Annotated in this window: 35 protein-coding genes, 1 tRNA gene, 1 pseudogene and 2 riboswitches (1 of these 39 running past the window's edge); of the genes and pseudogenes, 11 read left to right on the plus strand and 26 right to left on the minus strand. The window is 43.7% G+C overall.

Going from position 1 to position 57,671, the window contains the following annotated elements; translation table 11 throughout:
* Positions 1-1,027 precede the first annotated feature (1,027 nt).
* Entirely contained in the window at positions 1,028-4,963 is a 3,936-nt protein-coding gene (locus FN961_RS08275) for a rhombosortase-dependent M36 family metallopeptidase (RefSeq protein WP_143564086.1), read from the plus strand.
* A gap of 99 nt (positions 4,964-5,062) precedes the next feature.
* Here FN961_RS08275 and FN961_RS08280 read toward each other — a convergent pair whose 3' ends face one another.
* The 4 genes from FN961_RS08280 to FN961_RS08295 all read right to left on the minus strand — a co-directional run bounded on the left by FN961_RS08280 (position 5,063) and on the right by FN961_RS08295 (position 9,015).
* Positions 5,063-5,572 (minus strand): hypothetical protein, encoded by a 510-nt coding sequence (locus FN961_RS08280; RefSeq protein ID WP_143564087.1) that lies wholly within the window; start codon positions 5,570-5,572, stop codon positions 5,063-5,065.
* Positions 5,573-5,667: 95 nt separating this feature from the next.
* Positions 5,668-6,774 (minus strand): succinylglutamate desuccinylase/aspartoacylase family protein, encoded by a 1,107-nt coding sequence (locus FN961_RS08285; RefSeq protein ID WP_143564088.1) that lies wholly within the window; start codon positions 6,772-6,774, stop codon positions 5,668-5,670.
* 36 nt (positions 6,775-6,810) lie between these two features.
* Entirely contained in the window at positions 6,811-8,163 is a 1,353-nt protein-coding gene (gene lysC / locus FN961_RS08290) for a lysine-sensitive aspartokinase 3 (protein WP_143564089.1), read from the minus strand.
* A gap of 135 nt (positions 8,164-8,298) precedes the next feature.
* Positions 8,299-8,474: riboswitch (Lysine riboswitch) on the minus strand.
* Between the two features lie 103 nt (positions 8,475-8,577).
* Positions 8,578-9,015 (minus strand): DUF3293 domain-containing protein, encoded by a 438-nt coding sequence (locus FN961_RS08295; RefSeq protein WP_143564090.1) that lies wholly within the window; start codon positions 9,013-9,015, stop codon positions 8,578-8,580.
* A 569-nt stretch (positions 9,016-9,584) separates the two neighbouring features.
* On the opposite strand from FN961_RS08295, the gene arcA reads away from it, so the two are divergent.
* Entirely contained in the window at positions 9,585-10,304 is a 720-nt protein-coding gene (arcA, locus tag FN961_RS08300; RefSeq protein WP_143564091.1) for a two-component system response regulator ArcA, read from the plus strand.
* Positions 10,305-10,659: 355 nt separating this feature from the next.
* Here the strand turns inward: arcA and FN961_RS08305 are convergent, their stop codons facing one another.
* Entirely contained in the window at positions 10,660-12,966 is a 2,307-nt protein-coding gene (locus tag FN961_RS08305; protein ID WP_143564092.1) for a S9 family peptidase, read from the minus strand.
* Positions 12,967-13,226: 260 nt separating this feature from the next.
* On the opposite strand from FN961_RS08305, the gene FN961_RS08310 reads away from it, so the two are divergent.
* The gene (locus FN961_RS08310; RefSeq protein WP_143564093.1) at positions 13,227-14,216 is read left to right on the plus strand and encodes a class 1 fructose-bisphosphatase; all 990 of its coding nucleotides are present in this window, start codon (positions 13,227-13,229) and stop codon (positions 14,214-14,216) included.
* A 500-nt stretch (positions 14,217-14,716) separates the two neighbouring features.
* Here FN961_RS08310 and FN961_RS08315 read toward each other — a convergent pair whose 3' ends face one another.
* Positions 14,717-15,289 carry a hypothetical protein gene (locus FN961_RS08315; protein WP_143564094.1) on the minus strand — a complete coding sequence of 191 codons (573 nt, stop codon included), beginning with the start codon at positions 15,287-15,289 and terminating at the stop codon, positions 14,717-14,719.
* 539 nt (positions 15,290-15,828) lie between these two features.
* The gene (locus FN961_RS08320) at positions 15,829-17,619 is read right to left on the minus strand and encodes a flavocytochrome c (RefSeq protein WP_143564095.1); all 1,791 of its coding nucleotides are present in this window, start codon (positions 17,617-17,619) and stop codon (positions 15,829-15,831) included.
* Positions 17,620-18,006: 387 nt separating this feature from the next.
* On the opposite strand from FN961_RS08320, the gene FN961_RS08325 reads away from it, so the two are divergent.
* Positions 18,007-20,049: an ATP-binding protein gene (locus tag FN961_RS08325; RefSeq protein WP_143564096.1), complete on the plus strand. Its 2,043-nt coding sequence runs from the start codon at positions 18,007-18,009 to the stop codon at positions 20,047-20,049.
* Positions 20,050-21,429, plus strand: a complete 1,380-nt coding sequence (locus FN961_RS08330) for a sigma-54-dependent transcriptional regulator (RefSeq protein WP_143564097.1) — start codon at positions 20,050-20,052, stop codon at positions 21,427-21,429.
* Between the two features lie 45 nt (positions 21,430-21,474).
* Here FN961_RS08330 and fdhD read toward each other — a convergent pair whose 3' ends face one another.
* Positions 21,475-22,338, minus strand: a complete 864-nt coding sequence (gene fdhD / locus FN961_RS08335) for a formate dehydrogenase accessory sulfurtransferase FdhD (RefSeq protein WP_143564098.1) — start codon at positions 22,336-22,338, stop codon at positions 21,475-21,477.
* 149 nt (positions 22,339-22,487) lie between these two features.
* Between fdhD and FN961_RS25780 the strand changes: the two genes are divergently transcribed.
* A tRNA-Sec gene (locus tag FN961_RS25780) sits at positions 22,488-22,582 on the plus strand.
* On the opposite strand, the gene selB is transcribed toward FN961_RS25780, so the two are convergent.
* The 18 genes and pseudogenes from selB to FN961_RS08425 form a co-directional block, all read right to left on the minus strand.
* Positions 22,560-24,467 carry a selenocysteine-specific translation elongation factor gene (gene selB / locus FN961_RS08340; RefSeq protein WP_143564099.1) on the minus strand — a complete coding sequence of 636 codons (1,908 nt, stop codon included), beginning with the start codon at positions 24,465-24,467 and terminating at the stop codon, positions 22,560-22,562. The two genes, FN961_RS25780 and selB, sit on opposite strands and share 23 nt — an antisense overlap.
* Complete coding sequence (selA, locus tag FN961_RS08345; protein WP_143564100.1) at positions 24,464-25,921, minus strand: L-seryl-tRNA(Sec) selenium transferase; 1,458 nt, start codon at positions 25,919-25,921, stop codon at positions 24,464-24,466. The genes selB and selA overlap by 4 nt, the downstream gene beginning before the upstream one ends.
* A gap of 97 nt (positions 25,922-26,018) precedes the next feature.
* Positions 26,019-26,990 (minus strand): formate dehydrogenase accessory protein FdhE, encoded by a 972-nt coding sequence (fdhE, locus tag FN961_RS08350; protein ID WP_143564101.1) that lies wholly within the window; start codon positions 26,988-26,990, stop codon positions 26,019-26,021.
* Positions 26,991-26,992: 2 nt separating this feature from the next.
* Positions 26,993-27,637 (minus strand): formate dehydrogenase subunit gamma, encoded by a 645-nt coding sequence (locus tag FN961_RS08355; protein ID WP_143564102.1) that lies wholly within the window; start codon positions 27,635-27,637, stop codon positions 26,993-26,995.
* 5 nt (positions 27,638-27,642) lie between these two features.
* Complete coding sequence (gene fdxH, locus FN961_RS08360) at positions 27,643-28,545, minus strand: formate dehydrogenase subunit beta (protein ID WP_143564103.1); 903 nt, start codon at positions 28,543-28,545, stop codon at positions 27,643-27,645.
* 2 nt (positions 28,546-28,547) lie between these two features.
* Positions 28,548-31,565: a formate dehydrogenase-N subunit alpha gene (gene fdnG, locus FN961_RS08365; protein ID WP_143564104.1), complete on the minus strand. Its 3,018-nt coding sequence runs from the start codon at positions 31,563-31,565 to the stop codon at positions 28,548-28,550.
* Between the two features lie 722 nt (positions 31,566-32,287).
* Positions 32,288-34,336 (minus strand): sensor histidine kinase, encoded by a 2,049-nt coding sequence (locus FN961_RS08370; protein WP_143564105.1) that lies wholly within the window; start codon positions 34,334-34,336, stop codon positions 32,288-32,290.
* Positions 34,333-35,547 (minus strand): annotated as a pseudogene (locus FN961_RS08375) (urea ABC transporter substrate-binding protein). The gene FN961_RS08370 and the pseudogene FN961_RS08375 overlap by 4 nt, the downstream one beginning before the upstream one ends.
* 183 nt (positions 35,548-35,730) lie before the next feature.
* Positions 35,731-36,996 (minus strand): dicarboxylate/amino acid:cation symporter, encoded by a 1,266-nt coding sequence (locus FN961_RS08380; protein ID WP_143564106.1) that lies wholly within the window; start codon positions 36,994-36,996, stop codon positions 35,731-35,733.
* A 488-nt stretch (positions 36,997-37,484) separates the two neighbouring features.
* Positions 37,485-38,705 (minus strand): phosphoenolpyruvate carboxylase, encoded by a 1,221-nt coding sequence (locus FN961_RS08385; RefSeq protein ID WP_143564107.1) that lies wholly within the window; start codon positions 38,703-38,705, stop codon positions 37,485-37,487.
* A 1-nt stretch (position 38,706) separates the two neighbouring features.
* Positions 38,707-39,360 carry a hypothetical protein gene (locus FN961_RS08390; RefSeq protein ID WP_143564108.1) on the minus strand — a complete coding sequence of 218 codons (654 nt, stop codon included), beginning with the start codon at positions 39,358-39,360 and terminating at the stop codon, positions 38,707-38,709.
* On the minus strand, positions 39,360-43,034 hold the full coding sequence (locus FN961_RS08395) for an ATP-binding protein (RefSeq protein WP_143564109.1): 3,675 nt from the start codon (positions 43,032-43,034) through the stop codon (positions 39,360-39,362). Before FN961_RS08395 ends, FN961_RS08390 begins: the two co-directional genes overlap by 1 nt.
* A gap of 432 nt (positions 43,035-43,466) precedes the next feature.
* Positions 43,467-44,282, minus strand: a complete 816-nt coding sequence (locus FN961_RS08400) for a DUF4198 domain-containing protein (RefSeq protein WP_143564110.1) — start codon at positions 44,280-44,282, stop codon at positions 43,467-43,469.
* Complete coding sequence (locus FN961_RS08405) at positions 44,279-44,776, minus strand: DUF2271 domain-containing protein (protein WP_143564111.1); 498 nt, start codon at positions 44,774-44,776, stop codon at positions 44,279-44,281. Before FN961_RS08405 ends, FN961_RS08400 begins: the two co-directional genes overlap by 4 nt.
* 13 nt (positions 44,777-44,789) lie before the next feature.
* Positions 44,790-45,365, minus strand: coding sequence for a PepSY-associated TM helix domain-containing protein (locus tag FN961_RS08410; RefSeq protein WP_143564112.1), 576 nt, complete (start codon positions 45,363-45,365; stop codon positions 44,790-44,792).
* A 168-nt stretch (positions 45,366-45,533) separates the two neighbouring features.
* Entirely contained in the window at positions 45,534-47,576 is a 2,043-nt protein-coding gene (locus FN961_RS08415; RefSeq protein WP_143564113.1) for a TonB-dependent receptor domain-containing protein, read from the minus strand.
* 414 nt (positions 47,577-47,990) lie between these two features.
* Positions 47,991-49,388 (minus strand): alanine/glycine:cation symporter family protein, encoded by a 1,398-nt coding sequence (locus FN961_RS08420; RefSeq protein WP_143564114.1) that lies wholly within the window; start codon positions 49,386-49,388, stop codon positions 47,991-47,993.
* 161 nt (positions 49,389-49,549) lie between these two features.
* A riboswitch (glycine riboswitch) is annotated at positions 49,550-49,687 on the minus strand.
* A gap of 369 nt (positions 49,688-50,056) precedes the next feature.
* Positions 50,057-50,758 carry a DUF3581 domain-containing protein gene (locus FN961_RS08425; RefSeq protein WP_143564115.1) on the minus strand — a complete coding sequence of 234 codons (702 nt, stop codon included), beginning with the start codon at positions 50,756-50,758 and terminating at the stop codon, positions 50,057-50,059.
* A gap of 296 nt (positions 50,759-51,054) precedes the next feature.
* Between FN961_RS08425 and FN961_RS08430 the strand changes: the two genes are divergently transcribed.
* The 5 genes from FN961_RS08430 to FN961_RS08450 all read left to right on the plus strand — a co-directional run.
* Positions 51,055-53,244: a TonB-dependent receptor family protein gene (locus tag FN961_RS08430; RefSeq protein WP_143564116.1), complete on the plus strand. Its 2,190-nt coding sequence runs from the start codon at positions 51,055-51,057 to the stop codon at positions 53,242-53,244.
* Between the two features lie 289 nt (positions 53,245-53,533).
* Entirely contained in the window at positions 53,534-54,715 is a 1,182-nt protein-coding gene (locus FN961_RS08435) for a porin (protein ID WP_143564206.1), read from the plus strand.
* A gap of 126 nt (positions 54,716-54,841) precedes the next feature.
* Positions 54,842-55,360 (plus strand): FMN-binding protein, encoded by a 519-nt coding sequence (locus tag FN961_RS08440; protein WP_143564207.1) that lies wholly within the window; start codon positions 54,842-54,844, stop codon positions 55,358-55,360.
* A gap of 121 nt (positions 55,361-55,481) precedes the next feature.
* Positions 55,482-56,279 carry a PepSY-associated TM helix domain-containing protein gene (locus tag FN961_RS08445; RefSeq protein WP_143564117.1) on the plus strand — a complete coding sequence of 266 codons (798 nt, stop codon included), beginning with the start codon at positions 55,482-55,484 and terminating at the stop codon, positions 56,277-56,279.
* Positions 56,280-56,540: 261 nt separating this feature from the next.
* Positions 56,541-57,671 carry the 5' portion of a sugar transporter gene (locus FN961_RS08450; RefSeq protein ID WP_143564118.1) on the plus strand. Its footprint extends 39 nt past the window's final position, so the window shows 1,131 of its 1,170 coding nt (coding positions 1-1,131); its start codon is at positions 56,541-56,543; its stop codon lies off the right edge, out of view.

A 57,671-nucleotide genomic window follows, 5' to 3' on the forward strand; every position in this document is an offset into this window, starting at 1 on the left:
GGCAGAAAGCCTAATTTTAGAGCCTCGACGAACGAGGTCATTTCCTAGGACGGTTAAACGAAGACCTCAGAGATACGCCAGGAATAAAAAATGCCAGTAAGCTTAACTTACCGGCATTAGAGCCTAACGGCTCTCTTCTTTTTACCTATATTTTCCTCAACCTAAAATTTTACAAGTTTTAAACTGAAAAATTAAGATGTACTGTCGAATTATTCACATAAAAGCAGCTCTCTTATATCTTTAAACGAAATATTTTCCAATAGGTGAAGTCTGAAAAAATAAGAAAACCGCTGCTCTACACCACCAACTTAGACTGAAGTCTATCTAGGTAAATCTGTATCTAAATGGTAAAAGAAAATCAGTATTACTATCAATGAAAGCCCCACTGCTCACACATCCTGAGATATACTTAACATCGATAAGAAATTGAAACTCCGTAACGACGGAAAAAACACACACGTGAAAAAATAATCTAACTCTAAGAAGCTGGCTCCAAATTAATTAAAAGGAGAAGTGGAGATTTTCTTTTCTCTCTTACAAATAGTTAAAATAAATAGCCAATTCAAAAAAATGTCCCTTTTCCCTAATTAAAGCTTTAATCAAGATCATTAATGCATATTTCTTTATTTTATATAATCTATAGGCTGCATGCTCTTTTCCAGCTGCGGGCCCAAGATCCAATGCTTCAGAGGAACATTGTCACAAGCTTACTGTACAAAAGATAATAACATATCTTTGTAAAGGTTATGTGCCAACTCATAGATTGATGGCTAGATATACCGAACAACCATTTTCAACCTCTGGATAAAAAAGCCAAAGAATTTAATAATAATTATTAGAAAGTTAAAGGATTGCATTAAAAACCTTATAATTAAACATGCCTAAACCTTCTTCCATCAAAACACCACCCTAGCGTTAACATTTACAAGCCAACCATTAACACGGGCATTGCTTTGTGGTACAAACTATTAACACCCAGTAATTAAATAAGGGTGATGATGATAAATTAAAGGATTAAGGACTAAACATGAACTTCCATAAAACAGTAATTTCTTCAGTTGTTGGCGCAGCTCTAGCCAGTGCTGCACCAAGTGTATTTAGTAATGATTTAAATGGAGCCCAGACTTATAAATCATTTGATGATGCTCAAGTTACTCATCAACAGAAAAAAATAACTGATGCTCCAACATTAAGTGGCATGAGTAATCAGTATGATGCGCAATTAGGTAAAACAACTTTTCAATGGGCGGGTAAGAATCAGTCCAGCCCTAGCTTAGGTGCTATCTCTTTAGAAAATAAAGTTTCGTATGCCGCTGATTTTTACTTGGGGCAATTAACAGGAGTGTCATCTTCTAAGAAGGGTATTGCTCAACCCGTTTTAGTCAATACTCATGATTTAGGTCGTGGTCCAATTATAGCTAAATATAAGCAAGAAATTTCAGGTGTTGAAGTGTTCAATCGTGAGTTTAATATCATGATGGATCGCAACTTTAACCTTGTTGCATCGTCAGGTTATTTAGCTTCTCAAAGAACAGCAAAATCAGTATCTTCAGCAATAAAAAATCTTGAAAGTGCATTTGGCGATGCCTCAGAATCGATAAATACTGCATTTAGTGCAATGGGGGGAGATAAGAGCTCAGTTAAGTTGAGCATTAAACCTTCAAACGGAAAATATGAAAAGTTTGCAGTCACTAATACCGCTACAAGTAAAATGTTGGTTGGTGAACCTAGAGCTAAGAAAGTTTTTTTCGAACATAAGAATAAACTAGTTGCGGCTCATTATGTTGAGATTGAAACTGGTGCAGTAGACAGTCTTGAATCGGAATATTTTAGTTATGTGATTTCGGCTAAAACTGGTGAGATACTTTTTAAGAAAGATTTGACTAGCCATGCTGCTGATTTTAATTACCGTATCTATGCTGATGCAGATGGAAAGCCTTGGGATAGTCCTCATGGCAATGTTATGCCAGCTCCAGCAGGAAGTGATGTAGACGCATACTTAACTGCTCCCTACTTAGATGCTGAAATGGTCACTTTAAGTCATGGTCCGATAAGTACAATGGATCCTTGGTTGGCTGACGATGCAACTTCAACCAAAGGCAATAACGTAACTGCCTATGTTGATGCAATTGCACCACAAGGATTAACTAATGGTGATTATCTTGCTGAAACAACAAGCAGTAATACATTCGATTACCAATATGACGATAGTGAAGCAGAGTATTCAATAAACAATCGTAAAGCAGCAATTGTTAACCTTTTCCTAATGAATAACTATTTACATGATGATTATTATGATCATGGTTTCGATGAGTCATCTGGTAATGCGCAAGCATTGAACTTTGATCGTGGTGGCGAAGAAGGTGATGCGCTTAATGTAGAAGTTCAAGATAACTCAGGCTTTAACAATGCCAATATGAGTACACCTGCAGATGGTGGCTCACCACGTATGCAGATGTATTTATGGGAAACAACTCAAGCTGTAAATGGTGTTGATTTCGGTGTAACGGCGACATCTCATACCTCTATCGGCATGCTGGCAGACCTAGGCTTTGCAGGTTTTGGTCCAGATGTATTCGAAATATCTGGAGATTTAGTTCGTTTTGTTGATGCTACAGCTCCAATTAACGATGGCTGTGAAGCAGCTACAAATGCTGCTTCCTTAGCAGGAAAAATAGCTGTTATTGACCGTGGGGCCTGCGCCTTTACTCAAAAAGTTAAGAATGCTCAAGATGCAGGAGCTATAGCTGTTATTGTTGCGAATAATAGAGATGGTGATGCAACGATTACTATGGGAGGAGATGATGAAACTATCACTATCCCAAGTATGATGATTTCTCAAAATGAAGGTACTGCAATTTATGCGCTATTAGATGCTGCTGAAACAGTTACCGTTAATATGTTCAAAAATGATCTATCAAGAGTATTTAAAGATAGTTCTTGGGATAACGCTATTGTTGCTCATGAGTGGGGACACTATATCAGTAACCGGTTAGTAGGTAATGGCTCAGGACTTAGCAGTAATCAAGCCCGTTCTATGGGTGAAGGTTTTGGTGATTTCCATGCTCTATTATTTGGCTCCGATTCAACAGACAATTTAGTGACTGGTAACGAAAATTACGCTGGTGGCTATGGAGATACAACTTACGTACGTAGTTTTGTAAATGGGATTCGTCAATTTCCATATTCAACTAACATGGATATTAACCCGTCTACATTTGCTTATGTTGAAAGCAATCCACAAGTACATGGCTCAGGTTCGGTCTACGCAGTTATGTTATGGGATGCATTTGTCGGCTTAGTTAATGATGAACGACATACATTCGATGAAGCTAAAGAACTGATGAAAGGTTATTTAGTTGCTGGTTATAAGATGATGCCTATGGCACCAACTTTCACTGAGGGTCGAGATGCGTTACTAGCGGCAGCCTATGCAAATGATGAAGCTGATTATAAAGTAATTCTAGGTGCATTTGCTCGTCGTGGTATGGGTCTCGGCGCTAAATCACCAAGTCGTTTCTCAACAAATCATGCGGGAGTTGTTGAGTCATACAAAACTGACCTATCAACCTATACAGTAGCTGACCATGAGTTAAACACTAACTATGAAGGAACTACCGTTGGTTATTGTTCTAACGATAATATCCTAGATAAAGGTGAAACTGGAGCGGTTAGTTTTACCATTCAAAATGGCGGTAATCAGGCATTAACAGGCCTCACAGGAACAATCGTTGCAGAGAGAGGACACGATGTAACATTTGCTAATGATGGTAAAGTCACATTTGAGGATATTGCGCTATTTGGTTCAGCAACAAGCTCTCCTGTTGAGTTTACACTCAATGATGCGGGTACTGGCGATGAGCTAAAGCTTAAGTTTGTACCTGAGCTAGCTGAAGGTATGGAAGCCGATGAGTATATGTTGTCTACAACGGTTAACGTGGACTTTAAAACACGTGAATTAGTTGGAACAACTCAGTATGAAGATTTAAATACACTTTCTAGATTGAATGATTTTACTGAAAACGTTCTCGCTGGTGGTGATATGGCCAAAGGTACCTTTGGCTTAGATCAATGGGATGCTGCGGATGGCCTGATCTCTGCGACGGGCAATAGCTTTACATCTGATGTTGCCTATGAAACACGTCCTACCTCAGTTGGCTTTGATGGTGATTTTACAATCAGCTTCTGGCATCTTTACAACCTAGAGACAGGCTATGACGGTGCAGTTGTTGAAGTCAGCGTCAATAACGGTGACTGGGTTGATGTTACCGCTATGGGAGCAACGTTTACTGGTGACGGATATACAGATACAGGGCTTGATGATACTGAAGCTGCTATCTCTGGTCGTGCAACATTCTCAGGATTCAAGCACGGTGCAGAAACAATTAGCTTTGGCGAGACTTTAAATGGTAACCAAGTCCAGTTCCGTTTCCGAGTTGCTACTGACTCTGCAGTGGTACCTGATCCAGTATCCGGTTTCCCTTCTGGTTGGTATATTGATGACATTACGTTCACAAATACGCAAACAAGTCTTTTCTCAGATGTTGTCGCAGGTGATACATATGCATGTGATAACCGTTTACCAAGTGTAACAACTGTCGCAAGTGCTGAGAGTGTTAAAGAAGGTGAAGCAGTAACGTTAACTGCTACCGCTGTCGATGCAAACGAAGCTGACACATTAACTTATATGTGGAAGCAAACTTCAGGAACTGAAGCAACTTTAACTGGCGCTGATACAGCAACTGCCAGTTTTTCAGCTCCTTTAGTTTCAGCTGATGAAACACTTGAATTTACCGTAACGGTAAACGATGGAACTGCTGATGTCGTATCTAGTGTGAGTGTTACTGTAACCGATATACCTGCAGTCGTTACTCCGCCAGCACCGGATAGATCATCTGGTGGTTCTACAGGCTTATTAACTTTATTACTGCTTCCGCTAGCGCTTCTTCGCCGTCGTAAGTAGTCGCTTAAACGTTAAACAAAAAAGAGTCATAACCGCAAGGTTATGACTCTTTTTATTATCCGTTTTTTCTCTTTTTATTTTATAAAATCAATTTAATACTTAATACTCTAACGCACCTGAAGGCCCACTAAAGTCTATCTCGATTTCAACTCGTGTAAAATTAGCATTTTTGAGTAAATCGGAATAAAGAGCATATAAACCATCTTGAGTGTCTAGCGGTGTTAATCGATAGGTCTCTTTAGCAATTTTATCGACTTGATATCCTAAAGGTAATTGAGCTATTTTCTTTGTGATAATGACAAAACTCCCTTTTAAAACACCAACTTCTGACATTGCAGGGCTAGAAACAGGGCTACCTTTAACTAATAAATCAGTATTAGATGTAAATTTCTGACCATTTAATTTATAGCTGTGAGTTTTATTAAGACTAGGACTATCTTTGACCACTACAAGATCCTTGCTCTTGCTTATGCTCTTAGGCTCTTGAACAACACTCATAGAAGTGCTGGTTTCGACAGGCATAGCATTTGGATTTTGAATGTCGTCAACTTTATCGCTTGAGCAGGCTGTCGTTAATAATAGTAAGCTAGTTAATATCGTTTTATTCATAAAAAAACCTATGTTCTGTCGATACAATCAACGTAAAAATGAACATAATCGTAACATTTATACGATGTTAATGTCTTCTCGTTAAGCTACCTCAATCAAATCTCGAACACATTCGTCATCACCTTATAAAGCTCTGTTCCTTGATAAACCGATGCTGAAGCAAAGTGCAGTATGGGAACACAGTCTTGTTGTAGCTTTAGCGATGTTAAGGCCTTTTCACTGCCATAAAGATCCAGTCGCAGGATATTCACCAAAGGTTTTCCTGCTGGTAATGGTTCGCCGACTTCTGCCAAATACTCCACCATACCACCAAGGGGAGAATGGTATTTCTTATAATCTTTAAGATAACAAGCATAACGTGGCATCTTTTCGGGTTTAACCTTCTCCGCGATAACCCCTCTTTCACTCAGATAAGCCAAAATGCCCTTTGCATCAACTTCGGCGTCTTCAAGGTGTATATTTTCTTGCGAACCCAACTCAAGCGTAAACGCCGAAACAGGAATAGGCATATCGCGGCCTTTGGACTTTATATACTCACTGAGTTGCCACCAGGGATAGAAAACCGATTCATCCATTGCTCCACCAAAATCATTGGGGATCAACAAGGTATAAGGAATAGAAAAGTAACTTGCTGCATTGGCATCATACTCAGGACAGTAAAGGTGTTTACAAGACTTAGGTCCAGTATGCAGATCTATCACAATATCGGCCCGATGCGCCATTGACTGCAGAATAACCGCTTGTTGGTGACCTGTTGTTATCCCCCACTCGCTGTTTAGACGTTGCTGACAAAATTCAAGTAAACTTGATCTAAAAGCAGCGATAAGCTCCCCATCTGATAGTGCCAAATGTTCCTGATACCAAGCTGCTATATCAATGTTATGATCCAGATATTCGCGATTCCAGTTAACGCCAGTAATGGGATCAAATCGGCCCAGCGTAAATTCACCGCTTTTTTGATTTATCCCCAGTGGATTGGCCAAAGGTACTAAGGTTATGTCGCCACATAAAGTATAGCCCTCAAGCAGCTGCATAAGCTGATAGATAACGGCGTTTCCCTGAACTTCAGCGCCATGAACATTTGCCTGAATATACACACTAGGCGCGCTGACATTCTCAGCCTTAATACTGAAAATAGGCAAAGTGAGGTCTTGGCCGGTAGCCAGTTCACCAATTTTCAATGACGCTTGGGAAACACGCATTATCTATCCTTAATTTTTCACTGATGTAGTGAGTTCTTATGCTTCAAACAGGTTTTTATGGAGCGCTTTCACCACTTGAGCCGCTTCCGACTCAGCAACCAGTACACACAAGTTATGCGGACTGGCCCCTTGGCATATCATTCTGACATTATGGGGTTCGAGCACTTCAAACACACGGCGACAAACACCAGGCGTAGTGGCAATTCTATTGCCTATGATGGCGACCAAAGCCAAATCATCCTCGACTCTCACTCTGCAATGCTGAGACAACTCTTGCAGTAGCGGCTCGCTCAATAAACCATTGCCCGCCGAATCAGAACCGGTTTTATCCAAGGTCAGTGAGACGTTAACCTCTGAGGTAGTGATCAAATCAACACTGATCTTATGCCGTGCAAGTGTGGCAAATGTCTCGGCAAGGAAACCTTGTGCATGCAACATCTGCAAACTGTGGAGGTTGAGCAAGGTCTGATCTCGACGCACTGCAACCGCTCTGTAAACGGGCACATCTTCAACTTGATGACGTATCCAAGTGCCACCACGATCAGGCTCCCAACTGGACCCCACAAACACCTGAATTTTTTGTCTTACCGCAGGCAAAATAGTTGCTGGGTGCAACACTTTAGCGCCAAAAGTGGCCATTTCAGCCGCTTCATTAAAACTGATCTCAGGAATAGGAGACGCCTTCGGGGCCAGACGAGGATCCGTGGTGTAGATACCAGCCACGTCAGTCCAAATCTCAACCGACGTTGCTTTTAAGGCTTCAGCTAATAGTGCTGCAGAATAATCACTCCCGCCTCGACCTAATGTAGTCGTAGCACCAAGTTCATCAGCCCCAATGAAACCTTGAGTGACGATTCGTTGTGAAATCAACAATGGAGCTAAATGCTCAGCGGTAAGCGCTGCAACAGTTTCAATTTGTGGCTCAGCACGTCCAAAATGACTATCTGTGCGCATCACTTGCCTTACATCAAATGCACTCGCCGCTTCACCTTTTTCCCTAAGCACTGCGGCAAAAAGCGCTGATGAACATTGCTCGCCTTGGGCCAACAAGTCATCCATTGTTGCTTTAGTTCTATTACCGCTTAAGGATTCACTTAAAGTTGAAATACGGCTTAACACCGCATCCAGACGAGCAGCAACCTCTTGGGGATTACCAAGTTCATCTAAAATCAGGTATTGAATATGTGCAATGTCTTTAATGAGCTGGCTTCTACGCTCATTGGTTGTTTGCTCTTGAGTCAATTCAACTAATAGGTTTGTCACGCCACTAGATGCACTGACCACCACAACTCGGGTATTAGGATTATTGATAATAATGTCGGCACAGCGGCTCATCGCTGAGTAATCAGCAACCGAGGTACCACCAAATTTAGCCACATTTAAAGACATGATGTGCCTCCACGACAAAGCAGACACTGAGAAGAAAAACAAGTTTGAACAATTAACATGATCACGCTCCGAACTAACTACGTTCGAAGAGCCTGGTGCAAAGATTACGCATCCTATAGAAGGGAAACAGACATCACCACCAGAAGCTCTCCACCAATAAAAGGTGACAATCTATGGGATTCAGCCCATTCGACCAATATTGAGTCATTCCAAAAAACTGCAATATCTCGGCGTTAACCTCCCTCATAAGCCATCATCAAAGTTTGGACTTTTCAGACTTACTACCTAGTTAACGCTCCTCTTCTGTACCTCACCTCTACCTATTATTTAAACAGTAGAAATAAGGAAATAGAAAATATCAAATTTAACGTCAATATGCCAACGATTAAAAAATATATAGTAGATGACTAATCGTCAGACAAAATCTGGAAGCTCGCTGACTTGTTTTACTCTTGTGGAAAAGTGACCAATATTTTGTGCTAAATATTGCGAGGTGGAAAGAAGACAAGGGATCAATTGTAAGGTGTCATCTTCAATAAAATAGATAGCATTTTGCTCGAACGTGTATCCCAAACACACAGCAGAATCTTTGTCGATAGACACCGCCCAGCTCTTTTCCATGTGACTATAATCCAATGATGTTGCCATCATGGCACGGTAGGGTTGCCTTAATCGTTCAATCTCATGTTGCAGCTTTCTATCAAGTAGGCGATTTTGGCAAGTTGTCAGTATCTCTCCTTTTGGATTATGTGCAGTAATAATTGCGAAGGAAAGATCAGAAGATAGGGGTTGAGTAAATAGAAATTGCACGTCTTGATAACACTGCCAAAGAAGATTATTAGACTGGTTCATATGCATCATATCCACCGATTAGATTCGAAATATTATAGCAAACTAAATTAATCTTCCTAGAGGCGTGATACACATCACATAAGTGTTTTTTACCACTAACAATAAAATCAATACGTTAGATAAAGTTATGTGACCGAGATCATATCCGTAAGTAAATTTGTTAACATTTCATTTGTTAACAAATGCCTAAAACGAGTACAATAGCTTCACTTGGTTCTTTGAACAAAGTTAAAAAACGGACACTTTTTTGTTAGATTGCTATCTAACACCGACCAAAAAGTTAGCCAATTTTTTGTACAAAATGTGAGCTAGACTGCATTTCACATTTTTACTTCATTTTGTTTAATATTTTGGGGAACTAAATTCCTCTCTTGTTAATCGAAGTGAAGACAGTTCGCGTTTCTATTAAATGAGATACGCATACTTTACCATCATGGAAGTGTGTTGCTGTTTCAGTCCAGATTTAAAAGCACTTACTCGATCGGTAAAATCAAGATGACGAATCTGAGCGTTACGTATTCTGTGCGTTCATGATTAGAACTGAATTGAACAAACTTAGGTAAATTAATATGCAAAATCCGCACATTCTGATCGTAGAAGATGAAGCCGTTACCCGAAACACGCTAAGAAGTATTTTCGAGGCCGAAGGATATGTGGTAACTGAAGCCAATGATGGCGCAGAAATGCATAAAGCCATGCAGGAAAATAAGATTAACCTAGTTGTTATGGATATTAATCTTCCTGGTAAAAACGGTCTTTTGTTAGCACGTGAGCTTCGTGAAATAAACAATATCGGTCTAATCTTCCTAACGGGCCGAGATAACGAAGTTGACAAAATTTTGGGTCTTGAAATCGGCGCTGATGATTATATCACTAAGCCATTCAACCCACGTGAACTAACCATTCGTGCTCGTAACTTATTAACTCGCGTTAATAGCACTGGTAATGAATCTGAAGAGAAAAGTGCTGTTGAGTACTATCGCTTCAATGGTTGGAGCCTAGAGATCAACAGTCGTTCTTTGGTTAGCCCACAAGGTGAATCATACAAGCTGCCACGTAGTGAATTCCGCGCTATGCTGCACTTTGTTGAGAACCCAGGTAAGATTTTAAGCCGTGCTGATCTTCTTATGAAGATGACTGGCCGTGAACTTAAGCCACATGACCGTACAGTAGACGTAACAATTCGTCGTATCCGTAAGCACTTCGAAAGCTTGCCTGATACGCCTGAAATTATCGCAACTATTCACGGTGAAGGTTACCGTTTCTGCGGTAATTTAGAAGAAGCATAATAAGATAAAGCTAGCGCTTATATCTTTGCTTTAAAAAGCCAGTCTAATGACTGGCTTTTTTATGTCTGACCATAAATGTTCCTGACATTTATTGGCATTTCCTCCATCCCTGGAGGTCAGAACACTTATGTAAATTTACCATGGATGGATATAAATTTACTTTGTGTCTGACCATAAATGTTCCTGACATTTATTGGCATTTCCTCCACAGACCCATAGGGATATGGGAAATGTCTTTAAAGCGTATGGAACGCTTAAGACCCTGGAGGTCAGAACACTTATGTAAATTTACCATGGATGGATATATATTTACTTTGCGTCTAAAATCCGTTGGTAAACGTAAACTGTAAACCGATCACTTCAACTCTCTGTTGAGGAAATCAGCCAACGAACGGTATAGGTGAGTTCTTACTTTTTCACCGCGCATCGAATGCTTAGACCCCGGATAATCTATCATCTGGAACAACTTGCCTTCATCTTGAAGTGCTTTGTAGACCTTAGTGCTGTTCTCAAATAGTACGTTATCGTCCGCCATCCCATGATACATCAACAAACCCGACTGATAGTTCTTCACATAGGGAAACACACTGCTGGCTTCATAACCTTTGGCATTCTTTTCAGGATGATTCAAATAACGCTCGGTATAGTGAGTGTCATATAACGCCCAATCAGTCACTGGTGCCCCAGAAATGGCAGCCTTAAAATAATCAGGTGCTTTAAAGAGTCCCATTAGCGCCATGTATCCGCCATAACTGTGACCATAGAGCGCAATATTATCACCGTCCACATAAGGTAACGTTCTCAAGTGATCAACACCGGCTTTTTGATCGTTAACTTCGGCTTCACCAAGATGCTGATAGATCACATGTTCAAACTGAGTGCCTCGATGAGCCGAACCACGGTTATCCAGCTGGAACACCATAAAGCCCTGCTGTAGCAAGTATTGGGTAAAGTAATCACTCTCACTCCAACTGTTCACTACTAGTTGAGCATGGGGGCCACCGTATACCCGAACTACAACCGGATACTTGTTCTCTTCATTGAAATTGGTTGGTTTAAACAGGCGATATTGTAATGCTTGTCCATCCTCAGCTTTAATCTGGCCAAACTCAGGAACCTGCCACAGACCCAGGTACGCATTTAGAGGGTGACTATTGTCGACTTCATTCTGTTCAACCCAAGCTAAATGTTGCCCTTTGTCTCCATGAAGACTCACTTGTGGTGGCTGAACTAAACTACTGAAATAATCCAGATACACCGCCTGATTATCGGCAAAGACAACTGAGTGCATACCACGGCGCTGACTCACTGTTTGCACTTCGCCGCCCGCCAATGGCACTCGGTAAAGGTGTTGCTCTACGACGGTATCCTTACGGCCCGTAAAATAGATCCACCCAGCCTTCTCATCGACAAATTCAACCCCATCAACCACCCAGCTTCCCGATGTGAGTTGGCTTGATGTTTTACCGTCTAAGCCCATTAAATACAGGTGATTAAAGCCATCACGCTCAGACGCCCAAATGAAACTATCTTGTTGCTTTAAAAAGTGCAGATCGTCATTAAGGTTAATCCAAGCTTCACTTCGCTCTTCAACTAGGTTTTTAGCACTGTCTGTTTTATCAATATCGACCATTCTCAGGTCGAGAGTCTGTTGGTCGCGGCTCTGCCATTGGTAAGATAACCGCTTACTGTCTGGCAACCACTGCACACGAGGAAGATAGATATCTTGCTCTTTACCCAGATCAACCCAAGCCACCTTACTGTCGCTAAGTGTCACGATACCCAAAGCGACCTTGACGTTATTTTTGCCTGCGTAAGGATAACGCTGCTCGGTCAGCTTAATGCCATCGGCGTAGATCTCATTACGCGTCACCAGCTCAACACCTGACTCATCAATACGGGTATAAGCGATAGCGGTTTCATCCGGAGACCACCAATAGCCAGTCATGCGGCCCATCTCTTCTTGAGCGACAAACTCGGCCATGGCATTTTTAATCGCCCCGCCGCCATCTGTGGTCATAGCCGTTAGCTTCATGCCATCCAAGCTCAGCACAAACAGGTTTTGATCGCGTACAAAAGAGACATACTTACCTTTAGGTGAAAGGCGCGCATCGGTAGCAAACCCCTCTCCAGTAGGCAGCAATGTCACCTTGTTATCGCTTAGCGAATAGTAATACAGCACGCCAGATGCTGGAATTAACAGTGCTTGGCTATCGTCAGACCAGAAATACTCCATGATCCCTTCACCAAATATACGCTGGCGCTCACGTCTCGCTTTCTCTTCATCAGAAAGCTCACCTATAGTCAGCTTATCTGCATCAAGCAAGATTGCTTGCTTACCCGATGCCACATCCATCTGCCACAGATCATAAAAATGTTGATTGTCTTTACGTCCCGCTAAATAGGTGACACGTTTGCCGTCTGGAGAGAGTTTCAATCCACGCGGGCTAGTCCCTGCCAGAGCGGGTGAGGCGTACATGCGTTCAATCGACAGCGGCGTCTTACCCGCAGCCGATAATACGGCCTGTGTATTGCTATCCACAATGCCTTGATTCACTTGGGCTTGGCTTAGTTGTGTATTCACTGATTGAGATGCTGATGCGGGGGGTGTAAGTAACATAGGTACCGCCATTAGGGCTGAAGTGATCCATCTTGTTGTCATTATAACTTCCTAACGCTTATTGTTTTTATTCTGTAATCCACTTTGCTGCCATCGACAACCTACTGAAAAGGTGTGACAACGGGGATACACTGCGAACATCATTGTGCCTAAAGTTGGATAAAATAGAAACTATCAATTATTCAATAAAATTCAGCACTAAGAGGCTTAACAACGCTGAAAAAAGGTTCAATTTCAGGTATCATGCGCACAATAAAAAGACCTGCCCTCAAGCAATAATTGAAACTGTCATAGGAAATAACATGCAAACCTTGGCTCAAAATCTGACTTCGCAAGGGGTAAACGCCTCTCTGACTCAGCTTATTCATACGTTAGCGAACACCTCAAAAGAGATTAGCCACGCCGTACGCCATGGCGCACTAGCTGGAGTACTCGGTGCAACTGAGCAGGAAAACGTTCAAGGCGAGACCCAAAAGAAGCTCGACGTTATCACCAACGACATGCTCAAAGATGCCCTAAAATCTGACAATACTGTTCGCGGTTTAGCATCAGAAGAGGAAGATTATATTGTTGAAGCTGGTGAAAAAGGTGACTATTTAGTTTGCTTCGATCCACTGGACGGTTCATCAAATATTGATATCAACTCATTAGTCGGCACGATATTCTCAATACTGCCAGCCCCAAGCGGTGAGCTATCAGAAAAGAGTTTCTTGCAAGCGGGCCGCAAACAGGTTGCTGCTGGTTACGTATTATATGGTCCTTCAACCATGTTGGCCTTAACCACAGGTAAAGGTGTTCAGCTATTCACCCTTAATCCTGAAACCAATGAATTCTTACTGACGACCGAAGCGATGAGCATCACTAAAGACACCGGTGAATTTGCAATCAACATGTCTAACCAGCGTTTCTGGGAAGCACCAATGCAAACTTACATCAGTGATCTGCTCCTTGGCACTATTGGCCCGCGTGAAAAAGCCTTTAACATGCGTTGGATTGCCGCCATGGTCGGCGATGTTCACCGTGTATTATCTCGTGGCGGTATCTTCACTTACCCTACTGATAATAAGAATCCACAGAAGCCATACAAGCTAAGACTCATGTATGAAGCTAACCCAATGTCATTCCTCGTTGAACAAGCTGGCGGTAAAGCATCGACAGGCTATGAGAACATCATGGATATCGAGCCAAGCGAGATCCATCAGCGTGTAGCTGTGATCTTAGGGTCGGCAAACGAAGTCGATGCGTGTCTTGAGTATCACGGTTTAGATTACAGCGAAGAACCAAATATTTAAGCTTCAATCGCTAAGCTGACGATCTCTTCTTTATAAGAAAGCGCAATCCGATGTCATTAGGGTTGCGCTTTTTTTATTACTTTTTCGCAGTTATTGCTGACTTGCCTGATAGCAAGTTTCAAGTCTCTTTTTAAGATGGGTTCATTGGGCGGAATTGGTATTTGATGGTTGATTGTCAACCATAGCCACAATTTCAATCTATTGCTTGCAGCATGCCTTATGTGCAGATACTCCTGTGAGACGACGCAAGTACAATCCCTGTAGTCTCTACGATGACATCCATGTCATCGAAGCTCACAGGCGCATCTACACCTGAGTGTTAACCTCTTCGATTTTAAATTTACTTGTCACGCTGTTTTGAGCATAACTGAGTTAGGGCATTAGCTATATATTTAGAACACTATCTAACACAGTTTTTAAAGAGACTTATCAGAGATTAGGTGCCGTAGGGAAATCTAATAAAGTGGCCCATCTTGATAACGAGATTGCCACATTCATTATTATTTACAAGGCTCAGTTGTAAGTTTATAGTTTTGATTTTCTTTTTTGATAAAATTACCGTTTTCACTCACAATATCAAAGAGTTTTATTGTGCATTGCTCTTTCCCATCGATGTTATCTACAAAGTATTCAGCCTCATAATTGGCACCACTTATAGGCGTAAAATCAACTTCTTTAACACAGTATGTATAGCCATCGATTCGCGTGTTTGTGCCATCGACCCAGACACCAGCAAAGTAAAATGAAATAGGTACACCTGCTTCTACTTCTAATTCAGTTTGTTGTTTTTCATGAACATCAGAACGATATAGTGGCATTCCTATTCTTCGACCGGCTTGGCGATCAGCCATCAAGTTAGCTTTAGCTCCTAATACTGCTATCTCACCACCAGGAAGAAAATCATGATTGATACAACCCTCTGTTTTATCAATCCATACTGGTGTGTTCCCACTTTCTGTTGATATAATTCTTAGCGAAGCTGTCTCTTTATCTGGCGCAACAACGTAACCTGTTGTTGAACATGCTGTAAGTACAAAAAGCATTGATAAAGTTGATATTATTTTAAGTTTCATTATTTTCCTATTATATTGAAATAGACAAGCTATAAAGACATCCATTATTATTTCTACCAAATAGCATCTCATTTCAGATGATTAATTGATGATTAGTAGCATTGATAAATCGAGCCAGTCATTGTTAATCAATAACATAACGACTCGACTGTAGATTATCAATACTCTACTCACCGCTAAATTTCATTTAGACTTCTGAGATGGACTATGAAGTCTATATAAGGCTGAGAATGGTTATTGTAGTGGTGAAACCATGAAATTTTGGCGTGGAGATTCAAACCATACTTTTTATCATAAATGATGTCGATGATAAGGTTATTTGGACAGATTAATCAGCTTGAAAGTGTTAACAACTTTTTGAGAAATACCGTCGTCGTTTTTCTAAATGCTCACAATAACGTGTTAGCTCCCCGCCTCCCCTGTTCAAAGCTCGGCTGTGACTTAGGCCACTCATAGCCTAAGTCACACAAACAAAAAAGCCTTCATCGGAAAATGAAGGCTTTCAATTTAAAGATTAACTCTTAGATTAATTCTTCTTACTAATTCTTTTTAGAGTATGTCGCTGCTTCTTCACCGGCCACTCTACCGAAAGTGATGATGTCAGAGATAGCATTACCACCTAGGCGGTTAGCCCCGTGTACGCCACCGGTTACTTCACCAGCACCGTAAAGGCCTGGGATAACTTGCTGCTTGGCATTCATTATCTCAGCTTTAGAGTCGATTTTAACGCCGCCCATGGTGTGGTGTACGCCAGGTGTCACTTCAATGGCGTAGTAGTTACCTTCATTAAGTGCACGAGGCAAGTTAGGACGTTCAAAGTCTGCGTCTTTACCACTGGTCACGAAGGTGTTGTAACGTGCGACAGTTTCAGTCAGCGCCTTGCCGTCGATATTCTCAAGCTTACCTAGGTTAACCAGCGTATCGGCAGTTGGAGCAACCCCAAGACCAATATACTTATCGATCTTCTTCAGTGACTTGCGAACAGAATCATCGAAAATCAAATAAGCTGACTGACCTGTTTGGTTCAAAATAGCTTCAGAAGCTTTATCACGTGTCGTGATTTCGTTGACGAAGCGCTTACCTTCACGGTTAACCAAGATAGCACCGTTACCACGAACCGCTTCAGTGACCATCACACCACCTTTAACAGATAGCGTTGGGTGAGCTTGGATGTACTGTAGATCTGTCATCGCTGCACCAGCATTTGCTGCTACGTCGATACCGTCACCGGTTGCGCCTGGTTGGTTCGTTGAGATAAAGCCTTTTAGCTTAGGATCTAGCTTAGCGACACGTTCGTTGTTCTTCGCAAAACCACCGGTTGCCAGAATAACTGCATCAGCTTTAATCCAGTAATAGCCTTTGTACATGCCTTTAACCAGTACGCCTTCAACCTTACCGGAGTCATCTTTGATGATCTCAATACCACGGGTATTCATGCGCATGTCGATATCGCGTTTAACCGCGTTATCATAAAGCACTTGAATCACATGAGCACCAACACCTGCACCGCCTGTTGGGCGATGTGAACGGTTAGCCGATGCGCCCCCCATACGACCAACATCATTGAGGTCTGCGCCCATAGCTGTCATCCAATCAACAGAGCCTTTTGAGTGAGTCACTAACACATCAACCAAAGCAGGGTCGTTAAGATCGCGTCCACCTTTCATGGTGTCTTTTCTCATGGATTCAACGCTGTCTTCAATGCCTTTGGCTTTCTGTTGATCTGTCCAAGCAGCGTTCATGCCGCCAGCAGCTAGCTTTGCATTGCCACCAATAACTGGCTCTTTCTCAATCAGAATAACAGAAGCACCTTTATCGTGCGCCGCAACGGCAGCAGAGAATCCAGCGCCGCCAGAACCGACCACAACAACATCGACAGTATCAAGTGGTGCAGCAGCTAAAGCCGCTTCACGCTCAGATTTATCTTTGGCAAGCTCAGCAATGCTAGGCTCGTGACGCTCCCATTTACCCGCATAAGGCATATCAAAATCGAAGCTATGGCAAGAATCACAATAGACCATGGACTGTTCGTGAGCACTGTGACAAGAGGTACAGGCGATTTCACCAGGGAAGTGAGAGTCATGGGCATTGTAGTGCTCATGCTTCGTCTCTTCCGCCACTTCATCCATAGAGCCGTGACATGAAACGCATTGAGCATTTTCATAGCTAAGGTTATCGTTAGATAACTCACCGTCAGGGGTATGACAAGAATCACACTCTTGGTTTTCAGAATGGAAATCGGCAAGGTTCTCTGCCGCAGTGGCGTTAGCCGCTAAACCAACAGTTCCCAGTAGTGTTGCCAAGTAGATGGCACTTTTAAGCTTTTTCATCACGTCTCCTAGTGCTCTCTCAAAGCAAGCTTGTTGCTTTAATCGAACCTTCATCTCTATTATTTTCAGCTAGAGTTTCGCAATATCACTGATATCGTCAGCCCTCTATTTCACATAGATTTTCCGCTATCCCTCAGCCTCTCTCAAGTTGAAGCGACAAACATGACAGTAAAATCAAGCTAACTTCACAGCTCAATTTTACTGTCATGCAAAAGTGCATTGATAAATTGGCCATTATGCAATTGTGCATACCCCCTAAAGAGGTAGATCACAAAATATCTGACGAAGCAGAAAAAGGAGGAGTTCTAGTGGTTAAACATAGGGAAAATATCTGAATTCGCGTTAGATGCCACATTTCCCTTTATAGGGTATTGATAAAATAAGCCCATGAAACTTATATTATTACTGCTGTTGTTCGCTTGTACGATTCAAGCAGGCCACGCACAAGCTAGCTTAGCAAATAGCATCACTTTCGGTGTTCACTCCAAAACTGCCCCTCTTGAATGGCGCAGTAACGGGGTCGATCAAGGTTTTAATATTGAACTGATGAACCGTATCGGCCAGCTTTCTGGAGCGAGAATTCTGATTAGGCGCAAAACGTTTCAGCAGCTACTGACAGATGTCCATTCACCTGAAAGTGATATTGATGTGGTCGCCATTGTCAGCCCTGTCAGCATCGACAGGCAACTCAGCCAATCCGATCCCATCTATGCCACCCACGCAAAAGCCTACACCTTACAAGGTAAGGCGTTTATTAATAGCTGGCACGATCTAGCAGGCAAACGTGTCGCCATTAAAAAAGGTGCTTTTGTTGACGTCTACCTGTCAGACCAAGAACAGAAATTTGAGCGGGTGGATGTCGACTTATATGAGACAGGTTTTCAATTATTGATAAAAGGAGACGTCGACGTTGTACTGGCGGAGAATTTTGTCGCCAGACGATTATTGCCATTTTATCCCTCGATCAGAAGCTCAAGTGATCCACTGATATATGGTGCATTTAACTTTGTCACAAATGGCAAAAATGCCCCGTTAATGGCACAGATTAATGATGCACTAAGGCAATTAAAACTGTCCGGTGAATATGACACGCTCGTCAATGAATGGTTTGGTACAGGCCGTGAAAAGGTCGATCTGACATCAACTCAACATAGGATGTTATGGCTAGCAACCTTAGTCAGTATCATCTCTGCGTTAGGCACCATACTCACTGTTTATATCAGCAGGAGCCTAAGAAAACGCACTCAATCGTTAAAAGTCGAGCTGAATCAACGCCTACAAGTTGAAAGCCAAATACTAAAATTGTCGCAACAGTTTCAATCGGTACTCAACGGTATTCCCCATGGTGTCACCTTATATAATCGTGAATGTGAATGCCTATGGAGCAATGACAAAAACAACCAGCTATTACAAAGTCCGGACTTTTACTTCAATCATGGTCAAACTTTTCAGCTCAAAACCACGTTAACTGAAGTGTTAAACACACAAAAGTCCTTAACTGCTGACATGAGTTACCACACCCAATTTTGGCAACTGCAGATCCACCCAATCGATATGGATCAAGCCGTTATCCTGTTAGAAGAAGCCACAGAACAACACGCACTAAGACAGGCAAACAATGAATCAAGTCGTCTGGCTTCATTGGGCGAACTATCCGCTGGTGTTGCCCACGAGATCAACAACCCAACAGGACTTATCATTCACTCCATCGCCTTTTTAAATCACGCCATGAATGATCTAAAACCTGCGGCACAATGTTATTTACAGCAAAATCCATTTTGGTCTGTTGCGGGGCTTGAGCCGAAACACGCCATCAGTGAGCTTGAGATGAGCTGCTCGACCATTGACGACGCAGCCAACCGTATCAGCCGTATCGTTAACGATTTAAAGTGCTATGCAAGGCCTAATATCACCAGTGAATATCAGGTGTTCAAGCTCAATGAAGTTGTCATGGTTTCTCTTAGATTAACCGCAAACCAGCTAAAACTATTCCGATTAGAATGTCATCTACAAGAGCCAGCGCCTGAGTTGCTCGGAGATGCCCAGCAGCTACAACAGGTATTAATAAACTTGATTCAAAATGCTTGTCACGCATCAAAACCGACATCTGATATTCATAGCAGCCTTATCACCATCGGAACGAGCACCTTGGCTAACAGCGCCTGCTTAACTATTACAGATACTGGAACAGGAATGGATAGAGCAACACTGAAACGCATTACAGAGCCTTTCTTTACTACCAGACGTTCCTGCGGCGGCACGGGTTTAGGCCTCTCTGTGTGCAGTCGAATCATCAAAGAGCATCATGGTGAGATGCAGATTAGTTCACAGTTAGGTGTAGGGACTCAAATCAAATTAATCTTCCCTTTAGCATCAACGTCTATTGAAGACTCGAAGCAAAAAATAGAATCTGATAGTAGGTACAACTAAATGAAATTAGCCAGAAATATCCTATTAGTGGACGATGAAGCAGCATGGTTAAGAACCTTAGCACTCACCTTAAATCGTCTGGTGCCTGAAGCCCACGTTGATACCTGCGTCGACAGCAGACAGGTTATCAACCGCCTATCTGTGGATGATTACGCCTTAGTCTTACTCGATTTGACTATGCCATTTCACTCTGGGGAAACATTACTAGAGATGATTCGATCGGATTTCCCCAAGACTCGAGTCATCATAGTGACGGGCGTTAACGAGGTGGATACTGCCGTTCGCTGTATCAAAAATGGCGCCTATGATTACTTTATTAAAACGGACAAGGTCGACGATTTAGCCAGAACAGTGCGAAGAGCATTAGAGGTCGTCGGGCTTGAACGTAACTATATTCGCATAAAAGAGCGCTTCTTGAGCCGCACTCTTAGCCAACCTGAAGCCTTTAATAATATCTTAACTTGCGAGCCAGCCTTGCTCGACCAATTTCGTTATCTCGAAGCCGTAGCCCTAAGCCCTGAACCTATCCTTATCCAAGGAGAGAGTGGTACGGGCAAAGATGAGTTTGCTAAGTCTTGTCATCAACTGTGCTGCCGCAATGCGCCTTTCATCAATGTAAACCTAACTGGTATCAGCACTCAAGCATTTGAGCTGCAGCTTTTTGGTCAACTCCACACAAAAGATGATGGCCAGATTTCAGCTCAGGTAGGGATATTACACCAAGTGGGTAACGGCTTACTTTATCTCAATGAGATAGGTGAACTACCACTTGAAGCACAGGCAAAATTGGTCGATGTTATCGAGCATAAGCAATACTACCCCATAGGCAGTGATCGCCCTTACCCGGTAAAATGTAAAATAATCACCTCGACACAAGACGATCTTCTCGCCCTGAATATCGCGGGAAAATTCCGTAGCGATCTGCTCTATAGACTGCGTTCACATAAGATCAAACTGCCTCCTTTAAGAGAAAGAAGACTGGATCTTTCACTGTTGATTAATCACTTTATTGCATTGGCAGCACAAGAGATGGGACTTGAAAGCCCTCAACAGCCGAGTCATTTAGCTCATCAATTAGAGGGTTATAGCTTTCCTGGAAATCTACATGAATTAAAAGGAATGGTGTTTGATAGTGTCAGCCGCAGTAACGGCATACAGCTCAATACAACCCCTTTTATGGAGGCGATTAATGAGCAAAAAAGTACCACGGGGACATTAGCGAACAAAATGGTTTTTCCCAAAAAGCTCCCCACTCTCGCCGAAATGAGTAACGCATTAATTAACGAGGCTATGAGCCGCACTGCCAGTAACCAAACAGCGGCAGCTCAGATGCTGGGGATCAGTCAAAGCGCGCTGAGTCGTCGCCTTAAAGGCCAGTAAAACATAAAGCCACTGACTCTGCGACTCTTTAACCCGAAACTTATTTCACATAACGGCAAGATGGCTATTCTCAATCCCTGTTGACGTTTCATTCTCTAAGTACAGCCTCTGTGGATGGGTGTAAATCGTCACCCTATTTTCACGGCAAAAACCAACTAAGGTGATATTTGATTTATGGGCAATATCAATGGCTAAAGAGGTGGCCGAAGAGATAGCAAATACAATACTAATATTTGCAATAGCCGCTTTCTGTACCATCTCAAAACTGGCTCTACTCGTCAGCAATAATGCGGTTTGATCAGATGAATGATCCATCGACATATGACCAATTAATTTATCTAAGGCAACGTGTCGACCCACATCCTCAAAACAAGAGGTGATCTCGCCCTCTGCTGACAACATAGCGGCGGCATGTGTCGCGCCTGTTAAATTAAAAGTCTGCTGATGCTTATGGAGATTAGCTAATGCCCTTTTTAAATGGGTTAAGTCAAACCGTTTAGTCCCTGTTACTTTTACGGTCGGTTTAACGGTTTGCTCAATTTGTTCAACCCCACAGATCCCACACCCCGTTCGCCCTGAAAGACTGCGTCTATGTTCTTTCAACTGCATAAAACAACGCTGACTAATCTCTATGTGTATCAAGATCCCAGTCGCTATTTCTTCAATCTCAATCCCACGAATATCCTGAGTACGTTGAATTATCGATTCAGACAAACTGAAACCAATGGCGAACTCTTTCAATGCCGTTGGGCTGGCCATCATCACCACGTGAGAAACACCGTTATAAATCAGAGCAACTCTCACCTCTGTTGCCACTGTTTCTATCAAGGTTTGTTTTCTGTCATTTCGAAAACACGTCACTTCAACCTGCTCGGTAACATTATTAAGCCCGCACACAAGTTCCATCATAGTGATATTCCATTTCTTTATGGTAAATAATGTCCCACTTATCGTCATCAAAGTCGAAAACAGACTGTCGGACTCACATTTTATAAATATACAAATTGATTGATATTGTTTAGCAAAATAAAAGCCTCTATTATCCGCGCAAGTGATACGGAAGAACGTCGTTTCCGGTGAAACGTCTGGACTTCAAATCCAGGTGGGGCTGCCAGCAGTCCCGGGTAGGTTCAACTCCTATGTTCTTCCGCCAAATCACTCGTGATAAAAATACTGCTATCTCGTATCACTCTTGAGTTATCTTTTTTCTTTCTCCACGTTAATCCGCTGCGATCATAAAACTCTAATAGTTGAATACTGGCTTTACGGCCCAATTGAATCATTGAATTGAAATCAGCTGTCTTTATTTCACCATGGGTCTTGATTTGATCTCGAATAACATTGGCATAAAAGTAAAGGCGCTCAGTAAGCACATAACGATCTTTAATAATCGCCGAGATATAACCAAGCTGAACAAGTTTGCGGCAAAGTGGCCCCACTACGTCTAAATTTAGATTATTGTGCTGTGCCAGATCTGATGTCCATAAAGGTCCACCAGCCGTAAGCATGTACTGCTTGATCTGTTGCCACTGCAACAGTTCATCATTTGAAAGCGCTAAATTATGCTGGGGCAGATGCACTAAGCCACGGGTGCTATTTAACCGATTTTTTAGGGACAAGTTATCGCAAGCACGCATTAATACCGCTAAGGGGTATTGGCCATGAGTCATGCGCTGTAAACGATTAATGGTTAAGCCTAAAAGCTCTGGTGAGGCCTGATGGTACTCACTCACCAAGGTTAATAACTGCTGTTCAATCTGTTCGTTAAGCACCTCTGAAACCAAATACCCATCAACGTCATGGATACTTTCGCTCAGGCTTAACAAGTCGCTGTTAGCACTTAATTGATTAGCCCATATAAACGTAGATTTTAGCACGCAATGGGCGGCTGTTTGTGCTAGTAAGCTTGATGAAAGAGTCCCACTCTCTTTGAGAGTCTTTAAATAACTCAACCTTTGTGGGCTGCGCTTGCCTCGATTTGGCGGGGCTATATCAAGTACGCGCAATGCACCCAATGTCGTTTTCGCCGCCGCATCGCGAATAATAATGCGGTCCTGCTCTACACATGAAAATACCTGCTCACACTGCAACTCAACCAAAGCTTGATTGTCTGAAAGCATTTCGAGTAAGCCAATTCGAGCTGTAGTGTGACTATTGCCTAAATGCACTTGCACGCTTTGCCAATGCTTAAACGGTAAACACGTTTCAAATACACCGCAAATCACCTTAGGCGGTGCTAACGGTGCAAGGGCTGTTAGCCAGTCACCGCGTTGGATGCCTCGGTGTTGGTTGGTACCCGTTACGTTAAGTGCGACACGCTGACAAGTATAAGCGTGCTCACTCACTCGGCCTTGGCTATGTAACGTCCTCACTTTGACCGCTTTGCTCAGACCTGACACATACAAGCTTTCGCCTTGACTCACTTGACCGCTGATCACAGTACCGGTGACAACGACACCAGCTCCTTTGACGGTAAAGACTCTATCAATCGCCATTCTAAAACTGGCCTGTTCACTTGCTCGACTGAGCTCATCTATCTGAGTTTTGGCCAGCTGTTTAATCGCTTGATTAAGCTCGGCAATGCCCAGTCCAGTCTGCGCTGATACCACATGAATGGGGCTATTTCTGTGGTTGTGACTCAGTAATTGATTAACCTCTTCTTTTACTGCTTCGATCCGTGCACTGTCCACTTTATCTTGCTTGGTCAGGACCACGATTAGGTGTTCAAGATTGAGCAGTTGCAATATAGCCAAATGCTCACTCGTTTGCGGCATAACACCATCATCACAGGCTATAATTAACAGCGCATGCTTGGCGCAACTCACCCCTGCCAGCATGGTATTGATAAACTTGCTGTGGCCAGGTACATCAACAAACGCCAAACGCTGATTGTCGCTAAGATCCATAAAGGCATAGCCTAACTCTATGGTCATACCGCGCTGTTTTTCTTCCGGTAGTCTATCGGCATTGGTGCCCGTAAGCGCCTCGATTAAGCTGGTTTTACCATGATCTACATGACCCGCTGTCACGATAATCATCGCAACACTCCAGTTTCTAACGGCTCGCCATTAGCCAGCTTATGACCCAACTGAAGTAAAACCTGTTCTAACTGCGCTTCATTATCACAGCCACGCAGATCCAACCAAAGTCGATTGTTCGCCAAGCGGCCAATGATGGGCATGCTTGCCGTCTTAAATAGATTATCCAGTTGTAATAAGCTCAATGGACTCTCCGGCTTAGGGCTAAAACACAAGGATAGTGAATCTAACAACACATCAGGCTGAGAACCGCTTCCGACTTGTGTTTGGCTAGCCTGTACCGACACTTCAAAAAGCGCACTAAAATCATGGCAAACCGACATTAGCAGTTGGGCTAAACCCGCTAACTCTACAAGTGGACGGGACAATTTTTTAAAGATGGGCAAGTGAACGTCTAATGTCGCTGGGTTGCGGTATTGCATCAAGGTCGCTTCGAGTGCGGCAAGGGTCATTTTATCGCAGCGTAGTGCCCGTTTTAGCGGGTGAGATTGCAGCTTAGCAATCAGCGCCGCGTCCCCCACAACCAAACCAGCTTGTGGGCCGCCCAGTAACTTATCACCAGAAAAGCTGACTAAGTTAACCCCGTCGGCAAGCATTTGCTGAGGCATTGGCTCTTTTGATAAGCCAAAGCGTGATAAGTCGGTTAAAGCGCCACTGCCAAGATCCGAAATAAGCGCAATGCCCTTTTCTTTGCACAAGGCGGCTAATTCAGCCTCTTCGGTCACTTTAGTAAAGCCACTAATATGATAATTGCTGGTGTGCACCTTCATTATCGCTGCGGTATTCTCAGTTATCGCCGCTACGTAATCTTTTAGGTGTGTGCGATTAGTGCACCCCACTTCCACCAACTTACAACCGGCCTGTACCATAATGTCGGGAATGCGAAATGCGCCGCCAATCTCCACTAGCTCACCACGAGACACAATCACCTCTTTACCTGCCGCGGTAGCCGCCAGCATCAATAGCACTGCAGCGGCATTGTTATTGACGATGCAGCAACTTTCAGCTCCCGTAAGTTCGTGGATTAAGGCTGATATTGCTGTATCCCGATGACCGCGCTTGCCTTGCCCCATATCAAACTCAAGTGGCACCGGGTGACGCATCACAGATATGACCGCATCGATTGCCGCTTCACACATTTGCGACCGCCCCAAATTGGTATGCAAAATAGTGCCCGTTAAGTTAATTACTGGATTCATACTTTGTCGTTGCTGCAATGCAATGCGCTTTTTAAGCTCAGTGACAATATCGTTTGGTTGCTGGCACCAGCTTGGCATGCTTTGATGTTTGGCAATGTTATGACGCGCATCGTTAAGCATCTGTGCCAATAGCGATTTAATCCACGCTTTACCTTGTTGCTCTGTAAGACCGATCACTTGAGGTATCAGCAACAAACTGTCCATTGCAGGTAAACAACGGTAAAGGGCTTGGGTTGAGTTGATAGCTTGAGTCATAAGTCTTCGTCTAATCTTAATTAAATGGGAAGTTGAACTGTGCGATAAAAGAGCCGCACGGATATGCGGCTCCTGATTTTGCTAGCGATTGAGCGTATTAATGAATATCGCCAACCTTTGCATGAGGTTGTTCACTTGGCTGAAAACCTTCGTCTTGTTCATGGGCCAGCAACAACGGATTAACCGTGGTTACGCTGTATCCATGCTCTACCAAATGGTTGTCCATCACCATGGTGGCTAAATCGTCCACTGCGACTTCAAGCTTGGGATTAATGTCGGTAAAGAACATCTTGGTGTACCCCTTACAGGTGTCACAGCTTTCAATACGAATCGCGGCGTTGGTTTCAGTTTCCGCCCAAAGGTTAACCCCTTTGCTTTCACCGCATGCAGTGCATTCAGCACGCACTTCATGCCACTGGGTTTCACATAGACTGCAATGTAGGTAACGCAAACCTGTACGAGGTTCGTCCTTGATCACGCTCCCCACTGGATGGCTCCCGCAAACAGGGCACAACCGTCTATGGGACTCACCAACCATTGCCAATCCTTCAGCAACATCAGCAGCCCAATGAGACCAGTAAACTGACAGTGCAGCCCATATAAATAAGCTGTATTGCGCTGGTACCTGTGCAAAGTGACCGTTAAGCATCGACTTAGCATAACCTTGCACAACATCCGCATCCGCTTTCACTAAATCCTTTAACACGATGCGTAATTCAGCGCTCACTTTAGGCATTAACTCACTAACGAGTTCCAGCAATACCGACTGCCAATAATTTCCCCATTCAAAGTGATCCAATGCCATTGGCTTGCTTTGCGTAAGATCTAGCCTTGGCTCAGGACCAAAACAGCTCTTTGCCGCTAAACCATCCAGTGCCGCTACCTTTTGTTGAGCGCTGACTAACTGTTCAAGTAAGCCAAAATACTCAGCTAACCCTGACTCTTGTGCTAACTCAGCTAATCGCTGTGCTCTAAATTGATAAACGGCTATTGGACAGGCTGGAATCACGGTTTTAATATCCAATGATTGGCCTGGGATCTTTTCAGCGTCGAGTATTGCTGTGCTCATAATTAGTGTTTTTCCTGCTTAGTAGTCTTTAATTCAGGATCGTTTAGCATGTTAGGATGGTGCTTCTTACACCAAGCCCGCGACACATAGCCGTACAACATGCCAGCGACCGATCCTTCCACCCACGTTGCCATCCAGAAATGCACTATCACAAAGATCAGCATGATCAATGCGCAGATAGCGTGTATCAAAATGGCCCATTCAATGGCACTTGATTCAAAGTAAGGGGCAAAGTAAGGCTGCCACATCATGATGCCGGTAATCGTCAATGCGATAGAGGTCACCACAAAGGTGCGGAACAATACTTTTTGACCTGGGTTGTAATGGCCGATAGCGGGGATCTTGTCCTCGTTCTCAAACATTACATCCTTGATTGCTAACATCCATGTCAGGTCATTCTTTTCCCACTTGTTATGGTGGTAATAGCGCACTAACATCACCATTAACGGCAGACACATCATCAAGCCGGCAATTGGGTGAACAAAGCGCGCCATTTGTGGCGTACCTGCAATCGCTCCCAACCATTGAAATGATGGGAAAAAGAAAGCAAAGCCGGTTAGGAATGTCACCAACCCCGTTGCAACCACAAACCAGTGACAGATGCGGTCGAACAACTTATGGCGCAAAATCATATTCTGCTTATGCATGAGCGTTACTCCTTATCTGACTTATCTGAGTGAGTGTGATCAAACTGTGCCGGCTCGTCCTCTTCAACAAGGTTACGGCCCACTGTTATACGGTGTAGACAGGCAACTGCCACAGTTGCGATGATACCCGCCGCACCCAGTGGTTTAACCACGTCTTGCCATAATTTAATTGGCACACTCGTTTTAGGATCGGCTGGTAAACCATAGTCTTGCGGCTGACTAACATCATGTAAAATCATCATCATGCCTGTGCCGCCCACACCTTCTGGGTTATACAAACCAGCTTTAGTAAAGCCACGCTTATGCAGTTCTTTGATTCTAAGATCTGCAATAAACAACATGTCTTCACGGGTGCCGTACTTCAGTGCGCCTGTGATACAAGACTTCACACAGGCAGGCTCTTGGCCTACTTGGATACGGTCTGAACACATGGTGCACTTGTAGGCTTTTTGATCGATAGGATCGAGTCTTGGTACATCGAATGGACAAGCCACCACACAGTAACCACAGCCGATACACTTATCAGAATCAAAATCGACCACACCGTTAGCACGCTGTACGATGGCACCTTTAGTTGAACAAGCGGTTAAACAGGCTGGATCATCACAGTGCATACATGCGCTGTGGGTGAAACGCCAATTTAGCTTGTTATCTCGCTCAACTTCTTGGTACTTCATCAGCGTCCAGCACTCTGAAGACAAGTCCATTGGGTTCTGGTAAGAACCCTGGAAGCTACCAACTGGGGCTCTAAGGTCGTTCCACTCAGAACAAGAAACCTGACAAGCCTTACAACCGTTACACTTAGTGGCATCAAATAATTTAGCCACTTTGGCTAACTTACGGCGTACCTGCGCTGCAGGGGTGAGCTCTGATGTGCCAGAGCTTAAAATAATATCTTGAGCAGACATGATTACACTCCCTCTGCCTTAGCGATATCCACAAGGAATGCTTTAAACTCAGGCACCTGTGTATTCGCATCACCCACTTCAGTCGTCAATACGTTACAACTGTAGCTTCTACGTGTTAGGCCGTTATGACCACCATGACGCGGTAAACCAACCGTGTGCACCATTTGTCCGTGAACCTTTAGCGGCTGTAGACGTTTCGTCACTAATGCCTTGGTCATCAAGCTACCGCGCTTAGAGCTAACCTTTACCCAGTCGCCGTTCGCAATGCCTTTCTTCGCTGCAAGAATTTCATCGAGTTCAACGAAAGTTTCAGGCATAGAAATAGCCGCTAAACGACAGTGAATCGTCCAGAAGTTAAAGTGCTCAGTTAACGAGTACGTAGTACACACATAAGGGAATTCCGTATGCGAACCTAAAGTCTCAGCCACACCCGGTAACATACGTACCGCAGGGTTACTAATGACATTCGGGTGCAATGGGTTAGTCCCAATGGGCGACTCCATTGGCTCGTAATGCTCTGGGAACGGCCCCTCAGCTAGATGTTTAAGCGCAAAGAAACGACCCACACCTTCAGGTTGCATGATGAACGGATGCGCCGACTCTTTTGGCGGTAACTTCATGTTGAAGTCGCCTTGATCGATGCCATGCCATTTACCATTTGTCCATTCAACGATGACGCGCTTTGGATCCCAAGGCTTGCCATTAACGTCACACGATGCACGGTTATAAAGTACGCGGCGGTTTGCTGGCCATGAGAATGCCCAACCCGGCGTGATACCTTTACCTGACGTATCAGAGTTATCACGACGCGCCATCATGTTGCCGGCTTCAGTCCAACAACCTGAATAGATCCAACAACCACATGCCGTACTACCGTCATCTTTTAGTTGGCTAAAGCTATCTAGCTGCTTACCCGTTTTAAGATCAATACCGTTAAGCTCTTTTGCCACTTCTTCTCCATGTGGGAAGTGTGGATTGTGGTAGCCCCAGTTAATCGCCTCAATCGGCTCGGGTAACACACCGCCTTCTTCTTTATAAAGCTCTCTAAGCTTCATCAAGATGCCCGATAAAATTTCGGCATCCGGCTTAGATTCCCCTGGAGGATTAGCACCCTTCCAGTGCCACTGCATCCAACGACCGGAGTTAACAATACAGCCTTCTTCTTCAGCAAATAGTGTCGTCGGTAGACGGAACACTTCTGTTTGAATTTCACTTGGCTGAACATCGTTGAACTCACCCGCTTTTTGCCAGAAAACCGAGGTTTCTGTCGCTAGCGGATCCATCACCACCATGTACTTAAGCTTACATAATGCAGCTAATGTCTTGTTACGGTTTGGCATAGAGTTAATCGCGTTAACCCCTTGGATGAAATACCCGTTAACTTGACCGTGGTACATCATGTCGATGTGCTTAGTAAAGTCGTACTGAATATCCCACTTAGGTAACCAGTCGTAACCAAAACTATTTGCAGCAGTCGCGTTTTCACCCCAGAAACTCTTCATCTGCGAGACAAAGAACTTAGGATAGTTCGACCAGTAGTTTGTTTGGCCCGGACGCAACGCTTTAGGCGTGTAGTTATCTAAGTATGTGGCTAAATCTGTATCGTTATCATTGGGTAGTTTCAAGTAACCAGGCAGGTTCTGGCATAGCAGTCCCATGTCGGTTGCGCCCTGCACATTTGAGTGACCACGCAGTGCGTTTACACCACCACCCAGTACACCGATATTCCCCAGTAGCAACTGTACAAGTGCCATCGAACGTATGTTTTGCGCACCTTTGGTATGATGGGTCCAGCCCAACGCATACATAAAGGTCGCCGCTTTATCGTGAGTGTGTGTGCTACCAATTAAGGCGCAGACTTTCTCGTAATCTTCGACTGGCGTACCGGTAATATTACTGACCGTTTCAAAATCATAGCGGTCGATATGGTGCTTTAATAGGTTCCAAACACAACGAGGATGGGCGTAAGTTTCATCAACTTTGGCATAACCATCTTCATCAAGTTCGTAATACCAAGAATCTTTGTCATAAGTACGGCTCTTTTCATCAAAACCGCTAAATAAGCCTTCATTGAATTCGAAGTCTTCACGAATAATGTAACTTGCGTTGGTATACGCTTTTACATAGTCATAATTGACTTGTTCTGTTTCAATAAGGTATCGACTTAGCCCTAAAAGGAATGCGATATCTGTACCACTGCGAAGTGGTGCATAACAGTCAGCTAATGCTGCACTGCGATTGAAGCGTGGATCAACAACCACCAATTTGGCGTTGTTCTGTTCCATAGCTTCTGTAACCCAGCCGAAACCGACAGGATGTGCTTCGGCGGCATTACCGCCCATGATCACCACGACATTGGAGTTCTTAATATCGATCCAGTGGTTGGTCATGGCACCGCGCCCAAATGTTGGAGCAAGACTTGCTACCGTTGGGGAGTGTCAGTTACGCGCAATAGTATCGATGGCCACAAGGCCAAGAGAACGAGCAAACTTGTGAGTAATAAAACCGCCTTCATTTGGCTGTGCAGATGAAGTCATCATCCCGGTTGTTAGCCAACGGTTTACTGTAGTGCCGTCACTGTTCTTTTCAACAAAGTTCTCATCGCGGTCATCTTTCATTAGACGGGCTATACGACCAAATGCTTCATTCCAGCTAATGCGTTTCCACTCGTTAGAGCCAGCTTCACGTACTTCAGGGAAATGGTTACGGTTAGGGCTATTTACATAGTCCACCAATCCAGCACCTTTAGGACATAACGCTCCACGGTTAACTGGATGGTCAGCATCACCTTCAATATGGAAAATAGCTTTCTCGGCATTTTTGCCGTTACTGCCATAGCTGTACATCAACAAGCCACAACCCACAGAGCAATAACAGCAGTTATTGCGGGTTTCTTTTGCTTTCAACAACTTATACTCACGAGGCGCAGCCATCGCAGTGCCGGGCATTAATCCCAACGCTGATATTGCCGATGTGGTCGCTCCGCAGGCACACAGTTTAAAAAACTGTCGTCTGTCCATATCACCCTCACACAATTAGTATTATCCTACTCCGGCTGCGTTCATTTCATACCAGCGTAGACTTGGTTTATGTCATCCATCACGCATGTAAGCGATACGCTAAACACAGGTTAGTTGACGCCAAGTGATTATCTTTAAAGTCACCTAAACTTACAATTAATTACAACGTATCGAGATCACACAAACAAGTAAACGGAATATAAAACCGACAAAAAACACCAAAGAAAGATAAAAAACCAGAAGCCATCGGCAAAGGTAATAAAAACAACACAAAGCACCACAAGAAAAGACCGAAACAAGAGTGGACATAAAGTCGCACGCAAAGTGGACATTTTGCCTCCCAAGGCGTAAGCGAAAAGATTGAAAGAGAAAGTCAAAAATAAAAAGCTGATGCGTACTCAAGTCGATGGCAGTTAACCGTGTGTATCTACAAACTTAAGTGGCTAAAGTAATGGTGGAGTTACTCTCTAATTACAGGGGTAAATGTCTTCGACAAACACGATGCTTAACGCCTGCCTGTAAAACGAAGTATTAGACAATATGCCACACTAGTGAGTTGAATTAGTGATTGTAAATCAAGTTGAGTAAGCGTATTTGAAGTGAAAACCGATGAAATGTACACTCAGCGGATGTTGAATACCGTAATAATAAACAGGCTGAAAGTAAATTTTACAGCCCCTTATTGTTATCTCATCAAATGATAATTAATAGCCAGTAACCAGTCAGGTGTCATTTTCAATCGGCAGAGTCATAATAAACTCTGTTCCTTGACCTAAAATTGAACTGACTTGAATATCACCGTGGAGTTTATGTGTTGCTATGTTATAGACAATACTTAAGCCTAATCCACTGCCACCAGAGCCTCGACGTGTCGTGAAAAAGGGCTCGAAGATGCAACAACAATCATTCTGTGAAATCCCCTTACCATTATCAGAAACAGTCAAAACGAGATTATATTGGCACAACGATGCGCCAATCGTTAACTTGCCTTTATCCTGCCCCTCAAATGCGTGGATCATGGCATTAAGCACCAAGTTCGTTAGCAGTTGATAGAAATCACCGGCATAAGAATTAATCGAAATATCAGCAGGGATCTCATTGATGATATCCACCGGGTACTTTTTGGTTTCAGGAGTCAAACTTTTCAGAAGTGAATCAACTAAATCATGAAGATCGAACCTCTCTTTATGAAGGTTAGTTTGCTCTACCGCCACAAGTTTGAAGTTGCTTACGAAGGAAGCGGTACGTTTAAGATTTTTATCGAGCAGAAAGCACGTATCTTTAATCTCATTTAAATATTGATTGAAAACAACTTCGGTTAACGTATCACTATTATATGACTTCTCTAATATAATCAATTCTCTGGAAAACAATGACGATGCTGTAATGGCTATTCCGATTGGCGTATTAAGCTCATGGGCAAAACCTGCAACTAGGCCTCCCAATGAGGCCATTTTTTCAGACTCCACCAGCTTAGACTGCATACTCTGCAACCGCTGCATGGACTCGTTCAGCTCCTTATAGCTTTCATTGAGCGCTAGTTCTTTACTCTCACGTAATGATATTTCATGAGTCAAATCTCGCGTCCGCTCTTCTACTTTTTGCTCTAAGGTTTCTCTTGCTAAAGCCAGTGATTGAGACATCTGGTTAAAACTCATTGCGAGCTCATAACTCTCTCTCGTGCCTTGCAAAGAGAGGCTGCTATCAGTTGTCCCTGATGCAATTTTTTCCATCATTTCGATCATTAACTCAAAGGGTTTGGCTAACCATCGACCTAATATACCTGCCAGTATCAGCACGCTGAAAATGACCATTAAAAACATAAAAACACTCAACCTTAATAGCTCATGATAAGCTCTCATGACCTCCGCTAGATCCTCTTTTAAGACCATTCCCCACTGCATTGATGGAATGTAACGTGTGGCAGCAATCACATCTTCTCCCCTGTAATCTTGCGCATACACAATCCCTCTAATCCCTGATATAGCATTGGCAAGCGGCTTAGGCAGAGCAAACACTGGGTGTAGGTCCCCAATAACCACATCAGGATCATATTTGAGCTTGGCTTGATAACTAAAGTATTCATCTTGCTTAGCAGCAACCACCACTTCTCTACTGGAAAGATTACCACTTACATCTAAGGTAACTCGCTGAATAATTTGGCTATCTACCTGAAGTACGATCACCCCCAACAACTTGCCCTCATTCAATACTGGAGCCCCGATAAACGCTGTCGCTTGCTCCAATTCGGTGGAGTATTCAAAGCTCGATGACGATGACTCAAGGAAGTATTTGGCTTTTTCTATCACGCCATGTAACCCATGGGGGGGTTTATGCTCTGTGGTTTGATTATTAGTGAGTTCATGCTGACTGGTTAAAGAGAATATCACCTCTTCTGAAGGGCTAATAAAGAGCAAGTCTAGATAGCCATAATCGGAATATTGCTGGTACACATGGCGATACTTTTCCAGTAATGCAATATATTCAGCTCGCTGTGACTCTCCTCCTTGATTTTTAGCCATGAGCACCCCAAATACCTCTATCACCTCTGTAGATTGGGACAGGGTAAAAACATCGGCGATACGTTCACTGATGTAGTCTTCTACCTGTTTGACCTTTTTATCGGCAAACTGCGACAGATGTTCCTGTTCTTGCTCTAACAAGGTGGCTTTAAAGGAAGATAGGTACAAGGTCGATAGCAGAAGTGTGGGTACCATTACACTAATCAGTAACCAGAAAAAAAGCACACTGGACAGGCCAAATCGTTTCATTGCAGTGTTAACTCCCTTACACGTTTAAGCCACTCCTGTTTTTTATGATAAGTAGGAAATGGACTTGGCCGAATAGGGGATTCGCTCGACCAGACGACCTCAAACTGACCATCTCCACGCACTTGACCTATGCGTACCGTTTTCCAGAGATGCTGGGTTTCCGCTTCTACCGACACAACCCCGTGGGGAGCATTTAAGCTTTGATTGGCCAATGTACCTCTTATTCTTAATGGCTCGAAAGTCCCTGCAGATCTTACTGCTTGAGCCCACAATTTAACCCCGATGTATGTCGCCTCCATGGGATCATTGACCACCCTGTCTGCACCAAATTCAAGCTTAAACGCGTCGATAAAACGTCTGTTTTCATCACTATCAATACTTTGAAAATAGTTCCAAGCGGCATAATGCCCTTCCACTAACCCAATTCCTATCGCCCTCACTTCCGGCTCCCCGATGCTATAAGAGAGTACTTTCACCTTGTTAAGCGCATTCATGCCTTTAAAAAAAGCGATGTTACTGTCGCCATTTATGGTGTTTACCACTAAGTCTGGCTTAAGTTCGGCGATCTCTTTAAGTGTTTGGGTCAAATCAGATGAACCTAAAGGAAGCTAGGTTTCCCCTAGAGGTGTGATGCCACGGCTTTTAAGCTGATCTTTAATAATCATATTAGCGGCGCGAGGGAAGATATAGTCAGAGCCCACTAGATATACCCGTTTACCGATATTCTCTAATGCCCAGTGGATACTTGGAATGATCTGTTGATTTGGGGTCGCACCGGTGTAGATGATATTGGGTGACATCTCTAGCCCTTCATATTGCAAAGGGTAAAACATGAGATGGTGATGCCTTTCAATAACGGGCTTAACCGACTTACGACAACTTGATGTCCAGCAGCCAAATATCACCGCCACTTTATTTTCAATGATTAATCGATCCGCTTCGGTAGCAAACTTATTTGGATCTGATGCTCCATCAGCCAACACAGGTTCAAGCTCTTTGCCCAATAAGCCGCCATCAAGGTTAATCTCTTTTATTGCCAAAGAAATAACATCAACAAGATCGCGTTCACTAAAAGACATGGTGCCAGTCATAGAGTGCAAGATACCAATTCTCACTTTGGTATCTTGCTTAGTATCACAAGCCACCAATGCAATGAGTAACCCGAAAAACAATAAGCACAGGCCAAAATACACGCGGAATCTCTTTACCACACTATCTCCAGAAACGAGTATCAGATATAAAGGTTTACTCGTGAGTTAATCTTGGCAGATAAGTGGGATTTAGCCATTTTAAAAGATTTCAGAAAGGAGATACATAAAGGGTAAAGCAAAAAGCCCGTAGACAACTACGGGCTTAAGAGGTTTTAACGTTCAACAACTACCTAAATAAAAACATCACGCTTTTGCGCTGGCCGTTATGGCGTCAGTTTCATGCCCATCGATATCTTTCTCCGTTGCATCAACAATCGTTAATACCGCAGTGTCACCAACAACGTTACATGAGGTCAATACCATGTCGATCAATCTGTCGAGTGCAGCGACAATAGCAAATGCTTCAACGGGTAATCCCATCTGATGAATCAACACGCCTATCATCACCATGCCACCACCAGGCACTCCACCAGCCCCCACTGAGAGCAAGAAAATACTAAAAAGTAGTGCAGGAAGTTGTTCCATGGCGATAGGCGCACCAAATGCGTTGGCGACGAAGAAGATAGCGATAGTTATATAGATGGAAACACCGCCCATGTTCATCGTTGCTCCTAGCGGTACACCAAAGCCTGCTACAGCTCGCTTCACACCTAATTTTTCTGTCAATGTTCGCATCGTCACAGGTATCGTGGCATTTGAACTCGCCGTCGATAACGAGAACAAAATCTGCTCGCGAGTTTTAGCACGAAACTCTTTCGCCGACACTGGCGTAAAAGCGCCCACAGCCATTGGATAGACAATAAATATCCACGTCAATAACAGGCCTAAAATAACAAAGACATACTCGAGCACGCTAACAAATATTTCAGCTTCGAGTGTCGCCCCCAGCTTTAACATCAAGGCAAACACACCGATAGGCGCCAACTGCATCACCACTGTAATAAGCTTCATCATCAACTTATTACCTTCAAGGAACCCTTGAGTAAGCAGAGGAACTCCTTTACCCAAAGACTTAACCGCACCACCCACTAGCAAAGCCATAAAAATAACTTGTAGCATGTTACCCGAGGTAAATGCGGCCACTGGATTACTTGGCACGATATTAACAATTAACTGAATTAGGTTAGGCAGCTCAGTTGCGGTGATTTGTAATCCGGTTCCCCCCGTCATATCAACGCCACGGCCTGGTTGTAACAAGAGTGCCACCGCGAGGGCTGCAAAAATAGCGACCAATGTATTAATGATATAAAAGCCGAATGTTTTCCCACCTAAGCGGCCAAAACTTTTTAAATCTTTAAGCTCTAAGACCCCACACACGATACTGACGAACACCAAAGGGACGACAAGCATCATGATCATATTCACGAACATGGCACCGACACCAGATGATAATTCGACAATGGTACCTGAGAAGAATCCAATATCGCCAAGAAGGTATTGAATGATGGAACCGAAAATTAATCCGGAAAACAGACCTATAAAGATCCTTGTTGAAAGTGATTTAGTCATTTTCCTGCCTTCAATTCAGCATGTCTTTTTGCATGCCTTAATTAATAAAACATCTAACACATTGCGCGCCGATGCTTTTTCTTATACTTACTTTGGTCAATGATAGTGAATCATGCTGGTGTGAATTTCAATGGTAATCCGCCACTCGAAAAGTTGCACATAAATGCAACATCTTCATATGGTCAGTTATTACATGAGATTGGGGAGATTATTAAGTAAAAACAATCAACTGAGTTTTACATTTCGGCTACAAACTTAACGGTACGCATCAACTCCATCACACCTATTGCAGCAAGTAAATCCGGAAAATTCAGACTTAAGGAAACAAATAACCACCAGATACGATCAGAGCAGTTCGATCAACTGCACAGTTAAAGTTAAAAGGTCGATGCAATAGTCGATTAATGATAAAAAAGCCGATACAGGTAATACCTATTATCGGCTTTTGATGATTTTTCAGCTTCTATCAACACTCAAATTAACACATCTTATGCGAAGCCTAACTCAACATCTCTGATGATAAAGTTACCCGTAAAGACTGGATCTGGCTCTCCGATCGGCTCCAGTTCAAAGTAGTCTTTATGCTCTTGAGGCAAGCCTTCGTAGCCACAAATCACTTGATAAAGCCAACTCTCCTTATCCCAAGGAAGTTCGTTTTCACCTAAGTAATCCAACGCAGACTGGCTGCGTCCAGAATCGATAACTGCACAGAAATAGTTATCGACAGCCAACTTAAGTGGATTATCTGGAATAGCAAAATCTTCTGCTTGGCTCAAAGACACTGAAACATCTTGCTCACGAACTAACAGTTCATGAGGGGTACGACTGATCGCTTTTACTCGAGATACAATGTCTAACAACTCAGGTTCATAACCCGTGTTATGCACATCCACCGCCGCCGGCGCTAAAATGGCTTCTGCACGGTTAAACAAGATCGGCAGCTGTTTGTGGCTAACATGATCCACTGGTTTATAGTCTGGATGCAGATCCGTGTAGAGTAACCATCCCTTCAGCAGACGAGTTCTTCCTCTAATCTGGCGGAATCGCCCAAGCAACTCAAGTAAACGTCCCTGAACGACGCTCAGTTCCTGAGTACAGTCACTTAAGGTTTCCTGTAGGGTTGTCACTAGCAGCTTACGCAGCTCTCTGATATCCCCCGCAATTTCACCTAGCTCGCTAAACTGGAACATGGCTAACCCGTTCAATAGCTCTGTTACCTGGCTCTGTGCAAGTTCATTTTCTCGGATCTTGGCATTGATGGTGCCCACATAACCAAACTCATTGTTTATGCGACTCCAGAGCACACGAATCGAATATCTCAATCCTTCTGCGAAGCTGTACACATGCTCACTCAGATCGGAAAGATAAGCTTCTGTCGCACCAAAATCGACGTTTTGACGAGCCTCTTTATAATGATCCGCCAATGTCTTTATGCTGGCTAAAGATGAGCCCACGTTTGAATCTATCTGACGATTACGCTCATCACTGAGCGCTTCCTCAAGCAGAGCCCGCACTGAACGCTTCAGACGCAGTTCTTGATCTGGCTCTGGTCGCCAGAGGATCTCTGCTTTACGCAGCTTCTCGATTGCAGCGCTATTCTCACCACTTTCAGAGACTGATCCCGACAGATACACATCCATAATAAGATCGGCATGTCGGCCTAGCTGCTTTAACAGCTTAACCCCAGCCTGATGTAGGTTAGTGCTCATGTTAAACCAGATCCCTTTGGGTCGCCGTTTCAGCTTGAGCTTCCAAGCTCAAGCCCTCTGTTTCATCGATAAAGCGAATAACTTCATACAAGTAATCTAACTTACCCGTCGCAATAAAAATCTGTTTCTCGACATTGGGTCTGGCCAAATATCCCAGCTCCACCAAACGCTTAAAAACTAGCTTTATCTGGGCATCAACATTGGGGCTGGTCGATCCAAATAGACGATACTGGCTAATTTTAGCCAGTTGCTCACGAAATGCAGGCGTATCTTCGATGCGGGTTTGCAGCTCAGTTAAGCGCACTGCAGCGCCTTCAGACAACGGCGCATCCTGTCCACTGGACTCCTGAACTAGAACTAACCACTCCACTAATGGGATTAAGGCATTACAGATATCTTTGAACTGAGATGAGATCACTTTACGCTCACGGTCACCTAACTGCTGGTAACCACAAAAGAAGACTTCTCCTTCACCTGCCGACCCGATAGTGCGGTTGATCTGGTTAAGATACACTTCGACACGTTCACGCGTGTCAGGATTTTTAAGTGAGCGCCAACTCTCCTCATCGGTCGTGCGGCAAATAAATTCGCCTTTTAACAGTCTTTCTATAATAGCGCCGGTGCCGACAACGACAGTCTCATTCATGTCTGACATTACACCGCCTCCTTTGCATTACGTTGATTCAGTTTGGCTGCGATTGGATTAAGCTGTGGCTTCACCACCTGAAGCTTCTTAGTCTGCTTGTTAATGATGTAGCGGTTAGCAAACAAATTAAGCACCTCAGATTCTGGATTAGGAAATGCGCCTAAAACAGAGATATTATTATTTTCACAGGCATCGAAAATCTTCTTCACGTTAGCGTGGTGCAAGGTGCCCAGCTCATCGATAGGCCAATGAATCGTCACATCGGCGCGTCCACGCAGTAGACGTGTAAAGGCCAACAGGAACTTACATAAAATAAGATACGCCATACCATGACTGGAGGATTCATTGAGCTGTCTATCGGTGCGGATCACTAGATCGCTATTGCCCTCTTTCAATCTCAGCTCAATCTCAAGCAACTTAGAGATGCCTCCAGACAGCGCTGCACGGCCAATAATGTCTAAGGCACGGCGCATCGTGTTGGTGTAGTTCTCATCAGGCAGTTCACTAAAACCATCGGCTTTCCACTGATGGAAGGCTTTAACAAATGCCTCCAGTTCAGGCCAGAACTCCAGCTCACTAATGCGCGAGCGGATCTTAACCGCTGACTCAGAAACACCGTCGAGAAAGAGCTCCTCACCCACTTCTCGAGTGATGCGGGCACTTTGAGAGGCGATACGGCGATCAATATCCACTAATACATCATAGAAAGCGGTCAGGTCGACACCGAAGATACGCCCCTGCTCACGCAAAGCTGTGATCGATTGTGGCACCATCACATTGAGCAACTGCTCAAGCTGAGGCACGAGCTTGCGGTAATCGAGGATACGGATCCCTTTATCATTGAGGAAGCTTGATTCCTCACGCGCTCGCTCCCAGATCTCAGACAAACTCGAGCCGGATTTACTGGCGATCACTGAATCAAAATGCTCAATATACTGCTTCACAGAGCTCAATAAGCTGTCCCGTTTAAGCAGTTGCTCCTCGCCCTGACGCAGACGTTCGGTCAATCCACCTTGGGCATCATCTGTGTTTTGGGGCAGTTTAAGCTCAGTTAACTTACGCATCACGCTGCGCAGTTTAGTCAAGTTCTCAGAGGCTTCAACTTGAACAGAATCAGACTGCTTACGTTGATTGTCTAGCTCCTGACGCTTCGCTTTGACTTCATTGGCCTTAGATTTAAGCTGTTGATCTATTTCAGAAGTCGCATGCTTAACCTTGGCAAGTTCAGTCTGCAGTTTCGGCTTACGGTTCAACCAAGTATGTTGATACCAATCATCATAGCGCAGTACTTCGCTACGACGCTGCTCAGCCTTGCTGATACTGGTTTCTAAATCGCGGATCTCTTGCTTAAGCGCCACAATTTTATCTTCATCGACACCACGAGACTTAAGTTCGTTCTTATACCACTGCTCACAGGCTTTCTGTTCGCTATTAGCATGAGCACGTCTCTGTTCGATGTTGGCCTTAATCTGATTAACTTGGTTATCGAGTGCGCCAACCACCTCTTGCCAGTAGGCGTTCTTCTCCATTTTAGCTTCAAGCGCTTGCTCTTTTTGCTCTTCGAGCCACTCTTGATGCTGTGAATTCAGGTTTTTCAAATCACTGTCGAAACGACTTAGACTCTTCTGAGCCTCAGATTTACGCGAATTCAGTGATTGGTTAATCTTCTCCTGCTCGCCGCGTTTTTCATCAAACAAGCGACGAAGGTCATCACGACTATTTTTATAGGCCGTGCGAGCAAAGGTCAATTCGCGAGTTAACCCATCGAGTTCTGCATTGATGGCAACCAGTTGATCTTCAGCTTCTGCCTGTAACTCTTTAGCGCTTTGCAGCACCTCTTCAGCCTTAGCATGACGAATACGTAATTCTTGCTCAGAAGCGGCGTATTCAGGCGCATCAATCGCCTTAAGATCAAGCGCAATACCGTAAAGGGCATCAACCTTATCAGCAAGAATTGATGGATGAAGATCGCTACGGTGCAGCAACTCAGGGTTAATGATCTTACCTAATGTCTCTTCCCAATCACCGCTCTCTTTACGTAAAAACTCTAGTAAAGTGTGAGATTGAGGGAACAGAATATGGTGTATCTCATCGAGTTCGCTCTGACGTTCAGTCACCCGTATGCCAGATACACGTAGGGCTTCATTCGATTGATCACGCTTAGCTCTGAGCTTACGTTCTTCAATCGTCAATCTGTCGACCTTAGCGTTACAGCTTTCCTGCTCCTCGTCGGCGTGGGTTATCCGCTCATCGAAGACCGCCAACGTCAGCTTTTCCTCCTCCGTGTAAGTGACATTATCAACTCGTACTTTAAGCTCAGCAGCTGAAAGCTTAAGTTGATACTCCTCTTCACGGAACTTAGCCCGGCCGGTTTCCATCTGTTCACGCCATAGGCCATCTAATGCCTCTAGCTCACCGCGCCCGATCTCTCTTTGTTTATCGCGACTTTCCCGATGGCTGTCCTGCTCTTGATGCAGATTTTCAAGCTCACGGTTTAGTCCTTCACCAATTTTACTGCGACGGGCATTGTAAGCCGCTTCAATATCTTGGTGCTTCTCAGTTTGTAACTTATGGCGTTCAGATAAATTTTCTAAACTGCCACGCCAGTTAGATAGCTGTTCGAGATCCATCTTGGCTTGCTCGATATCGGCATCCAAAAAGTTTGCGTGTTGCTCTTCGATGGCATCGAGTTCATATTCACACTTGGCCACATCACCTTTTGCAGCTGACAAGTCCAAGTTGAGCTCATCACGCTGCTCTTTCCACTCATCATCGAGTGCTCTGAGTTGGGCATTCAGCGCTTTAGATAAGTCTTGATTGTGATCTTGGCGTTCAACTTCAACGGTTTCATCTTTGCTATAGCCGCATTTTAGACTGGCAAGACGCTGCTCTGCACTGAGAAGTTGATCAAACTCCTGCTCTAACTTCTCAAATTCAGGGCGGATCTGCTCAAAACCTTGAATAAGCTGACTGTCTCTAATCCAAGCTTCGACTCGTTGCGGGTTCAGACGAGAACTTGGTGGGTTGACCCCGTCCTCCTCTAATATGGCGGCGATCATTGATTTGATCGTCTCCATCTTGCCCTCTTTCGAATGCACCGCTTTGGCGAGCTTTTCGATATGACGCAAAGAATGCTCTGCTTCGCACAACGAGAATTGGCGCGCATAGTTACGCAGTTCAGTGCGGTTGCTGCCCGTACTGAGTAGCGCACGGTCATTTTGAATAATCGCTCTGAATTCGCGGGTGTTAAGCAGGTTAGTGACCGCGACTCCCGCTCGTTTCATCTCACGGCCAAGCTCGGCCATGGTATGGCACTGGACCATGTCGCCCAGATTCGACTTAATATAATCTTCTAGCTCAAAGCCCTTGGCGATAAAGCGATAGTTCACCCCTTTACCGTCACCTGCTGATGCTAGAACCGCTTGATTGAGCAAGCCATCGGCACGCTTATACTCATAGATAATGAAACTGGAATCATGGGGCAGATACCACCGCTCGAAACTGTCACGGGTCGAAGGAACAACACGACTTGGGTATTCGCCATAAAAGACAGGAACCAGACGCTGTAGCGTGGTTTTTCCTGAGGCGTTGGTACCACAAATGTTGGTATGACCATCTAGGGCGAGTTCCACTACACCAGGGAGGTGTGTATCGATAAGCACTATTCGATTCAAGCTTGGCATTTCTTTCCTTATCCAAACGATGCCTCAAGCGAGGCGATGTAACATCAAAAAACAGTAAAACCCCAGATAATCTAGGGGATGAGTTCATTTCATCATCTATATAGAGTGACTAAAATAAATCAAAGCGGCACAGTTGGCAATCCGGCTATCATGACAATGAGCACAGGATTTTGAAACCGAGATCATACGCTATTTCATGACAGTTAGTCGCACAAGGAAAGAGCAATTAAATTAAACGAGGAAAAGCGCAGAATATGCGCGTGGGTCAGTGCAGAGTTCAGCCTTTAAAACCTGAACTCTGCACCATGAAGCGAGTAGATTGTAAACTCGTAGACAACACCTTAGGCTTGGGATTATCTGCGATCTTTTATCAAGTGACGTAAAATTGTTTACTCACTTTTTGTAAGTAAAAGAATAAATAAGATGACGTTATCAATTCAATACCGCTTCAAATGTTAGAAATATTTGCCCATGAAGATCATCCGCTAATGCATTATCTGATGCTTCTTGCTCAAACTCAGCAATGAGTAAATAACGCCCTGCATGTTCAAGGGTAAAGCTAATCATTCCTTTAGCATCCGTCGTCAGCTCTACATTTTCAGGGTCATTACGGTAACGTACACCTTCCCTTAAGATTTCAACTTTAACGTTTGACTCTGGTTTACCGTTATAAATAAATTTAAATTTGGCTTCTTCACCCTGCGCCACATCTGACGGATGAGTGACGGGTACAAATTCTAAACCTTGATTATTCACCGCAAAGTTTTCTGACGGCGAATTTAGCGTGATATACGTTTGAATACTGCTAGACGATTCAACCGTACGAACATCATATGCCCCTTTAGGTAACTTGCTCTCACGGTTTTGTTTATTCGTATTGCCTAACCACTGCTTTTTGTCTTCGCCTTTTATTTTATAACTTGTCCAATACTTAGGTTCGCCACCCATTTTAAGTTGATAGGTACCATCATTTTCAAGATAAACATCAACAACACTTTTACGGTGACCTCGATAGCTAGAACCAGGAAACACTGACTTTCCATCAGGCGCTACGATTTCCATTTTCTCGGCACCCAACGGTTTATCGACGTTAAATGCCTCATTAGAGGCAGTCACATCGACCATCACCCACTCTCCCTTGTCATTGGATAGATTAAAATGACTTGGCAAGAACCAACGATTATGTGCCGCTGCTTGAGAAGCAAATAACAAGGCTGTAGCCCCTACAAGTAGTGTTTTAAATTTCATAGTGATCCCTTAATAGTAAACATTGATTTGGCCATTTCTGAGTTCGCTGCCAACGTAAAAGTCTGATCAGCCCCATTCAAGGTGAATTTTTGTTTGATGATGCCGCGCCCGCCATTTTCACGTACAACCTCTACGTTCAACACGTAATCGCCTGCCGCTAATGGGTCTTTATCATCATCGAGGGCGTTAAAATCTAATTGATATCGCCCTGCTGCACGGGTCGCTGAGGTAATGGAATCAACCAATTCGTTATCTTTACGACCCACTTTTCGCCACCAACGACGAATATCTTTTAGCCACTTAGCCCTTTCTCTCCACAGCACTAAGGTTCTTACGCTCTTGCCTGAACTATCTTCTAGCCACACCGCCACATAAGGGTTGTGGTATTCACCCGCTTTTGACGGTAGCGTCAGTGATAATTGCAACTCTGCAGCCGATGACGTAGCCATCCCTCCTAGCCATAAAAACATGATAAATAAAACTTTTACTTTCATAATGGTCCTCCAATCAAACCCCGATAAAATAAATACTAATAACAAATAAAGAGCTCATAACACTGACAGCCATAGTCCGATTGATACGCCGTTGAGCCAGCGCTAACACAAAACCGCTAAGGCTAAAAACGATCATGAGCACCGCACTCAAATCGATAATGAATCCCCAAAAATCACCGCTGTTTCTCCCTTTATGCAGATCATTGAACAATGCCCAATAGCCATAATCGATCGCCTCCTTGTAGGCTTCCCCCGAATGTAAATCGATCGTTAGGCTCAAATAGGCGCCTGGGCCTTTGTCGGTGATAAATAGCTCCTCCTCTTCACGCTCAATACTTAACCGATTGCCATTTAGATGGTTCTCTTTGATAAGAAAATTCAGCAAGTTCCCTTGGTTTTTCGAGGTGAGTAATTCTGTAGGTGCAACAAAATCAGCCTCAAGCACATCAGCTTGATGCTCAGCAAACCATTCAGGATGATTAAGCGTGACTCCAGTAACAGAGAAAAAAATCATCAGCGTGAGTAACGCCATAGAAACGTACACATGGATAAGCCGTGACAAGGCCAAAAATGACTTATTGATGCGCAAGATTTGCCCCTAGAGATTGAGCAGCACTTGCTGAGCACAAGACTAGAGCCGTGACAGGATTATCCCGCTGACATTTTCGAGAGGTATGATTCATCAATGTTACCGTCACAAGAGGAGAAAATGACAACTAGTCATCATCTACTCTTGCTGATTAATAGTGTGACTTGATCAGAATTGGTAGCTAGCAGCTAATTTGAAATTACGACCGACTTCATTGTCGTTATACTTTTCATTTCCCCAATACATGCCAAAGCTATTATGGTTTTGGTACGCTTTATCAAAGACATTATCAACAGCCAATTTAAGTGATAAACCTTCAATCTCAGCCACTTGATAATCTAACCAAAAATTACTGACGCCATAGCCCGCTTTATTCACTTTTTCAGTCACTAGGTTGCCATTGCTAAGAGAGTTTTCATCTAAACTTGCTGCGCTAGCAAAATGACTATTCCAGCCAATCAATACTGAGTCAGTTATCTGATAATCAGCACCAATTTTAATCACCTGCGTACCGCTATATAGGTTGTCAGTGGTGTAACCTGGGTAAGCATTTTCCCCAGTGTTATAGCTATAACTAATGTAGGCGCTTAAATCTTGGTGACTAATGTTAAAACCTGCCTCAACCCCTTTCATGGTTAAATCATATAGACCACGGGTTAAGCTGGTATTTTTGGTGGGATGAAAAGAGTTATCAATCGTGTATTGATAGACATTAATGTAAGTGCTTGCAGTGTCGACATTAAGCAGGCTTTCTAAATCTTGAATGACATTAAGCTCGAAATGATTACCAGTTTCAGCTTTCGCATCATCAGATTGTGTCATTCCTTCTTGAATCATGAGTGTTTCAGGTAACCCAGGGCCTTTAAAGATCCGACCGTAGCCAAACTTAAGGTTTAGATCTTCGTTAGCCAGCCAATTAACCGCGAGCTTAGGTGATAGTTGATTAAATGAACTGTCATAAGCACCACTCAGTGAATAGTTATCATAACGAACGCCTGGCACAATAGTGAATGCGCCAAACTCAAATTCAGCTTGAACATAAGCACCAATCAAAGATGACTCAGGGCCATTATTGACCGACACGTCTTCAGACGTCATGGTGCCATCTGACAAGGTGATTTGTTTTAATCCTGCAACATCGATGGCTTGTTTTGACTTGAAACTGTCAACTCCCGCCGTCCACGCAATATCATTAATGATAAAAGTATTACGGATATTTAAGCCGATAGTTTTATAAGAGTAATCACGTGATGGAGTCGTTGCAGTGCCATCACTTTGCCATTTCCCATCACTGTCTCGGTACCAATTCTTACCTGTAGCACTCCCGCGCGTCATTTTCTTTTCATTAAAATAAGCATCGACTGATAAATCTAACAGTGGGTTACTACTGTCATTATGGTAATTAAGCGTATAGGTATCACGTTCATAACCATTAAAGCCGAGCGCTTCATCCAATGTTGTCACGCCAGGCTTTTCACCTGACAATGCTCTATGACCACTGTCTTCATAACGTTGGGCTGAAAAATCTAGCTGCTCAACCTCACTAAAATCATAAACTAACTTGATTAAGCCACTTTTTAATTCACTGTGTTTATTCACAATAGGCTCTTCACCCGGTGTATCAATATCACCAGACTCATTCCAATTTACCGTGGCTAACGCGCTTAATTTCTCGGTTAGCATGCCGTAAAGGCTAACGTTACCTTGCCTAAATTCAGTCGCCGTATCCATGGCTGCTGCAGTTTTAAAACCAAACTTTTGATTCGGCGCTAACATGTCTTTTGGATCTAACGTTTCATACTTAATCGCACCAACATTAGCCCCGTAACCGCTTAGCACTGATGCAGCACCTAATTCGACAGAAACACTCTTTAACATCGAAGGATCAACCATTTGGTTACCCGCGTGATGGAAAAGCTGTCCGTCTTGACGTGCACCATCGATAGTGACATTCGCAGAATGCTCTTCAACACCACGTATGTACGTTTTCTGGCTATATCGCACACCATTACTCACATCAACCGCAGCGATTTTATTAAAAATACCTTTTATATCATTAACCTGCTCATCAAGTATGACTTCAGATGATACTTGATACTGGCTTTCTTCTTGAACAGCAACTGCGGTAGTTTCTAACTCTTGAATCTCTTTCGCTAACAATTGAGGACTCAATGTTGCAGCGATAACTAATGACAAATAACGAACTTTCATTTTGAGTATGCCTTCATAGGAGCTTTTTAAATTGCGCAGACTCTAAATGATAATGATTCTTATTTTAATTAAATTTACATGCTTTACATTATTTGCACACTTGTAACGACTCATGAGCCTAGCTTAGCTCAGTTCAATACATGCAAATGCACTGACAATACGACACACCAATCCTTTTTAAGAACAATAATTTAGCTTTTGTAGTGCATAAAAATATGCGTGACGCTTGAAGCTCAACCTGTATTAGCTATCGCATTCGTCGGTCATTATGGGAATTAAATAATATTGAAGGAGATTAGAAAATGTTAGATGGAATTGGAAGATATTAGAGGAGATTAGCCCAACTGACGTTGGGCTAAATGTTGATTTAAGGAATAGCAGAGCGTTTAAAAGACCCCGCTATCAATAGCGACCTTAGCTTGGTAACACTTCAGACTTGGTGTTATCGACACCATTTCTATCAAATTTCGCAAAGTAGCTTACTGTTTCTAAGTAGATAACATGACGTAAACCGATAAGCGCGATTAGGTTCGGAATTGCCATTAAACCATTAACGGTATCAGCCAGCAGCCAGATCATATCCAGATGAATAAAGGAGCCCACAGCAATCAAACTGAGAAATATCCCCTGATAGACACGATGACCACGATCGCCCATCAAATAATACCAGCAGCGTTCACCGTAATAGTGCCAACCTAAAATCGTCGTAAAAGCAAAGCACACCAAGGCCACGGTCACAAAATATTGACCCACCAGCGCCGAACCACCACTGGCAAACGCGGCACTGGTCATGGCTGCACCGGCAGTATCTCCGCTCCAAACCCCAGTAATGATCAGAACTAAGCCTGTCATGGTGCAGATAATAATAGTATCGAAGAAGGTACCAGTCATGCTGACCAATCCCTGTTCAACGGGTTCATTAGTCTTCGCAGCAGCGGCAGCAATCGGTGCACTGCCTAATCCTGCCTCGTTAGAGAACACGCCTCGTGCGATACCGATTTGTAACGCTTGTGCCACTGTAGCACCTAAAAATCCACCCGCGGCAGAGATAGGTGTAAAGGCAGATTCAATGATTAAATGGAATGCTGGTATTATCTGCTCACTAAAGAGCACTAAAATCCAAACGCAAGCCATTACATAGCCTATCGCCATAGTGGGCACTAACTTTTGCGCCACGTTTGCAATACGCTTCACTCCACCAAGCGTCACTGATGCAACCAGTACGGTTAACACTAACGCAGTGATCCAAGCTGGCACATGAAAAGCGATGGTGATCGCGTCGCTTATTGCATTAACTTGAGCAAAAGTACCGATCCCGAAGAATGCCACTCCCACACCGAAGATTGCAAACAACTTAGCCATCCACGTTAACCCGAGGCCTCGCTCGATATAATACATGGGGCCACCAGCTATCTCGCCTCGAGCATCGGTGGTGCGATACTTCACCGCCAACATGCACTCAGCATACTTGGTCGCCATGCCAAAAAATGCCGCAAGCCACATCCAAAATAATGCCCCTGGCCCGCCAATTTTAATCGCAGTGGCCACGCCGACAATATTACCTGTACCGATAGTGGCAGACAGTGCAGTACACAATGCAGCAAATGAGGAAAGATCGCCTTTGCCTATCGACGGTCTAAACATTAATTTCATGGCTAATGGCAAGCGTAAAACCTGAATAAGCTTCAGTTTCAGGGTGAGGTAGAGACCGGTACCGACTAAAAGACACAACGTAAGGGGACCCCAGACAATGGCGTTCACATTGACTAAGAGATCGGGCAAAATATCGTTTGTTAACGTATGGAAATTCATTGCTTTTCTCGAATATTAAACAGCTTGATTAATAAACGGAAGCGAACAAGAAATGGCTGTAGATCGTCACGATCGGTGGTAATGGTCAGCGATATTTTCCCCTACAAACGGTGCAAAGGTAAATAGCGCCCACGACGACAAACGACAGGGACTGTGCAGTCATCCTCTCCTCTGTCCTTTTGCCTGAGCGTTTCACCCTGCAATAAACGTCATTGTGGGGCTTGCGCCTTCGGCGCCGTAATATGTTGCTGTTGATAAACACTCATCACAACACTTACGATCTCTCCAGAGGCTCGTCCAGTAACAGTCCACGCCAATCACTATTGGCACCTGAAAGAGTATTTAGAATCAGACTGATTAGTTATCGTCATCGCCTAAAGTTGCCTCGTCGGTGTGGGGGCAATTCCCCACTCTCCTGCTACCTTCATCCGAACGGATTGCCAGATTTGATATGGTATCGAAATCCAGCAGGCAGACAGAGTGCAGCAATCCTAAGGCCGACTCAAGGCATCGAGATCACACTTTTTGCTTCAAGTTGAACAAGCGCGCTTTTTTTAAACGAAAAAAGCAGCTTGGAGCTGGAAATAACCAAAAATTCAAAGGAGAAAAATGAAGCTGCATCCTGAGACAAGCTCAGGATGCTTCAAAGAAAGGAATAATTAAGGAATTTAAAAGCTGGTTCTACGACCTTCATAGGTATCGCACATGTCTTGCACTTTATCTGCTTCAATAGGGCGAAGACCGCTCATGACCAAGGTTTTGACACCGGTTCCAACAAGTTCATCGCCACTGTGAAGTTCAAACTTCAACGTGACATTACCGCGCTTACCATCAACAACCAATTCCTGCTCCACTAATGACAACGTCACTTGGGTAAAGTCGAGCGTGGTTAAATCGAAAGACATGCTTTCGTAGATAACCAGAGGACGCGCTGGATTAATCATTACTTGATGTTGCTTCATCATAGGCACGAGCACGTGGATAAAGTTCAGACCCGAAAAAGCTACATAGCTACGAATAAAAGATTCTATCTGGGTGCTGCAATTTCTGACCTCGCCATGGCGTTCTACATTCAAATACAGCTTGTCTTTATCATCATGAATATTGAACAGCTCACCGACGGAATCAGGAAACTGTAATTTTACGCCATCGCCAACCATGCCTTGAAAAGTAAAGCTCATCTTCTGACTTAAGCCGTATTCGCCTAAAACCAAAGAAAAGAGCAGATCACCCGGAACACAAAAACGCTTAGCGCCAACATCGTGAATAGGATTAAAATCCTGAGCCACATGCTTAGCAAAATCACTTGCCTGAGATGGCGTAATCAAAACTGTTTTATTTTCTTTTTTAAAATAAGGCGTTAGAAACATATTCACTCGATGTAGTCACAGTTAAAATCAATCCACGTCTCGATACAGAAACGAAGAGATTGCTTAGGTATAGGTAAAATAATCGCACAGTCTATAGCAAATATCACTAAACACTCACCCGATGACTTAAACGCTTAAATAAAACACTCCCCATCATGCTTTTGTTAACAAATGTAAAGAACTTCACCGTTAAGTTAATTTTAATAGAGTTAGCATAGGATGCGCACACAAATGATAATCAATCCCATTACTATTAATGATAAATGATTGCAGTTCATATCAAATATGGAGCTCTTATGTCACACCGTACGACACTATCACTAAGCCTTATGTCAACAGCATTACTTGCCGCATTGTCGCCTCAAATTATGGCCCAAGAGCTTAGCTCTCCATCGACGATGGAACAGATCAGTATCTTCGGTGAACGTAACCCCATTAACACAGTACCTGGCAGCGCCCACTTGCTGACTGAAGCGGATCTTGAGACCTTCAGATACAACGATATTATGCGCACCCTCTCTTCAGTACCCGGCGTCTATATTCAGGAAGAAGACGGTTACGGTCTACGTCCTAACATTGGTATGCGTGGTACAGGACAAAATCGCTCTGAAAAGATAACAATTATGGAAGACGGTGTACTGGCAGCGCCTGCTCCTTATGCCTCTCCTGCAGCCTATTATTTTCCAACGTCAGGCAGAATGCAGTCGGTTGAGGTACTCAAAGGCAGCTCAACGGTTAAGTATGGGCCTCGCACCACAGGCGGCGTGGTCAATATGCTCTCTCGTCAAATCCCAGAAGAGGAGTTAGCAGGTAAAATAGATGTCGCTGCTGGCCAAGATGGGTTTGCAAAAGTACACGCCTATGCTGGTGGACAAGGTGAACGAGTCGGCGCCGTCGCCGAAGTGTATCGTTACCAAGCCGATGGCTTTAAAGATATCAATGGTGTTGGAGGCAATACAGGTTTCGAGAAAAACGATGCCCTTGCCAAAGTCAGCATTCGCTCAGAAAAAGGCGCTAAATATCAGCAAATCGTCGAGTTTAAACTTAAATACTCAGACGAGGTCTCAAATGAAACCTATATGGGGCTAACCGATGCAGATTTTGACGCGACACCTTATGCTCGTTACTCTGCCTCACAAAAAGATGTGATGAATACTGAACACAAGCAGTTTCAGATCAACCATGTCATTGACCTCAGTGACAGCCTGACTTTAGGCACTACAGCCTACTACAATGATTTTGCCCGTAACTGGTATAAAGCAGACAGAGTCGGTGGAGACAGTCTTAAAAAAGGCGGAATAGAAAATGCCTCAGCATTTGATAAAAACCCAAGTTCAGCTCCCATTGATGTGCGCGTAAAAGCCAACAATCGCACCTATATTTCTCAAGGAATACAAACAGAGCTTAACTGGTTTTTAGATAACCATGAGATCGCCTTTGGTGCCCGCTACCACGAAGATTCCATGGATAGATTCCAATGGACAGATCAATATGACATCGATGCTAACCAGGTCATGACACTGACAGAGAGTGGTATTCCTGGTACTGATTCAAATCGTATCGACAGCGCCGATGCCATTGCCCTTTACGTGCAAGATAAAATTCAATTAGGCAGCTTCAACATCACTGCGGGACTGCGCTATGAAGATGTCAGCACCAATCGACTCGACTGGGGCAAGGACAACGTTGGCCGTGATGGCAAGCCAGCTAAAGACATCAGCAACAGTTTCTCTGCTTTGCTTCCTTCACTCTCAGCGGTTTATCAAATCAATGATCGCTGGCTAGTATTAGCTGGCGTTCAAAAAGGCTTCTCACCTGCCGCACCAGGCAATGCTGATAGAGAAGAAGAAAGCAGCTGGAACTACGAAGCGGGCACACGTTTCAACGCTGGTGAGTTCAGCTCAGAAGCGGTTTTCTTCTATAGTGACTACAGTAATATGCACGGTAACTGTACCGCTGCACAAGGGTGTGATGAAGAGAACCTCGACAACCAATATAACGCTGGAGAAGTAGCGGTATCAGGGCTTGAATTGAGTTTAGGCTACCAATTTAACGCTACTGGAGATATCAGCTTCCCAGTAAAGTTAGCCTATACCTACACCAATGCTGAGTTCCTAAATAACTTTGAATCTGAATTTGATGTTTGGGGTGATGTGACTAAAGGCGACAAACTTCCTTACTTAGCAGAAAATATTCTCTTCGCCTCAGCAGGTGTTACAGGCGACAGCTGGGAGTTAACGTTAGCAGCACGCTATACCGGTGATATTCGAACAGAAGCTGGCCAAGGTAATATTGCTCAAGATGACCTTATCAAATCAAAAACCATCGTCGATCTATCGGGACGTTATTTCATCAGTGAGGCGCAAGAGATTTACCTTACGGCAGAGAATCTTTTTGATGAAAAATATGTCACCACCAAAATCCACGGTTCTAACTTTGCAGGTAAGCCAATGACCATTTCAGCTGGGTACGTGTACAAATTCTAATCAAAACAAACAAGTTTTAGCTGAAACTTAAAATAATATTAAAAATATTTTCCCGCTAAAGAGAAGGTGAGCCCCAGGCTCACCTTTCTTGTTTCTTTAGCAAACACCCATTACAAAACATAACCTTAAGCAACCTGCCAATAAGTTCACATCCCAGCCACTGAATTAACAAGTAACATACATTTGACAATCTTAATCAAAAACACAATGAGAATAGTTTGCATTATCGTAATCAATTGCTAAAATTCAACCAAATTTAAACCAATAAGTAACAATCGGGAACGGAATGATGAAGAAAACAATACTTGTAACAGCTATGCTTGGGCTCTTTGCTAGCCAAACAGCTTTTGCTTCTGATGAGACAAAAGAGCTACGTAAAATCATTGAGCAGCAGCAAAAAGTATTACAAGATCTTGAGCGTCGTCTTGAAGCCACCGAAACTCGCGTTGAAAAAACAGCAGACGTAGTTGAAGAAGTTGCCGACTCTAATAGTGCAACTACGATTGGTGGTTACGGTGAACTTCACTACAACAATATCACCGATAACAAGACTGGTAGCGACAAGAAAGAAGTTGATTTTCATCGCTTTGTACTTTTCTTCGGTCATGAGTTCACTGAAAACACACGCTTCTTCTCAGAACTTGAAATTGAACATGCACTTTCAGGTAACGATAAGCCTGGCGAAGTAGAGCTTGAACAAGCCTACATTGAGCATGATTTCAATAATATGTTAACTGGTAAAGCAGGTCTGTTCCTCATACCTGTTGGTATCATTAATGAAACACACGAGCCACCTACTTTCTACGGTGTTGAACGTAACCCTGTTGAGAAGAACATCATCCCGGCAACGTGGTGGGAAGCAGGTGCTGCACTTAATGTTAAAGCCGCTCCAGGCTTAGCATTCGACGGCACAATCACCAGCGGTCTTGAAGTTGCTACGACAGGTGGCAAGGCATATAACATTCGTAGCGGTCGTCAAAAAGTGGCCAAAGCAAATGCTTCAGATCTTGCTTATACTGCTCGTGCAAAATACACCGCAATTCCAGGACTTGAACTTGCAGCAACAGCGCAATATCAATCTGATATTACTCAAAGTGCTGGCGGTGTAGATACGGCATCAGCCACTTTACTCACTGCTCACGTCATATACAGCATTGAAGCGTTTACTGTTAAAGCCCTTTACGCACAATGGGATATTGATGGAGCTGAGGCTGAAGCACTTGGTCGTGATGACCAAAATGGTTGGTACATCGAGCCATCATACCGCTTCAACGACAGCTTTGGATTATTTGCGCGTTACAACCGTTACGACAACGAAGCCGGTAATAGCGACGACACAGAGATCACTCAAACCAATGTTGGTGTGAACTACTGGTTACACGAAAATGTCGTCTTTAAGGCTGACTATGAAAAAGTTGGCGGCGCTAAAGATGCTGACGGTTTCAACCTTGGCGTAGGTTACCAGTTCTAATTTAAGTATTAGGCAAATAGATGAGCCCTCTTCGAGGGCTTTATCTATACTCAAGCAACTTAGAATTTAGGTTGCTTGAGTATAGATTTCACAGCAAAACGACCTATTTACCCTGCTGAGTATATGATGAAACTAACGCAAATATTAGCCATTGCTATCACGTTAACCTTAAGCTTTGCTGTGCTCGCCAATAGCCAGTATCAAGCGCCAAAAGCATTTATCAGCCAAGCCTTTAATGCTCCAACTCCCAAAGCTAAAGTTTTTTGGCTAGATGATGAGGCCCTGAAGGTTATTGAAGAGATTTTGTCCCACAAATATAAGAAGCTACGAGTCCGTTATTGGCAACAAGAAGGAGAAACGGTCTGGATACTTGATGAGATAGGTAAAGAATCCCCAATCACTGTTGGCATCCATGTAAAAGAAAAGCAGATAGCTCAAACCAAGGTACTCATTTACCGTGAAAGCCGTGGTGATGAAGTACGCCATGATTTCTTCACCGACCAATTCAAAGCCGCCAAACTCAATAAAGATCTCACACTCGACAGACACATCGATGGCATCACAGGTGCGACACTTTCAGTTAGGGCATTAACCAAGCTATCGCGCATCGCACTCTGGCTAGATTCGCGGGTAACGAGAAGCTAATCTAGTACTTCTAAATGGCTCCATTTACTTTTATAGACTCTTTGTTCACAAGGAGTGGGTTTCGCTAAGCCGATATGCTTGTTATGATTTCCACCAGACAGAGTTAATAACAAGAACAATAATGGGCCATAAACCTCACTCCCCTAACAGAAACCGTATCAGCTTGATCCTTAAAAGGCTGCTTAGATCCTGGCATCGAGGGTTCGGGATATTCAGCGCTCTTTTTGTTTTACTACTCTCCATAACGGGTGTATTGATCAACCACAGTCATGATCTTGCTATCGATATGACCCATGTCAAACAAGCTTGGTTACTGGATGACTATGGCATCAAGCCACCAGCCCAAATAAATATTTACCAAACTTCACCACTGCTTGCCAGCTCAGATAACCTTGTCTGGGTAGACAAACACCTGGCTGTTGAAGCCAGCTCAACCATTAACGGCATCGTCCCTTTTGGCGATATGATTATCGCTATCGACAGGGATAACCTTTACCTCATATCAGCTGAGGGAGAGTTACTTGAGAAACAGGATTTGAGCACAGGTTTACCTTCTGGATTAACATCAATAGCCCATGATGGCCATATCTGGATAAACACTGATAGCGGCAGTTACATGGCCGATGAAGATCTGATTGAATGGACTCAAACTACGCCCTTCGCACCACTAACTTGGATAGCCCCATTACCTGAGGCCACCCATATAGCAGTATCAAATCAAACCCAAGAGATATCACTATTAGCACGCTCACACCATCTCACTTGGGAACGTGTTCTACTCGATATTCATAGCGGCCGATTTTTCGGCGCTTTAGGCCCTTGGTTCATGGATATTGTCGCTCTCGCATTGATATTCATGTCTCTATCAGGAGTGTATTTGTGGGTGCAGCACAAACCCAAGAGGATTAAACGAAAGTAGATTCGGTTAATCCTTATATCACCAACCATTGTATTTACACCCAAATGTTTATCATTCTATTATTCTATTATTCTATTAATAACAATTTCTTGGTAAAACGCCCCCTCTCACTTTTTGGATTCATCCTTAAGCCTCCGAAAGTATCACCTTAAGCAAAAGTAACACCTAGATCACAGATTGAATATTTAGCAATTGATCCTATCGATCTGGCTATTATTTAAGCGTAGACTTGCCGCCCTTTGATTTCGGATGTAAGACTTAATGAAACAGCGCCTCATTGCTTGGGCTCCAGTGCTTTTACTGGCACTTACTGCCTTTGTTTTTGTTTCCACAGAATTTGTGCCTGTGGGGATCCTTGCCGCTCTCGGGCAGAGCTTTGACATGAGTGCTGTTGAAATAGGTCCTATGTTAACGGTTTATGCCAGCGTCGTGGCTCTTGCTTCTTTACCGGCAGTATTACTGTTTGCGCGATTTGAGCGTAAAAAATTACTGCTGGGATTAATGACAGTTTTCATCATCAGCCACGGTGTTTGTGTCTGGGCGCCCAGCTACGACATTTTATTGTCAGGACGTATCGGCATCGCCTTTACTCATGCACTGTTTTGGGCAATAGCCCCTGCACTCGTGGTACGGCTCGCACCGAATGGTCAAGGCGCACAAGCGTTAAGTATTTTCGCAACAGGCTGTGTATTAGCACTTGTATTAGGCATTCCCCTAGGGCGAGTCATTGGCCAGTTAGTGGGCTGGCGCAGTATTTTTGCCTTAATTGGCTTACTCACATTGTTCATGATGTTGCTGCTTTGGCGCGGACTTCCAAACTTACCCGCAGCCCATGGTGGAAGCTGGCGTAGCTTGCCAGCTTTAGTACGCAATAAAGCACTACTCTGGCTATACCTGCTTACCATAGTGTTAGTGACCGCTCACTACAGCGTCTACACCTACTTGGAGCCTTTACTGCAAGAGCATTTTGGCTACTCTGCCAACATCACCACCATGATACTACTCATCTTTGGTGCTGCAGGATTAATTGGTAGTGCGCTATTTAGCCGTTATCAAGCACGTCACGCACAACAGTTACTGACACTTGCAATCGTGTTATTGGGTAGCTGCATGACAATCCTGCCATTCATTGCTAGCCAAATCTGGTTACTGCTCCCACTCTCTATTATATGGGGCACTGGCATGATGTTGATGTGTCTATCACTACAATCAAAAGCATTGAAATTAGCCCCAGATGCTACTGACGTGGCAATGGCTATTTACTCAGGTTTATTTAATGTCGGAATTGGTAGCGGTGCACTATTAGGCAGCATTATTGCTGCAAGATATGGTGTTGTTGAAAATGGAAATTGGGCTAGTCTATTGATCGTATTATCCATCATTCCCCTGTTC

Origin of the sequence: Shewanella hanedai (assembly GCF_007197645.1) — a bacterium.
In the GTDB taxonomy this organism is placed as follows: Bacteria; Pseudomonadota; Gammaproteobacteria; order Enterobacterales; family Shewanellaceae; genus Shewanella; species Shewanella hanedai.

Excerpts from the sequence above, each read along its gene's own strand:
- FN961_RS08275 (WP_143564086.1), top strand. The coding sequence starts at position 1,028 with ATGAACTTCCATAAAACAGTAATTTCTTCAGTTGTTGGCGCAGCTCTA.
- FN961_RS08280 (WP_143564087.1), bottom strand. The coding sequence starts at position 5,572 with ATGAATAAAACGATATTAACTAGCTTACTATTATTAACGACAGCCTGC.
- FN961_RS08285 (WP_143564088.1), bottom strand. The coding sequence starts at position 6,774 with ATGCGTGTTTCCCAAGCGTCATTGAAAATTGGTGAACTGGCTACCGGC.
- lysC (WP_143564089.1), bottom strand. The coding sequence starts at position 8,163 with ATGTCTTTAAATGTGGCTAAATTTGGTGGTACCTCGGTTGCTGATTAC.
- FN961_RS08295 (WP_143564090.1), bottom strand. The coding sequence starts at position 9,015 with ATGAACCAGTCTAATAATCTTCTTTGGCAGTGTTATCAAGACGTGCAA.
- arcA (WP_143564091.1), top strand. The coding sequence starts at position 9,585 with ATGCAAAATCCGCACATTCTGATCGTAGAAGATGAAGCCGTTACCCGA.
- FN961_RS08305 (WP_143564092.1), bottom strand. The coding sequence starts at position 12,966 with ATGACAACAAGATGGATCACTTCAGCCCTAATGGCGGTACCTATGTTA.
- FN961_RS08310 (WP_143564093.1), top strand. The coding sequence starts at position 13,227 with ATGCAAACCTTGGCTCAAAATCTGACTTCGCAAGGGGTAAACGCCTCT.
- FN961_RS08315 (WP_143564094.1), bottom strand. The coding sequence starts at position 15,289 with ATGAAACTTAAAATAATATCAACTTTATCAATGCTTTTTGTACTTACA.
- FN961_RS08320 (WP_143564095.1), bottom strand. The coding sequence starts at position 17,619 with ATGAAAAAGCTTAAAAGTGCCATCTACTTGGCAACACTACTGGGAACT.
- FN961_RS08325 (WP_143564096.1), top strand. The coding sequence starts at position 18,007 with ATGAAACTTATATTATTACTGCTGTTGTTCGCTTGTACGATTCAAGCA.
- FN961_RS08330 (WP_143564097.1), top strand. The coding sequence starts at position 20,050 with ATGAAATTAGCCAGAAATATCCTATTAGTGGACGATGAAGCAGCATGG.
- fdhD (WP_143564098.1), bottom strand. The coding sequence starts at position 22,338 with ATGATGGAACTTGTGTGCGGGCTTAATAATGTTACCGAGCAGGTTGAA.
- selB (WP_143564099.1), bottom strand. The coding sequence starts at position 24,467 with ATGATTATCGTGACAGCGGGTCATGTAGATCATGGTAAAACCAGCTTA.
- selA (WP_143564100.1), bottom strand. The coding sequence starts at position 25,921 with ATGACTCAAGCTATCAACTCAACCCAAGCCCTTTACCGTTGTTTACCT.
- fdhE (WP_143564101.1), bottom strand. The coding sequence starts at position 26,990 with ATGAGCACAGCAATACTCGACGCTGAAAAGATCCCAGGCCAATCATTG.
- FN961_RS08355 (WP_143564102.1), bottom strand. The coding sequence starts at position 27,637 with ATGCATAAGCAGAATATGATTTTGCGCCATAAGTTGTTCGACCGCATC.
- fdxH (WP_143564103.1), bottom strand. The coding sequence starts at position 28,545 with ATGTCTGCTCAAGATATTATTTTAAGCTCTGGCACATCAGAGCTCACC.
- FN961_RS08370 (WP_143564105.1), bottom strand. The coding sequence starts at position 34,336 with ATGAAACGATTTGGCCTGTCCAGTGTGCTTTTTTTCTGGTTACTGATT.
- FN961_RS08380 (WP_143564106.1), bottom strand. The coding sequence starts at position 36,996 with ATGACTAAATCACTTTCAACAAGGATCTTTATAGGTCTGTTTTCCGGA.
- FN961_RS08385 (WP_143564107.1), bottom strand. The coding sequence starts at position 38,705 with ATGAGCACTAACCTACATCAGGCTGGGGTTAAGCTGTTAAAGCAGCTA.
- FN961_RS08390 (WP_143564108.1), bottom strand. The coding sequence starts at position 39,360 with ATGTCAGACATGAATGAGACTGTCGTTGTCGGCACCGGCGCTATTATA.
- FN961_RS08395 (WP_143564109.1), bottom strand. The coding sequence starts at position 43,034 with ATGCCAAGCTTGAATCGAATAGTGCTTATCGATACACACCTCCCTGGT.
- FN961_RS08400 (WP_143564110.1), bottom strand. The coding sequence starts at position 44,282 with ATGAAATTTAAAACACTACTTGTAGGGGCTACAGCCTTGTTATTTGCT.
- FN961_RS08405 (WP_143564111.1), bottom strand. The coding sequence starts at position 44,776 with ATGAAAGTAAAAGTTTTATTTATCATGTTTTTATGGCTAGGAGGGATG.
- FN961_RS08415 (WP_143564113.1), bottom strand. The coding sequence starts at position 47,576 with ATGAAAGTTCGTTATTTGTCATTAGTTATCGCTGCAACATTGAGTCCT.
- FN961_RS08420 (WP_143564114.1), bottom strand. The coding sequence starts at position 49,388 with ATGAATTTCCATACGTTAACAAACGATATTTTGCCCGATCTCTTAGTC.
- FN961_RS08425 (WP_143564115.1), bottom strand. The coding sequence starts at position 50,758 with ATGTTTCTAACGCCTTATTTTAAAAAAGAAAATAAAACAGTTTTGATT.
- FN961_RS08430 (WP_143564116.1), top strand. The coding sequence starts at position 51,055 with ATGTCACACCGTACGACACTATCACTAAGCCTTATGTCAACAGCATTA.
- FN961_RS08435 (WP_143564206.1), top strand. The coding sequence starts at position 53,534 with ATGAAGAAAACAATACTTGTAACAGCTATGCTTGGGCTCTTTGCTAGC.
- FN961_RS08440 (WP_143564207.1), top strand. The coding sequence starts at position 54,842 with ATGAAACTAACGCAAATATTAGCCATTGCTATCACGTTAACCTTAAGC.
- FN961_RS08445 (WP_143564117.1), top strand. The coding sequence starts at position 55,482 with ATGGGCCATAAACCTCACTCCCCTAACAGAAACCGTATCAGCTTGATC.